The organism is Geobacillus sp. C56-T2, assembly GCF_007829715.1.
Lineage (GTDB): Bacteria > Bacillota > Bacilli > Bacillales > Anoxybacillaceae > Geobacillus > Geobacillus icigianus.
This window is the reverse complement of sequence record NZ_VJWB01000001.1, coordinates 157501-215171: the sequence shown is the minus strand read 5'-3', so window position 1 is coordinate 215171 and position 57671 is coordinate 157501. Positions and strand designations below refer to the sequence as shown.

50 protein-coding genes, 7 tRNA genes, 1 rRNA gene and 2 pseudogenes (2 of these 60 only partly in view) are annotated in these 57671 nt (G+C 51.8%); 16 read left to right on the top strand and 44 right to left on the bottom strand.

Annotation, left to right across the window (positions count from 1 at the left end; translation table 11 throughout):
* The 4 genes from GC56T2_RS01170 to GC56T2_RS01155 form a co-directional block, all read right to left on the bottom strand.
* On the bottom strand, positions 1–259 hold the 5' portion of the coding sequence (locus GC56T2_RS01170) for a D-alanine--D-alanine ligase (protein ID WP_144972471.1). It extends 839 nt beyond the left edge of the window; 259 of the gene's 1098 nt are visible here — the first part of the coding sequence; the start codon lies at positions 257–259; its stop codon lies off the left edge, out of view.
* A 158-nt stretch (positions 260–417) separates the two neighbouring features.
* Positions 418–1560: an MGDG synthase family glycosyltransferase gene (locus tag GC56T2_RS01165; RefSeq protein WP_144972469.1), complete on the bottom strand. Its 1143-nt coding sequence runs from the start codon at positions 1558–1560 to the stop codon at positions 418–420.
* Positions 1561–1572: 12 nt separating this feature from the next.
* Positions 1573–2169, bottom strand: a complete 597-nt coding sequence (locus GC56T2_RS01160) for a DedA family protein (RefSeq protein WP_144972467.1) — start codon at positions 2167–2169, stop codon at positions 1573–1575.
* A gap of 10 nt (positions 2170–2179) precedes the next feature.
* Complete coding sequence (locus tag GC56T2_RS01155) at positions 2180–2908, bottom strand: polysaccharide deacetylase family protein (RefSeq protein WP_144972465.1); 729 nt, start codon at positions 2906–2908, stop codon at positions 2180–2182.
* Between the two features lie 559 nt (positions 2909–3467).
* Here GC56T2_RS01155 and GC56T2_RS01150 point away from each other — a divergent pair.
* Entirely contained in the window at positions 3468–4538 is a 1071-nt protein-coding gene (locus GC56T2_RS01150; RefSeq protein WP_144972463.1) for an undecaprenyldiphospho-muramoylpentapeptide beta-N-acetylglucosaminyltransferase, read from the top strand.
* Positions 4539–4909: 371 nt separating this feature from the next.
* Here the strand turns inward: GC56T2_RS01150 and GC56T2_RS01145 are convergent, their stop codons facing one another.
* The 6 genes and pseudogenes from GC56T2_RS01145 to GC56T2_RS01120 form a co-directional block, all read right to left on the bottom strand.
* Positions 4910–5731: an undecaprenyl-diphosphate phosphatase gene (locus tag GC56T2_RS01145; protein WP_144972461.1), complete on the bottom strand. Its 822-nt coding sequence runs from the start codon at positions 5729–5731 to the stop codon at positions 4910–4912.
* Between the two features lie 170 nt (positions 5732–5901).
* Complete coding sequence (locus GC56T2_RS01140) at positions 5902–6825, bottom strand: ROK family protein (protein ID WP_144972459.1); 924 nt, start codon at positions 6823–6825, stop codon at positions 5902–5904.
* Between the two features lie 223 nt (positions 6826–7048).
* Positions 7049–7552, bottom strand: a complete 504-nt coding sequence (locus tag GC56T2_RS01135) for a spore coat protein (RefSeq protein ID WP_144972457.1) — start codon at positions 7550–7552, stop codon at positions 7049–7051.
* Positions 7553–7679: 127 nt separating this feature from the next.
* Positions 7680–7964: pseudogene (locus GC56T2_RS01130) on the bottom strand (sporulation protein); the annotation flags it as partial.
* A gap of 199 nt (positions 7965–8163) precedes the next feature.
* Positions 8164–8469 (bottom strand): hypothetical protein, encoded by a 306-nt coding sequence (locus GC56T2_RS17680; protein ID WP_172706354.1) that lies wholly within the window; start codon positions 8467–8469, stop codon positions 8164–8166.
* Positions 8470–8614: 145 nt separating this feature from the next.
* Positions 8615–9952 (bottom strand): TrkH family potassium uptake protein, encoded by a 1338-nt coding sequence (locus GC56T2_RS01120; RefSeq protein WP_144976966.1) that lies wholly within the window; start codon positions 9950–9952, stop codon positions 8615–8617.
* Positions 9953–10075: 123 nt separating this feature from the next.
* Here GC56T2_RS01120 and GC56T2_RS17675 point away from each other — a divergent pair, with 123 nt between their 5' ends.
* Together GC56T2_RS17675 and ltaS are read left to right on the top strand one after the other, a co-directional pair.
* Positions 10076–10252: a hypothetical protein gene (locus tag GC56T2_RS17675; protein ID WP_172706355.1), complete on the top strand. Its 177-nt coding sequence runs from the start codon at positions 10076–10078 to the stop codon at positions 10250–10252.
* Positions 10253–10375: 123 nt separating this feature from the next.
* Positions 10376–12328, top strand: coding sequence for a lipoteichoic acid synthase (ltaS, locus tag GC56T2_RS01115; RefSeq protein WP_144976963.1), 1953 nt, complete (start codon positions 10376–10378; stop codon positions 12326–12328).
* A gap of 18 nt (positions 12329–12346) precedes the next feature.
* On the opposite strand, the gene GC56T2_RS01110 is transcribed toward ltaS, so the two are convergent.
* Entirely contained in the window at positions 12347–13675 is a 1329-nt protein-coding gene (locus tag GC56T2_RS01110) for a S8 family serine peptidase (protein WP_144972455.1), read from the bottom strand.
* 128 nt (positions 13676–13803) lie between these two features.
* Positions 13804–14532: an N-acetylmuramoyl-L-alanine amidase gene (locus GC56T2_RS01105; RefSeq protein ID WP_144972453.1), complete on the bottom strand. Its 729-nt coding sequence runs from the start codon at positions 14530–14532 to the stop codon at positions 13804–13806.
* Positions 14533–15075: 543 nt separating this feature from the next.
* Here GC56T2_RS01105 and GC56T2_RS01100 point away from each other — a divergent pair.
* Positions 15076–15540: a DinB family protein gene (locus GC56T2_RS01100; RefSeq protein ID WP_144972451.1), complete on the top strand. Its 465-nt coding sequence runs from the start codon at positions 15076–15078 to the stop codon at positions 15538–15540.
* A 53-nt stretch (positions 15541–15593) separates the two neighbouring features.
* On the opposite strand, the gene GC56T2_RS01095 is transcribed toward GC56T2_RS01100, so the two are convergent.
* Positions 15594–16313, bottom strand: coding sequence for a DsbA family oxidoreductase (locus GC56T2_RS01095; protein WP_144972449.1), 720 nt, complete (start codon positions 16311–16313; stop codon positions 15594–15596).
* Between the two features lie 139 nt (positions 16314–16452).
* Between GC56T2_RS01095 and GC56T2_RS01090 the strand changes: the two genes are divergently transcribed.
* Complete coding sequence (locus tag GC56T2_RS01090) at positions 16453–16854, top strand: DoxX family protein (RefSeq protein WP_144972447.1); 402 nt, start codon at positions 16453–16455, stop codon at positions 16852–16854.
* Between the two features lie 61 nt (positions 16855–16915).
* On the opposite strand, the gene GC56T2_RS01085 is transcribed toward GC56T2_RS01090, so the two are convergent.
* From GC56T2_RS01085 to GC56T2_RS01070, 4 genes are all read right to left on the bottom strand, one after another.
* Positions 16916–18127 carry an iron-containing alcohol dehydrogenase gene (locus GC56T2_RS01085; protein WP_144972445.1) on the bottom strand — a complete coding sequence of 404 codons (1212 nt, stop codon included), beginning with the start codon at positions 18125–18127 and terminating at the stop codon, positions 16916–16918.
* Positions 18128–18142: 15 nt separating this feature from the next.
* Positions 18143–19684 carry an aldehyde dehydrogenase family protein gene (locus GC56T2_RS01080; RefSeq protein ID WP_144972443.1) on the bottom strand — a complete coding sequence of 514 codons (1542 nt, stop codon included), beginning with the start codon at positions 19682–19684 and terminating at the stop codon, positions 18143–18145.
* Positions 19685–19721: 37 nt separating this feature from the next.
* The gene (locus GC56T2_RS01075; RefSeq protein WP_255515983.1) at positions 19722–20612 is read right to left on the bottom strand and encodes a R2-like ligand-binding oxidase; all 891 of its coding nucleotides are present in this window, start codon (positions 20610–20612) and stop codon (positions 19722–19724) included.
* Positions 20613–20902: 290 nt separating this feature from the next.
* A complete protein-coding gene (locus GC56T2_RS01070; protein WP_144972439.1) occupies positions 20903–22063 on the bottom strand; it encodes an acyl-CoA dehydrogenase family protein in 1161 nt (386 codons plus the stop codon).
* 274 nt (positions 22064–22337) lie between these two features.
* Here GC56T2_RS01070 and GC56T2_RS01065 point away from each other — a divergent pair, with 274 nt between their 5' ends.
* The 5 genes from GC56T2_RS01065 to GC56T2_RS01045 all read left to right on the top strand — a co-directional run bounded on the left by GC56T2_RS01065 (position 22338) and on the right by GC56T2_RS01045 (position 28010).
* Entirely contained in the window at positions 22338–23819 is a 1482-nt protein-coding gene (locus GC56T2_RS01065; protein ID WP_144972437.1) for a transposase, read from the top strand.
* A gap of 397 nt (positions 23820–24216) precedes the next feature.
* Positions 24217–25017: an ABC transporter ATP-binding protein gene (locus GC56T2_RS01060; RefSeq protein WP_144972434.1), complete on the top strand. Its 801-nt coding sequence runs from the start codon at positions 24217–24219 to the stop codon at positions 25015–25017.
* Positions 25014–25940: an iron-hydroxamate ABC transporter substrate-binding protein gene (locus GC56T2_RS01055; RefSeq protein WP_144972432.1), complete on the top strand. Its 927-nt coding sequence runs from the start codon at positions 25014–25016 to the stop codon at positions 25938–25940. Before GC56T2_RS01060 ends, GC56T2_RS01055 begins: the two co-directional genes overlap by 4 nt.
* A 67-nt stretch (positions 25941–26007) precedes the next feature.
* Complete coding sequence (locus tag GC56T2_RS01050; protein ID WP_144972430.1) at positions 26008–27015, top strand: FecCD family ABC transporter permease; 1008 nt, start codon at positions 26008–26010, stop codon at positions 27013–27015.
* Positions 27012–28010 (top strand): FecCD family ABC transporter permease, encoded by a 999-nt coding sequence (locus GC56T2_RS01045; RefSeq protein WP_144972428.1) that lies wholly within the window; start codon positions 27012–27014, stop codon positions 28008–28010. Before GC56T2_RS01050 ends, GC56T2_RS01045 begins: the two co-directional genes overlap by 4 nt.
* A gap of 159 nt (positions 28011–28169) precedes the next feature.
* On the opposite strand, the gene GC56T2_RS01040 is transcribed toward GC56T2_RS01045, so the two are convergent.
* The 4 genes from GC56T2_RS01040 to GC56T2_RS01025 form a co-directional block, all read right to left on the bottom strand.
* Positions 28170–28778, bottom strand: coding sequence for a DedA family protein (locus tag GC56T2_RS01040; protein ID WP_144976960.1), 609 nt, complete (start codon positions 28776–28778; stop codon positions 28170–28172).
* A 267-nt stretch (positions 28779–29045) separates the two neighbouring features.
* Positions 29046–30263 carry an ornithine--oxo-acid transaminase gene (locus GC56T2_RS01035; protein ID WP_144972426.1) on the bottom strand — a complete coding sequence of 406 codons (1218 nt, stop codon included), beginning with the start codon at positions 30261–30263 and terminating at the stop codon, positions 29046–29048.
* Between the two features lie 165 nt (positions 30264–30428).
* Entirely contained in the window at positions 30429–31976 is a 1548-nt protein-coding gene (gene pruA / locus GC56T2_RS01030) for an L-glutamate gamma-semialdehyde dehydrogenase (RefSeq protein WP_144972424.1), read from the bottom strand.
* A 96-nt stretch (positions 31977–32072) separates the two neighbouring features.
* On the bottom strand, positions 32073–33485 hold the full coding sequence (locus tag GC56T2_RS01025; RefSeq protein WP_144972422.1) for an amino acid permease: 1413 nt from the start codon (positions 33483–33485) through the stop codon (positions 32073–32075).
* A gap of 247 nt (positions 33486–33732) precedes the next feature.
* Here GC56T2_RS01025 and GC56T2_RS01020 point away from each other — a divergent pair, with 247 nt between their 5' ends.
* The 3 genes from GC56T2_RS01020 to GC56T2_RS01010 all read left to right on the top strand — a co-directional run bounded on the left by GC56T2_RS01020 (position 33733) and on the right by GC56T2_RS01010 (position 36558).
* Complete coding sequence (locus GC56T2_RS01020; RefSeq protein WP_144976957.1) at positions 33733–35100, top strand: sigma-54 interaction domain-containing protein; 1368 nt, start codon at positions 33733–33735, stop codon at positions 35098–35100.
* Positions 35101–35268: 168 nt separating this feature from the next.
* Positions 35269–36033: a TatD family hydrolase gene (locus GC56T2_RS01015; RefSeq protein WP_144972420.1), complete on the top strand. Its 765-nt coding sequence runs from the start codon at positions 35269–35271 to the stop codon at positions 36031–36033.
* A gap of 39 nt (positions 36034–36072) precedes the next feature.
* Entirely contained in the window at positions 36073–36558 is a 486-nt protein-coding gene (locus GC56T2_RS01010; RefSeq protein ID WP_144972419.1) for a DinB family protein, read from the top strand.
* 16 nt (positions 36559–36574) lie between these two features.
* On the opposite strand, the gene GC56T2_RS01005 is transcribed toward GC56T2_RS01010, so the two are convergent.
* Genes GC56T2_RS01005 through GC56T2_RS00995 form a run of 3 tightly spaced genes read right to left on the bottom strand, consistent with a single transcriptional unit; the run spans position 36575 to position 38236 of the window.
* On the bottom strand, positions 36575–37504 hold the full coding sequence (locus GC56T2_RS01005) for a DUF817 domain-containing protein (protein ID WP_370454506.1): 930 nt from the start codon (positions 37502–37504) through the stop codon (positions 36575–36577).
* A 17-nt stretch (positions 37505–37521) separates the two neighbouring features.
* Positions 37522–37746 (bottom strand): helix-turn-helix domain-containing protein, encoded by a 225-nt coding sequence (locus GC56T2_RS01000; protein ID WP_031406132.1) that lies wholly within the window; start codon positions 37744–37746, stop codon positions 37522–37524.
* A gap of 10 nt (positions 37747–37756) precedes the next feature.
* Positions 37757–38236 carry a DUF2975 domain-containing protein gene (locus tag GC56T2_RS00995; protein WP_144972417.1) on the bottom strand — a complete coding sequence of 160 codons (480 nt, stop codon included), beginning with the start codon at positions 38234–38236 and terminating at the stop codon, positions 37757–37759.
* A 1317-nt stretch (positions 38237–39553) separates the two neighbouring features.
* On the opposite strand from GC56T2_RS00995, the pseudogene GC56T2_RS00990 reads away from it, so the two are divergent.
* Positions 39554–39790, top strand: a pseudogene (locus tag GC56T2_RS00990) (transposase); the annotation flags it as partial.
* Between the two features lie 445 nt (positions 39791–40235).
* The gene (locus tag GC56T2_RS00985) at positions 40236–41369 is read left to right on the top strand and encodes an IS4-like element IS5377 family transposase (RefSeq protein ID WP_015375695.1); all 1134 of its coding nucleotides are present in this window, start codon (positions 40236–40238) and stop codon (positions 41367–41369) included.
* 133 nt (positions 41370–41502) lie between these two features.
* Here GC56T2_RS00985 and GC56T2_RS00980 read toward each other — a convergent pair whose 3' ends face one another.
* From GC56T2_RS00980 to rocF, 12 genes are all read right to left on the bottom strand, one after another.
* Positions 41503–41874, bottom strand: a complete 372-nt coding sequence (locus tag GC56T2_RS00980) for a hypothetical protein (protein WP_255515982.1) — start codon at positions 41872–41874, stop codon at positions 41503–41505.
* A 128-nt stretch (positions 41875–42002) separates the two neighbouring features.
* Complete coding sequence (locus tag GC56T2_RS00975; protein WP_255516123.1) at positions 42003–42896, bottom strand: GmrSD restriction endonuclease domain-containing protein; 894 nt, start codon at positions 42894–42896, stop codon at positions 42003–42005.
* An 83-nt stretch (positions 42897–42979) separates the two neighbouring features.
* Positions 42980–44167 (bottom strand): IS701 family transposase, encoded by a 1188-nt coding sequence (locus GC56T2_RS00970; protein ID WP_144972415.1) that lies wholly within the window; start codon positions 44165–44167, stop codon positions 42980–42982.
* 95 nt (positions 44168–44262) lie between these two features.
* Entirely contained in the window at positions 44263–45465 is a 1203-nt protein-coding gene (locus GC56T2_RS00965) for a DUF262 domain-containing protein (RefSeq protein ID WP_255515981.1), read from the bottom strand.
* Positions 45466–46089: 624 nt separating this feature from the next.
* The gene (locus GC56T2_RS00955; RefSeq protein ID WP_255516122.1) at positions 46090–46230 is read right to left on the bottom strand and encodes a nucleotidyltransferase domain-containing protein; all 141 of its coding nucleotides are present in this window, start codon (positions 46228–46230) and stop codon (positions 46090–46092) included.
* A 913-nt stretch (positions 46231–47143) separates the two neighbouring features.
* Complete coding sequence (gene glmS, locus GC56T2_RS00950) at positions 47144–48946, bottom strand: glutamine--fructose-6-phosphate transaminase (isomerizing) (protein WP_144972411.1); 1803 nt, start codon at positions 48944–48946, stop codon at positions 47144–47146.
* 522 nt (positions 48947–49468) lie between these two features.
* Complete coding sequence (gene glmM, locus GC56T2_RS00945) at positions 49469–50818, bottom strand: phosphoglucosamine mutase (protein WP_144972409.1); 1350 nt, start codon at positions 50816–50818, stop codon at positions 49469–49471.
* A 27-nt stretch (positions 50819–50845) separates the two neighbouring features.
* Complete coding sequence (locus GC56T2_RS00940) at positions 50846–52084, bottom strand: CdaR family protein (RefSeq protein WP_144972407.1); 1239 nt, start codon at positions 52082–52084, stop codon at positions 50846–50848.
* Entirely contained in the window at positions 52077–52898 is an 822-nt protein-coding gene (gene cdaA, locus GC56T2_RS00935; RefSeq protein WP_033023352.1) for a diadenylate cyclase CdaA, read from the bottom strand. Before cdaA ends, GC56T2_RS00940 begins: the two co-directional genes overlap by 8 nt.
* 72 nt (positions 52899–52970) lie before the next feature.
* Positions 52971–53582, bottom strand: coding sequence for an anti-sigma-W factor RsiW (rsiW, locus tag GC56T2_RS00930; RefSeq protein WP_033023354.1), 612 nt, complete (start codon positions 53580–53582; stop codon positions 52971–52973).
* 14 nt (positions 53583–53596) lie between these two features.
* Positions 53597–54160, bottom strand: a complete 564-nt coding sequence (gene sigW, locus GC56T2_RS00925) for an RNA polymerase sigma factor SigW (protein ID WP_033023355.1) — start codon at positions 54158–54160, stop codon at positions 53597–53599.
* Positions 54161–54437: 277 nt separating this feature from the next.
* Entirely contained in the window at positions 54438–55337 is a 900-nt protein-coding gene (gene rocF / locus GC56T2_RS00920; RefSeq protein WP_144972405.1) for an arginase, read from the bottom strand.
* A 58-nt stretch (positions 55338–55395) separates the two neighbouring features.
* Here rocF and GC56T2_RS00915 point away from each other — a divergent pair, with 58 nt between their 5' ends.
* Positions 55396–55611: a hypothetical protein gene (locus tag GC56T2_RS00915; protein WP_144972403.1), complete on the top strand. Its 216-nt coding sequence runs from the start codon at positions 55396–55398 to the stop codon at positions 55609–55611.
* On the opposite strand, the gene GC56T2_RS00910 is transcribed toward GC56T2_RS00915, so the two are convergent.
* The 8 genes from GC56T2_RS00910 to GC56T2_RS00875 form a co-directional block, all read right to left on the bottom strand.
* A tRNA-Ala gene (locus GC56T2_RS00910) sits at positions 55612–55684 on the bottom strand.
* A gap of 5 nt (positions 55685–55689) precedes the next feature.
* Positions 55690–55761: transfer RNA gene (locus GC56T2_RS00905), tRNA-Gly, on the bottom strand.
* A 3-nt stretch (positions 55762–55764) separates the two neighbouring features.
* A tRNA-Lys gene (locus GC56T2_RS00900) sits at positions 55765–55840 on the bottom strand.
* A gap of 247 nt (positions 55841–56087) precedes the next feature.
* Positions 56088–56162 (bottom strand) — tRNA-Gln (locus GC56T2_RS00895).
* A 108-nt stretch (positions 56163–56270) separates the two neighbouring features.
* Positions 56271–56342, bottom strand: a tRNA-Glu gene (locus GC56T2_RS00890).
* 10 nt (positions 56343–56352) lie between these two features.
* A tRNA-Thr gene (locus tag GC56T2_RS00885) sits at positions 56353–56428 on the bottom strand.
* Between the two features lie 6 nt (positions 56429–56434).
* A tRNA-Asn gene (locus GC56T2_RS00880) sits at positions 56435–56509 on the bottom strand.
* A 151-nt stretch (positions 56510–56660) separates the two neighbouring features.
* A 23S ribosomal RNA gene (locus tag GC56T2_RS00875) occupies positions 56661–57671 on the bottom strand (it continues 1918 nt past the right edge of the window).

Here is a 57671-nt window from a genome sequence, read left to right as displayed (position 1 = left end):
CCACATCCGATGGTTGGACTTGGTTCAAAGACACCGGGATCATCGCGGTAGCGTCTGACACAAATTGGAGCTGCTTGACTTCCTTGACCGGACCCGTCAGCGGCTCTCCTTTAATCCATTTCCCTTCCGGCGTAATATAAATGGGAACTACAGCAAATTTATGAGGATCGATCGCGTTCATCACCGCCATGGCCGTTGACAGCGACACTTGATGTTCAGGCGATTTGCCCCCGTATAACACGCCTACTCTCGTTTTCATCATCGTTCCTCCTCGTTTCTTTAGCCATCGTTGTCTATTGTAACACGGTTCACACCCAACGGTCTGATATTTTATTATGTGCGGTGTGGGTTGTTTCGCCACACCTCCGTCTTTCCGCACAAAAAAACGCCATCCAACTCCTGTCAGATGGCTTCTCATTACGGACGCAACACCCGCCAAGCCACGCGTTGCGGCATCGCGGCCACCATTTCGGCAAGCGCCTCTTGCGCCGTTTTTTCCAACCCAGCAAAATAGTCCGAGACACGCCGGAAAAAGCGGTTTTTCTCGACATCGTCGGTCAGCAGCCGAAACATCTCCTGTTCGACTTGTTCCGGTCCGCTCAAATGGTAAATGAGGCCGTTTCGCTGCAAGTATTGCAAATTAATGCGCTCTTGCCCAGGCAAGCAATCGACCGCAAAGATCGGAATGCGCTTATGAAGCAGTTCGCTGACGGTTACCCCGCCCGGTTTCGTCACCACCGCATCCGCATCATCGTACAGCCGGTTCATCTCCTCAGGGTCGGTGATGTACGGAAGTGGGCGAATGTGGGGCAGCTGCCAGCTGGCGATTTCTTCGTACAGTTGGCGATTGGCGCCGCATAACACAGAGTAGCGGAACCGAGCCGATGTTCGCGCCGCCTGTAAGAAGGCCATCATATTGCCGAGCCCTTGGTTTCCGCCAGCGACAAGCACGTGAGCAGGCTGCCGTTTTCGCCGCCCCTCGGCACGGTTCGTAAACACATCATGGACCGGAATGCCTGTCACAACAATGCGGGCCGGATCGAGTCCGTATGTCGTCATCAGCTCCCATTTGGCTTCTTGATGGGGAACAAAATGGTAGTCAATGAATCGTTTTCCCCATACGCTGTTCATAAAAAAGTCCGTATAGACGTTCACTACGGGAACGGCCAAGGCTCGTTTCCGCTTCAGCCGCTGCAAAATGCGTGATGGAAACGAATGGGTACAGACGATAAGATCTGGACGCTCTTGCTCCACCATCTTTTTCATCTTGCTCTCGAAGTAAGGAAGCCATGGCTCGAACGGCATCAGCTCAAACCGTGACAGCTCTTGGTACATGAGCGTTTTGTACAAGCGGTGATACGAACCGGGATGCGAGCGAATCCAGCGCAAATATGCCTCCGACACCATCTTTTCCATCAGTTCATTGCAATAGCTCAAAAAATCGATTTTTTTGCTTTCAACTGCCGGAATTTGCCGTTGCAAAAAATCGATCAGCGTATCGGCCACTTTATGGTGTCCGGTATTCATTTGAAACAGCGGCAAAAACAACACTTTCATCATCGATCGCACCCTTTAGCTCTCCATAGATTTTTTTCGCCTCCGCTGTCCGACCCATGCCGCAAGCAAAAACAGCAAAAACAATCCCAATCCAGCGAGCGGGAAGGAAGCGAGGGGGAGATGGAGATGCCGGCCGAGCAGCTGTCCAGCCAACGTTAAAGGAATGACCCATCCGGCTGTCCCGACCGTAGCCAACCAGAAAAACGTCCGAAACGGGAGACGGCTCACGCCCGCCATATACGGGCAGATTTGCCGCACCCCTGGGGCATAGCACCCGAACAAAATGCCCCATTTTCCACGGCGGCGAAACCAAAGCTGGGCCTGTTCCCACCGCTCCTTCGTAATCCCTACATATTTTCCGTATTTTTGCACAAACGGAACTCCCCACCATCTTCCAGCCCCATACGCGGCTACCATGCCGGCCATCGTTCCACCCCAGCACGAAGCGATCGTCGGCCAAAACAGCAGTTGCTCTTTGGCGATCATGACTCCGACAAGAAAAAGCAAACTCTCCTCCGGCGCCGGAATGCCAACGATGCCACAAAACAAAAGCAAAAACAACATCACATACCCGTACGACTGAACATACGGCAACCATACGCTCGTATCCATAGCTCCCCCATTACATCGACAGCCTTTGTTGATTAGTTTGCGCGTTTCTCAAGTCTGTAATCGTCACCCAGCGCATCTTTTTCGCCGTTTCATCCTTCAGCAGCAGCTCAAGAGCGGCCAGCATCTGCTCCGGAGCGCGTTGATCCGCTCCTAAAGCATCACCGTTGTCATGCAATACGATCACAGCTCCACCGCGCACAGCCGCCCGCAATCGATGGAACAATTCCATTGTACCCAATTTCTCGTTCCAATCACCAAGAATATGCGACCATAACACGGTAACATATCGCTTTTGCACAATGGGCGTCCAAGCGTTAAAATGGCCCCATGGTGGCCGATAATATAAGGGACGCTGCCCGGTCGCCCGCTCAATCGCCGCAGCGGTCCGCCGCAACCCTCGGTCGAGCCAAAACGGCGGAAGCAGCCAATTGCTGATATGACGGTAATTATGCAGACCGACTTCGTGCCCCTCTTCCACCATCCGCCGCACGATCTCCGGATGGCGCTCCACTTTTTGACCGACGACAAAAAAGGTCGCTTTCACTCCATATTTCTTTAATAAATCAAGCAGCTTTGGCGTATAATACGGGTCAGGGCCATCATCAAACGTCAAAGCGAGGCAGTCAGGCGCCGTTCCTTCACGAAACAAACGCACCCGCTTTTTGCGAATGACGATCGTCGGCACAACCCCGTAACTAACGATTCCAACCAACAAACAACCAACCAGCCATGCCAACATCTCGTCTTCACCCCTTGATAGTACTTTACCAATATTTCGTGTCTTTGAAAATAGGAGACTAGCCGATCACTGTTTAATAAATCGCTAGAATGCTGGTGATTCCATCGTGCATACCGCTTCCTAGCATCGTTTCTCAAATAGAAAAGTCTTGCAACACTGCACACTTTTATTCATCATCACCGGCCTTCTAGGAGGCTGGTGATTTCGTGTAAAACGCTACTGATCCCATCCATTTCTCAATTAGAGAAACTTTGCAGAATCAGCTTTCTTTTTTGAATGAAAATGCCGCCGATTGGTGTGTGACAGCGGTTTTTCACCGGCCTTCTAGAAAAAGGATGCACACGAAATGAAGTCGCCTTGCCCATTCCTCCTGCTCAATACGAAATGCACCGCTCTCTGGTTTCCTCCATCAGCGGCGGGAAATTTGCTATAATGACAGATGGGCACGATATGTTGGGGCGGGAATTTCCGCTAGCGGGCCTTGCCTGCGGAAACTTTTCTGCCTCTCGGAGCCTAGAATGGCATAGGTTCATTTTGCCAACAAGACAGGTGATGTGTGTTGCGAAAAAAAATCGTTTTAACCGGCGGCGGCACGGCTGGACATGTCATGGTCAACGTCGCCCTCATCCCGAAGCTGAAAGAGCTTGGATGGGAGATCGTGTACATCGGATCCCATCAAGGTATTGAACGCGAGATTATCGGCCGCATCGACGGCGTTCCGTACTATCCGGTATCAACCGGAAAGCTGCGCCGTTATTTTGATTGGAAAAACTTTAAGGACCCGTTTCACGTCTTAAAAGGGATTTGGCAAGCGTATCGCTTGATCCAAAAAGAAAAGCCGGCGGTCGTATTCTCCAAAGGCGGGTTCGTCTCCGTTCCCGTCATTCTCGGCGCTTGGCTAAACGGCGTTCCGTCCGTCATTCATGAGTCTGATTTGACGCCCGGCTTGGCCAACAAAATCGCCATGCCGTTTGCGACAAAAATTTGCCTGACCTTTCCGGAAACAAAGAATCATGTGCAAGCCGACAAAGCGGTGTACGTCGGCGCCGTCATCCGCGAAGAGCTGAAACACGGAAGCGCGGAGCGGGGGCGACGCCTTTGCCGGTTTGCGGGAAAAAAACCGGTGCTGCTCACCATGGGGGGCAGCTTAGGTTCAAAAACGATCAACGATGCATTGCGCGCCTGCCTGCCCGCGCTGCTGAGCGAATTTGACATCGTCCACATCTGCGGAAAAGGCAACGTCGATTCAAGCCTAGTAGGCCAACAAGGCTACCGACAGTTCGAATACGTCAACGAAGAGCTGCCTGACCTGCTGGCCTTGGCCGATCTCGTCGTCTCCCGCGCCGGCGCGAACGCCATTTTCGAACTGCTGGCCTTGCGCAAGCCAATGTTGCTCATCCCGCTCTCAAAAGCCGCCAGCCGCGGCGACCAAATCTTAAACGCTCGCTCATTTGAAAAAGCGGGCTATGCAGCCGTGTTAATGGAAGAAGACTTGACAGACGAATCATTGCCAGCGGCCATTCGCCGCCTGTACGAAAACCGAGACCGCTACCGGCAAAACATGGAACGGTCCGGCAACAACGATCCGCTGCAAACGCTTCTTTCTGTCATTGAAGATACCGCCCGCTGATCAAAAGAAGGCGATGCCTCACGCCGCTATTGGCCGTTGCTGGGCATCGCCTTCCTCCCTCCTCGAACGGGCTTCCTCATCGTTAACGCCTTCCCGTCTGACGGATCACGTCAACATCGAACCAAACCGGAAGAGAAACTTCATTCGAAACGAGCGGTGATATACTTCCACCACCTACGCCGACGCTTAGGGGCGGGGGCTCGGGTCATCGCGTCTATCGACAGGAAGTGGACCGAGCCACCCCCGTGTGCCCCACGGTTCGACAACCCGTTAGACCATACCTAACTGTTTCAAGCCTTTCTTTTTTGAGACGGAACCGAAATTCATCTCCCTTTTTTGTTTAGAAGTGGGAGACTTCTTCCGTTGGTAAGTTAAAAGTACAAGAAATAAATGACCGCCGCCAAGACAATGCGGTACACCGCAAACGGCACGAGACGGATGCGGTTAATCAGCTGCAAGAAAAAGCGGATCGCCAGCAAGGCAAAGACGAAAGCGCTCAAAAAGCCGGCGATGAAAAACGGAATATCGGCGGCGCTGACATATTGCCAATTTTTCAAGAGCGACAGGCCGCTCGCCCCCGCCATGATCGGCACTGCCATAATAAACGTGAAATCAGCGGCAGCGCGATGGCTCATACCGGCGAGCACCCCACCAGCAATCGTCGATCCGGAACGGGAAAACCCCGGCCATAAGGACAAACATTGCACGAGACCGACAAAAAACGCCTGCTTGTACGTGATTTGGTCGACCGTCTGCGCCCGCGCCGCCTTTTTGGCGAATTGGTCGGCAACGATCATCAACAGCGCACCAAGCACTAAGCCGATGAGCACCGTTTTCGTTGAAAACAAATGTTCATCGATATAGTCTTCAAACAATACGCCGAGCACCCCGGCCGGGAATAGACCGATGATGACATGAAGCAGCGTCAGCCGCGGCTTCCCGCCCGGATGGCGACCACGAACGCCGAGCAAATCCAAAAACCGGTCTTTAAACACCACAACGGCAGCCAAAATGGAGCCGAGCTGAATGACGACTTTAAACGTATTGGCGGCGTATTGGCCTAAAAACTCCGTCGACTTCAACCAAAGATCGTCGACAATAATCATATGGCCGGTGGAAGAAACGGGAGCGAACTCTGTCAATCCCTCCACCATTCCTAAAATGACGGCCTTCCACAACTCCATCCACTGCATCTTTGTCCATCCTTTCTGCGCGGAAATCGTCTGTTTCCATACATATGGGCCAAGCGGCAAAATAGCACTCCCCGTTCAGTCACGCCTGCTCTATTGTACTATAAATCATCTGTTTCTACTACCCGCGCCGTTCATTGGCTGGACAAAGACGGAGCCGTCATGCATGCCCGTTACGCCGGCGGCAGTTCCCCGCGCCGCTGCAAATAGTGGTACAACGCCCCAAGCAAATTGGCATCATTTTTGAAGTGACACTTTTCAATGACCGGCTTCACTTTGGCAAACGGCACGGCTGCGAGCAAGAGGGAAAGGCGCTGTTCAATCTGTTCAATAAAGTCCGGACGATTGCTGACGGCGCCGCCGAGAACGATTTTTTCCGGGTCATAGGCGTACTGCAAATTAAAAATGCCATGGGCAAGTGAAAAATAAAACCGGTCCACTGCCTTTTGGGCGGCGGCATTCCCTTCATCGGCCAGCGCAAACACCTTTTCCCCATTCAGTTCACCTTCTGGCACTCCCATGTCCGCCGCGGCCATGCGCACAAGCGCGCTCGTCGCCCCTAACTCGCTCCACGTTTTTCCTTTCACCGTCCCATCTTCATAGCAAACGTCCATCAACATATAGCCAAATTCCCCGCCATGCAAATGAGCCCCTTTATGAATGCGGCCTTCTTTCACGACCGCTCCCCCGATGCCGGTGCCGACGACGACAAACGCGACATCGCGATGATGCTTCGCCGCTCCTTTCCAAAGCTCACCGAGCGCGGCGCAATTCGCGTCGTTTTCCAATTCAATCGGCAGTCCTGTCTCGCCGCCGAACACTTCTTTGAAATTGGGACCATGAATGCAAGGCAACGCGCTGCTTCCACCGATGATGCCGCTCTCGCTGTCCACTCCCCCCGGACAGCTCATCGCCATGCCTTGAATCGAATAATTCGTTCGGGCTTGACGGACAACAGCCAACAGATCGGCTTTAAACTTGGCAAAATCATGCCGTTCGGAAGGATAACTCCCTTTCTCCAAAAAATCTCCTTGGCGGTTCATCACCGCATATTTGACATACGTTCCACCGACATCAAAGACGATATATTGAGGCATCCATCCCACTCCTATTCCGCTTGCTTTCGTTTATCCATTCGCCAGCCTCCCCGAGCTATCCTGCCTCGTCCGTTGTCATTCAAACAAAAAAATTGGGGATGACCCAAAAGGCGATCTCCCCTCAGGAAAGACACATCATATAGTGCAGGGTGGACCGGTTAGTGCCTATATATAGCGATGAGAGAGGGTGTCCCGATCCTTTTGGGACACCCTCGACGCTTGGCTAACGCTCATATCTCATGGCTAACGCTTTTTGTGCCCGGCGGACATCATGGTGAAGAAGCTGGACGAGATCATAAGCTGGATAGAATCCCCGCTCATACATGTAGCGAAACGCTTTTTCATGCGTATCGATGGCTTTGAGCAGGTGGTTGACGAACGTTTTGCGAAGCACCGGAGTCGCCGTTTCGGTAATGGCCGCGGCGTAATTTCGCACAGACGTTTTCGCAAAACTGAGCAAGTCCCCTGCATGCAACGCCGTCTCGCTTCCCTCCTCATCACGCGCCCCCTCCATCATGGGAGCGGACGGAATAAAGGCAAGCAGCTCGCGGACGTTCGCCTCAACCCCTTCAATCGTCTCGACATACAGCCGTTTCAACTCAGGGCAATCAATGTTGCCGACGGTCTTTTTCATTTTCATAAGCGCATGGGCTTGAAACGCAATCAGCTCGTGCAGTTCCAGCGTTTCGTGCCAAGCTAAATGGCGATGGCCGTGCATGTGGTTCATTTCGTTTCCTCCCTGTTGGTGTTGATGCCATTCTCCATTGACTGTATATGCCTAGAGGGAGGAAACGGTTCCCATTGTCCAAGCCTAGCAACGCAAAGAAGACAAAGCGAACTGCGTTGCGCCGCCGTTACAGCCAATCCCCGCCGTCAAAGCCATCGCCACCGTCAAACCAATCATCAGCATCGATTCCATCCGCGATATCGTCGGCAACATCATCGATCACATCATCGAGCAGCTCCTCGGCGATCATTCCCGTCAGCATTCCGGCCGCAAAGCCGCCAATGGCTCCCGCCCATCCTGATCCGCCATGATGCGGGCGAGAAACGGGTGGCACGTGGCTGTCCGAATGACCATAAAACGGCGAAGACGACAATGGCCAATGATGCGGCTCCAGTGAATCGATCGCGCCACTAAAACAATGAGCACAAAGCCAAGTACCAAATTCGCCTATTTCATGATTTTCGTTTTTGAGGCTAAGCGCCCGAGCGACAAGCCAGCGCGAATCAGCGTGAGAGTAAACAAACCAACCAGCAGGACAAAAGAAAGCGCGGGAAGATGCAAAAACGACGAACTAATCCCGGCGCCAAACGCATCCGTTGAACGGATCCCCCTCATCCCCATAAGAAATACCCACACTTAAACTGTCCATGCTCACGCTCAAAACCAACCCCATCATCGATACCCATAACCACATCGAAATCCCCCTTGCCGTAAAATATACAACCCAGTAAGGCAAGAGGAATGTCATCCCCTTCGACATGAATCGATTTCCGGGGAAATACTTCCTCTTTTCTCGACATTATTCCCGCAAATGATACGGCAATGTCGCGATGACGACATCTTTTTTCATAATGAGAACAAAGCGTGAAATGATAGTGATCACCAGCAAGCTCAATAAAATAATGCCGTTGGAACAAACGAGGAGATCACCTAGGTAAACCATTTTTTTGGTAAAAGGGGTTTATTCCCCATCTGTTTGTCGATTAACCATCGTTTCAGCGAGGCCATGTCTCCAATTCTTCCTTACCATGTCTGTCAGCCAAAAAACCGTTATTCCCACCGTTATCCGATCATCATTCTCCCTTTCGGATAACGGAACGGATCCGGCTGACGGCGCAACGTCACCGCATAGGCGATCGTCAGCGGGCCGACACGGCCGGCAAACATCGTCAAAATGATGACCATTTTCCCTAACGGAGACAATTCTGGCGTCAGCCCCATTGACAATCCGACGGTCCCAAACGCCGATGTCGCCTCGAATAAAATCATTAAGAAATCTTTGCCGTTCTCGGTCACCGTCAGCACCATCGTGACCAACATGACAATGAACAACCCGCTCATCGTCACCGTCAGCGACTTGTATACCGTATCGTAAATGACGCGGTTGCGAAACAGCACGACATCTTCCTTCCCGCGGATTTGCGACCATACGGCACCAAGCAAGGTTGTGAACGTTGTCGTTTTAATTCCTCCGCCCGTCGAGCCCGGCGAGGCGCCGACAAACATGAGGAAAATGATGAGAAACAAGGTCGGCTGCGTCAAATCGGGGATGTTGAGCGTGTTCGAACCTGCCGTGCGCGGCGTCACCGCCTGATAAAACGCAGACAACAACTTGCCTGACAGCGACAGCGGTCCCATCGTTTTCGGATTGTTCCATTCCAGCACCAAAATCAACGCCATGCTGGCCAGCAGGAGCCAGCCGGTCGTCGCAACGACCACTTTCGTGTGAAGGGAAAGGCGGCGTGTTTGCCGATATTCGTATACTTCGTTCATGACGATGAAACCGATTCCCCCTAAAATGATCAGCAGCGGCACGACAAGGCTGACGACCGGGTCATCTACGTACCCGGTTAAACTGCGAAATTCGCCCATTAAGTCAAAGCCGGCGTTGTTAAAGTTGGAGATCGCATGAAAAAAGCCGAAATAAATGGCCCGGCCGACCGGCATGTCCAACGCAAACCGAAGCGAAAGCAACACGCCGCCCACGCCTTCAATCACGATGGTGAAAATAAAAATGCGTTTCACCAATCGAACGATGCCCTCAATCGTCAACTGGTTCAGCGCCTCTTGCAGCAAGAGCCGCTCTTTCAGCGAAATGCGCTTGCCGAGCAAAAAGGCAAACAATGTCGCAAACGTCATAAACCCGAGCCCGCCGACTTGGATTAATGCCAAAATGACAAGTTGACCAAACAATGTGAACGTCGTTCCTGTATCCACAACGACTAGGCCGGTGACACACGTCGCTGACGTCGCAGTAAACAGCGCGTCCAAAAACGGCAGCCCTTTTCCGTTGACCGTCGCCATAGGAAGCGTCAGCAGCAGCGCCCCTGCCAGAATAATGAGCGCGAACCCTAGTACGAGAATTTTCGGCGGATCCAAAACTATGCCTTTTCCCTTCATCATCCCATCACCTTCCCTCTACTTTATTCAAGGTAGCGGACCGCATATAGAAAAACTATACCAAAAATAACCCGTTCTCGGTACGGGACAATTTTTATCATAACCGTAAATCGGGGTAATAAAATGGGTAAAGAGCATGGACATCGGGACAAACTTGTTGAAACTTTTTTTGTTGCGATTCGTCTAAATGAATGGCAGTCCATTCCTCGCCGCCGCATCCAGCCAAACGAGGAAGGAGGCGTTTATCATCCCGAAAAACATTCCATTGACTTTTGGCAAAAGAAGTATTATGCTACTTGACATGGAGACGATCCGATGTAAAATGATGTAAGAACGCAACGTGCATATTTTCATATAAACAGAGAAATGTAGGATGGAAGAATACGAGGCAAAGGAGGAGAAGAGGACGTGAACGTAAAAAAGATGGGAAGAGCTTGGTTGACGATGTGCCGTTCTCTCTCTAACCAATATATTGGTTTTTTTATTTTGGCGGTGCTGTTGTTTTGGCTGAAGACGTATATCGCCTATTTGGCCGAGTTTAACCTCGGCATCAGCAATTCGATGCAGGAATTTTTGCTGCTGATCAACCCGATCAGTTCGGCAGTGTTTTTCTTAGGGTTGGCGCTCCTCGCAAAGGATACGCGCTTCTACCGCTGGATCATTATTATTAATTTCACTTTATCGTTCATTTTATACGCTAACATCGTCTATTACCGCTTTTTCAGCGATTTCATTACATTGCCGACGCTGACGCAAACGAAAAACTTCGGTGATTTGGGTGGAAGTATTTGGGAATTGCTGAAGTGGTACGATGTGTTTTATTTCTTGGATACGGCCATTTTGGCGGCGCTTGTGATCTCTAAGCGCGTTCCACTCCCGCAAGTGCAAGCCGGCCGCTTCAAAAAAAGCATTGTATTCGCTTCGGCCATTCTGATGTTCAGCGTCAATTTGGCGCTCGCTGAGGCTGACCGCCCGCAACTGCTGACGAGAACGTTTGACCGGAATTACATCGTGAAATATTTAGGTATATACAACTATCTCATTTACGATGCCATTCAGAGCATGAAATCGTCAACACAACGGGCGTTCGCGAACAAAAGCGATATCACAACGGTGCTGAACCACGTGCAGGCGACGTACGCCAAACCGAATCCAAAATATTTCGGGGTGGCGAAAGGCAAAAACGTCATTTACATTCACTTAGAGTCGCTACAAAATTTTGTTATTAACTACAAGTTGCATGGGGAAGAGGTCACTCCGTTCTTGAACTCGCTCACCCGCGCTCCGAATACGTTCTATTTTGATAACTTTTTCCATCAAACCGGACAAGGAAAAACGTCGGACGCGGAGTTTATGTTGGAAAACTCGTTGTACGGCCTGCCACAAGGCGCCGTCTTTACGACCAAAGGGCAAAATACGTACCATGCGGCTCCGGCTATTTTGCGTCAATATGGCTATACAAGCGCCGTTTTCCACGGCAACTACAAATCGTTCTGGAACCGCGATGAAATTTACAAGTCGTTCGGATTTGATCATTTCTTTGACGCCAGCTACTATAGCATGAAAGACGAAGACGTCTTGAACTACGGTCTGAAAGACAAACCGTTCTTCCGGGAGTCGATCCCGCTGTTAGAGACGTTGAAAGAGCCGTTCTATGTAAAATTTATTACGTTGTCGAACCACTTCCCGTACCCGATCAGCGAGGAAGACGCTACGATCCCGCCGGCAACGACTGGCGACGGCTCGGTCGACCGTTATTTCCAAACGGCTCGTTACTTGGATGAGGCTGTCAAAGAGTTCTTTGATTATCTGAAAAAATCGGGTCTGTACGACCGCTCGGTCATCATTTTGTACGGCGACCATTACGGCATTTCCGAAAACCATAACAAAGCCATGGCACAAATTTTAGGAAAAGAAATTACGCCGTATGAACATGCTCAATTGCAGCGGGTGCCGCTATTTATCCACGTTCCGGGCATCAAAGGCGGCGTCATTCACGAGTTTGGCGGCCAAATCGACTTGCTGCCGACGCTGCTGCACTTGCTTGGCATCGATACGAAAAACTATGTCCACTTCGGAACAGACTTGTTGTCGCCGGACCATCAAGAGATCATCCCGTTCCGCAACGGCGATTTTGTCACACCGACAGTCACGGCCGTCAACGGGAAATACTATGATACAAAAACGGGCGAACCACTTGAAGAAACGCCGGAGATTCAACGCCTTGAACAAATCGTGCGCACGAAGCTCGATTTGTCCGATAAAGTCGTTTACGGCGATTTGCTCCGGTTCTATACGCCAAAAGGCTTTAAACCGGTCGATCCATCGAAATACGATTATAACAACCGTGAAGACGAAGAGGGAAGCGCTCACTAAGCGCCTCCCTCTTTTTTTCTAGCCTTGCAGCAGCCGCTCGACAGCCCGCTTCGCATTCACATAGCCCGCCCCGTATACGTTCGGGTCGCGCCCCTTCCACAAATCGGCGCCGTCTTTTAACGCCTGCTTGATCTCGTCCGGCGTCGCGGTTGGTTTCGCCTGAAGCATTAACGCGACAATGCCGGCGCAAATCGGCGTCGCCATCGATGTGCCGGACATCGCCGTATAATAATCACCGATCCGACTTTGCTTATTCATCTTGTCAAGAAATGAACGCCGTGCGCGAAGCGAAACAATGTTGACCCCCGGGACGACGAGATCCGGTTTGGTCACCCCATATTCCGTCGGCCCCCAGCTCGAAAACGGCGCCACCGCATCATCGGTGCGCGTTTCCGCCGTATCGCGGTCATCGAGGGCGCCGACCGTAATGATGCGGTCGCTGATGCCCGGGCTGGCGATTGTTCCATAATTTGGTCCTTCATTTCCCGCCGCTGCACAGACGACAATGCCGTTTTCCCACGCCCGTTCGACGACTTGCACGAGCGGATCATCATTTTCGGCCGGGAACGGCTGCGGCTCCCCACCAAGCGATAAAGAAATGATTTGAATGCGCTTAGTCGGGTTGTTCCTATTGTAGTCAATGCACCATTCGATGCCGCGGATAATGGTCTCTAGCGTCCCGCTTCCCGAGCGGTCGAGCACTTTGACGCCCACGACGTTCGCCTCATACGCCGGCCCGGCGTACAGCCCGTCGGACATGCGCCCGTTTCCGGCCGCATCGCCGGCGCAATGCGTTCCGTGACCATTGTCATCATACGGTGCCGTGCGGCCATTCACCAAATCAGCAAACGCCACAATCCGTCCTTCTAAATCCGGGTGCGGGTAAAGGCCGGTGTCGACAATCGCAATCGTCACCCCTTTGCCGCTCAGCTCGGTTCCATTGACGGTGACGTGTTTCGCATTCGCCGATGGCACGGCGTTGTTTAATAACGCTTTGACGGTGCGGTTAAGATACACTTTTTTCACTTTTGGATGCTCAAGCAGCTGCTCGAGCGCCGCAGGTGTCACCCTTGCGCTGTAGAAGGGAACATGGCGAAAATGGTGGCGTACTGTCATACGGAAATGATCGCGTTCCGCCTTGGCCACTGCCTCCATCCCTTCAGCATTTTCGACTTCAATCAAGACGGAAAGCCTCCGCCATTTCCGCAGCCAGCGCTCCATCCAACGGTGAAAAATGCACGGCATGCGCGTCATCGGTTTGTACATATTGACAAGCGCATGGCGGAGAGGACGGTCAAGACGCCCCGCATGGCGGCGGGCCAACTGGACGATCGAATAGCCAAACATGTCTTTTCCCCCTTCCTTTGTTTCTCGCTATACTCATATGACGGCTGAACAAAGGAGGAGGCGGCCTTTCCCCTAGGACAAACGGACAAAACCACATGCCCGTCTAAAAGCTAGACAAGCGTTTTTCGTCACTTCTCGACCTGTTCGAGCACAATCCGCTTCGCTCTTCCTAAATAATGCTCCACTTGGCGCAGCGCGTTTTCCGGTTTAGCAAAGGCGCCAACTTGCTTGCCATCAACGATCACACGCGTCAATCTTTGAACGCTTGGCTCATCCGGATCCTGCTCAGGAGGATTGTTCGGCGTCCCTTCTTTTTTTCTCAATCCAAGCGCCCGTTCTAATCCGTTGACATGACCGCGGGCAATCGTCCGCAAAAATTCGGTGTCCGCCAATTTTTTTGCGTCTTCCTCATTATCGATAAACCCGTTCTCCGTCAACACCGCCGGCATCGCTGTCTCCCTTAGCACATGAAAATTCGCCTTCTTTTTTCCACGGTCGCGGAATCCTGTCGCCCGAATCACTTCTTCATGCAGCACATCACGAATGCGCGCCGTTCGGGAATTTTCGGACAGCTCGTAGTAAATGTAATCTTCGTATCCCGTGCCACCGCCCGCGTTCACGTGGATCGAAACGTATAAATCGGCCCCCCAGCGGTTGGCTCGCTCCGTCCGCTCGTTCAATGACACCGTTTCATCTTTTGTCCGGCTCAGTTGCACGGAAACTCCTTCGTACTCACTTTGCAAAAGGCGGCGCATCTCCAAGGCGATGGACAGCGTGATGTCCTTCTCCCGCAATCCGTTGCCGACCGCCCCAGTGTCCGTCCCCCCGTGACCGGGGTCAAGAAAAATATTCACCATCGCGCTTCTCTCTCCCACCCTTCTCGCTTAGGAATCTGTCACTATTAGCATAAGCATAACGAGCGAAAATGCGATGGACAGTTTCCCAAAACCAATAAAATAAGGCACAGCCATCTGCTTCGGCTGTGCTTGATTTACGGATTGACACCGGAACCGTTGGAAACGAAGCGCGTCATCCCCATAGAACAACAGTCTGTCAGCAGCGTCTAAAAATCATTCTTCTGCAAAGCGGACCGAAATTCATCCTCATCTTCCGCTCCAATGACCGAAATCAGCTGATTCATCTCAAGACTTCTATCATAGAATGAATCGGTCTTTTCTTTTCGTCTCAAATAGTCTTTTTTACCAGTTTCCTAATCATTCGCATCAGTAGCGTGTGATCAACTATCAGTTTCTTAAGTTCCTTGATCATTTCTTCTGCCATGGCGGTCGCGAATGTTGTTCTCGCCATAACGAATCACCTCTTTTCCCCCTGCTGGTGATCGAAAAGACATTGTATGGTAAAATGAAAACAGGAATCCTTAACCAAAAGGAGGTATCGCCATGCCCCGCGCACAAAAATGGGTGAACTATTTCCTTTCACATCGCCATGTCACGCTGGAACTGATCAACAAAATCGACGAAGCGCATTATGAGTACAAACCGACGCCGACGTCGATGACGGCGAAGCAGCTGGCGACGCATATGCTGTTCAGCTTTTACAATTTCGCCAACGCGGCGAAACACGGCGATCCATCGCTGTTCCGGCAAAAAATCGAAGAACCGGAGACAAATTTGGCTAAACTGGCGGAAACGTATACGGAAAAAACGAGGCAGCTCATCGAATCAATGAGTGATGACGACTTTAACCGGACGCTCGATTTCACTTCCATCTTTGGCATTCACATCCCAGCCACTCAGCTGCTGCAAATGGCGATGGATCACGAAATCCACCATAAAGGGCAGCTGTTCGTCTACGTCCGCGCGATGGGGCATACGGACTTGCCGCTGTTTGTGAAGCGCGGCTAACCTTCTTTTACGAAAAAAACCGGCTAGCGGATCCTAGCCGGCTGTTCGTTTGCTTAACGGACGGATTCGTCGATCGAGCAGTTGCCGTCCGTGCATGCCCCGCCTTCGTCAGCGAGCGGCCGCAACGGCAAAGCTTGTTGTTCCTCCTCCCACACTGTTTCTAGCGCCCGCCGGAACACATCGACCGGCTGAGCCCCAGAAATGGCATACTTTCCATTCAGCACGAAAAACGGCACACCGCGGACGCCAAGCCGGGCCGCTTCCGCTTCATCGTTTCGCACTTGCTCTGTGTAGCGGCTGCCATGAAGCACCGCTTCCGTCTCGCTTCGGTCAAGCCCGGCCGCTTCCGCGATGTCAAGGAGCACGGCGCGGTCGCTGATTCGCTTTGATTCGGTGAAATACGCGAAAAACAGCCGTTCGACGACATCATCAAGCTTCCCTTTTTCCTTTGCGTATTGCGCCAAGCGATGAGCGTCAAACGTATTCGTCGGCTTCATCGTCTCGAAGCGGAACGTCAAGCCGACCGCTTCCGCCTGCCTGCCGATATCCGCGTTTGCCCGCTTCGCTTCCTCCACGGTAATTCCGTATTTTTTGGCAATGATTTCATGGATGGTCAACGGCGTCTCATTGGGAGCGTTCGGGTCGAGCTCAAAGCTGCGGAAGACGACCGTCACGTCGTTTCGGTGCGGAAACTGTTCCAGCGCTTGTTCCAAACGGCGCTTGCCGATATAGCAAAACGGACAGACAAAATCGGACCATACTTCTATTTTCATGGCCATCCTCCTTGACTTTTGACACGATTCCCCTCCATTGTAGCCCATTGCCGGTCGAATGGCTAACGAAAGGCATGAGAGCGGACGTGCCTGCATAACATTGTACTACCATGCGATTGGGACAAGGAGGGAAAATCTAATGCGTTCCCGGGAATTCGGCGCCTTTCTGTTGCGAATCGTCACCGGATTCATTTTTTTCGCCCATGGCTGGGTGAAATGGCAGCGAGGGCTCGAGGCAGCGGCCGATTCGTTTGCGACAATGGGGCTTCCCGGCTGGCTCGCCTACATCGTCACGATTGTCGAACTCGTCGGCGGCTGGGCGATGATGCTCGGCCTCGGCACACGGCTGATGGCTGCGGCGTTTGCCATCATTATGACGGGGGCGATCGTCACCGTCAAAGCGGACGCCGGGCTGCTTGGCAACGGCCGAGAAACAGGCTATGAATTCAATCTCGCCTTGCTTGCCATGTCGATGTATTTATGGCTGAACGGAAGCCAACTTTGGTCGTTGGACACGGTTATCGGGCGGCTGCGGGGCTGAACCCGCTGGCACAAAAAACCGGTGTCCCGCTTCATGTGCGGGATACCGGTTTCTTCCTGCTTCATCCTTTTTCCACTGTCAACTTCACAACGCGCTCGCCGACCGCCCGAATCAGTTCAGGAGGCAGTGGAAAGCTGACCGCTGCCGGGTCGGCAGCGACCGCCGGAATGGTGGCGGCAAATTGTTCGTCCGTGATCGGATAATCAGCAAAATCCGCGGGCAAGCCAATGTCATCGCGCAAGCGGCGAATGCGCTCGATCGCTTTAGCGAGCAGCACCTCTTCCCCTTGGCCGTGATCGTGAATGCCGAGCGCTTCAGCCAGCCGCTTCGCTTTTGGCAAATACAACTCCGGAATCGCTTCCATCACGACCGGCAAAAAGACCGCATTCGCCAATCCGTGCGGAATGCGGAACATCGCCCCGTACGCATGGGCGAAATTGTGCACCGGGATGGCGTTTAACGCAAAGCTGAAAGCGGTGATGCCAAGCAAACTCGCCTGCAGCATCTCCGAACGGGCGCGGATGTTTCCACCGTCACGGACCGCCTGCGGCAAATAATCGTGAATTAGGCGAATCGCCTGCAAAGCGCATGCATCCGTAAGCGCGGTCGCCGTCGGCGAGGCAAGCGCCTCAATGGCATGGGTGAGCGCATCCATGCCGGTGAACGCCGTCACCTTCGGCGGCAGCCCGACTGTCAAATCCGGGTCGAGCACCGCCACATCGGCATTAATAAACGGATGGATGATGTTCGTTTTCAACCGCAACTCTTCATTATAAATGACCGCAATCGGCGACACTTCCGATCCCGTGCCGGCGGTCGTCGGGATGGCGATGTGCGGAATCGGCATGAATTGCGCCTTTGGAAACGACTCGTACAACAACCCGCCGGGAATGGCCTCTTTAATGTCGCGCAACCCTTTGAACAGGGCGTATTTCACCCCTTTAGCCGTATCCAACACGCTGCCGCCGCCGACGGCCAACAAAGCATCGGCGCCGACTTCGCGCGCATAGCGCGCGGCCTCATTGACGCATTCGCTTTCCGCATCTTGGCGGATATCTAGGAAGATGCCAGCCAGTTCCGGTCCAGTCCCGTGCGGCGTCAGCTGAAACAGATCGGCCACCTTCCCAACGACGCCGGCCTGCTCAAGCCCGCGGTCGGAAAGCAACAGCACCCGCTTGGCGCCGAGCCCGCGAAACAAATCCGGCACGAGTGCCCGGCTATTTGAGCCCGTATAAATCGCTGTGCGCAGCCAAAAATTCGCTAACGTCGTCATTCCCCGTCCCCCTTTTTATGCTTTTCTCATTGCGCCCAACTTCGAAAACAGCACTTGATACCATTTGCGCTTCTCGAGCTCCGGCACCATCGACGTATGCACATGTTTCAGCTGCGTGTAGGCGTCAAGTGAATATTTGCCCATCTCGCGTCCGATGCCGCTTTGTTTGTATCCGCCAAACGGCGCGTCATTGCGCAGCATGTGCCAATCATTGATCCAAACGACGCCCGCCCGCAAGCGCCCGGCGATAGCGTACGCCTTGTTGACATCGCGCGTCCAAACGCCGGCCGCCAGCCCGTAAATCGTATCGTTCGCCATCGCCACCGCCTCCTCGACGTCGTGGTAGCGAATGACGGACAACACCGGGCCGAAAATTTCTTCTTGGGCGATTTTCATGCTGTTTTTCACATTTGTAAAAATCGTCGGCGCGACAAAATGGCCGCCTTCACAGCCCGGGACATCCACCGCATGACCGCCGCAGACAAGCGTCGCTCCTTCTTGTTTGCCAGTTTCAATATAGGATAGCACCGTTTCTTGTTGCCGCTCGGAAATGACCGGGCCGATATCGGTCGCCGGGTCAAGCGGGTGGCCGATTTGCAGCGTTTTTGTCAGCGCGACGAGCCGTTCGACGACTTCATCATGCATCCGATCCGGCACAAACAACCGCGTTCCCGATTCGCACAGCTGGCCGGAGTGCAAAAAGACGCCAAACAAGCTGCCCGGAATGGCGATCTCTAAATCCGCATCATCAAGCAAAATGTTCGGCGACTTGCCGCCAAGCTCGAGCGTCACGTTTTTGACTGTCCCAGCCGCCAGTTCCATAATCCGACGCCCGACTTCCGTCGAACCCGTAAACGCTACTTTATCGACTTCCGGGTGGCTAACAAGCGCCTCCCCGACTTCCACGCCCGGTCCAGCCACTACGTTAATGACCCCAGGAGGCACGAACGATGAAATGATTTCTGCCAGCTTGAGCGTCGAGAGCGGCGTATAGCTTGCCGGCTTGACAACTATCGTATTGCCCGTCGCCAACGCCGGGGCGATTTTCCAAGATGCGATCATGAGCGGCAAATTCCACGGCGTAATCGCTGCGCACACCCCGATCGGCTCGCGCCAAACAAAATTGTGCGCCGGTCCGGGAAATGGCGGAATCGGCAGCGTTTCCGAAAAGGGGTACTCTTGAACGATATTCGCCATCGTTTGAAACAAATCAACCGTCTGCAAAATATCAATCGAGCTGATGCGCCGGATCGTCCCTCCGCTTGAGATCGCTTCCAAATAAGCGAGTTCTTGGGCGTTGGCGGCAATGGCCTGAGCGATCGCATTCAGCACGCGCGCCCGTTCTTTCGGTTTCATCGTCTTCCAATCCGTCTCATCAAACGCCTTGCGCGCCGCCTTCACCGCCCGATCCACATCTTCGGCTGTCGCCTTCGCGACGGTCGCCACCGCTTCGCCGGTTGCCGGATTGTAGACGTTAAACGTTTCCCCACTGCTTGCCGGCTGCCATTGGCCGTCAATGAAGAGCGGAAAATGATGCACTTGCACATGGGTGGTCATGACGATTTCTCCCTTCCTTGTTTTCGACTCTCAACTTCTAGCCAACGTTTTCGCTTTCCTCAAGACCGAACAGCTCGTCAAACGACTTCTCCTGCGCTTTTTTCAACACTTCCATCCTCGTTGCCAGTTGGCGGGCGGTGAAATTCATGATATCGGCATAGTGGTCGGGGCCGAAAATCGAATCGCGAGCCACTGCTTCCTCATTGAGTTTCACGGCAAGCGGGGCGAGCTGTTCCATTTTCTTCATCACCACTTGCAAAACAGGCGGATGTTCCCTGATAAGCCTCTGCAGCAAAAACGTCCCGTAGGCGATATGACGCGACTCATCTTTTTTCAAATAGCCGATCCCTTTCAATAAGCCGGGCATGACTTTCATTTGCTCGAGGGACTTATAGAAGCCATAATAGCCGGTTTCCGCCAATACGCCTTCCACAAACATGTTGTATACGACCGATGCCTCAGCGACCGCCTCTGGGGATGAGTCATGCTCGAGCCTCCCCATCGCCGACGGCAAAATGTCGTTAAAAATCGTGTGGTACGTCTCTGAATGGTAATGGGACAAATCTTCTTTGACGCCGAGCGCATTGAGCACGAGACGGAAAAACTCGGTATGTTTCGCCTCCTCAAACAAAAAGGTGGTTAAGTACATCTCCTCTTCGATCCGCCCCTCTTTGGCGACGACCATCAAAAGCGGCAACAAATCGCGCGTCACCGCCTCTTCGCCCGCCTGAAACTGGGCAATGAGCCGCAAAATCCCCTCTTTCATCGGATCCGGCAACGTCTCCCAATCTTTCACATCTTGCGTCAAATCAATGTCCGCCGGATTCCACACCCCCAACCGCTTAGCTTTTTGGTAGAGACGAAATGGAAACGAATCCTCCTGCAGCCCGCGGCTGCCCGTCGTCACCAACGGTTGAGTCCGCCGCACGCTCACCACTCCTTTTCCATTTTTTCTTGAACTCACTGGATATGATGCTTCTCGATCGGTGATCATGGGGCAAGTTCATTTATGTAAGGGCTTACAAAAAAGAGCCTTGTTACGAAAGGTAGGTCGTCATCTAAGAGGAAGATTGCACAAATGACCGAAGTATTATGAATAATCATTCATTTTCTCTCATTCTAGCAACCTTTTCCTCCTTCCGTCAACAAAAAACGGATGACATTTTCCGACAATCGCTGCGCAAAAACGCCGCCTGCTGTCAGCAGACGGCGTTTCAGTTACACCCGCGCTTTTCCGTATTCTTTCCGCAATTCACTCGCAATGATGTTGCGCTGGATTTCCGAAGTGCCTTCGTAAATTTTCGTGATGCGGGCATCGCGGAAGTAGCGTTCGATCGGATAGTCTTTCATGTAGCCAAGGCCGCCATGAATCTGCACGGCCATATCGGCGATCTTGTTGTACACTTCCGAGCCGAACAGCTTCGCGATAGCCGCTTCTTTAACGACGCGCATCTTTTGGTCGACCATCCAGGCGACGCGGTAGACGGTTGAACGGAGCACTTCGATTAACATGCTCATTTCCGCCAACATATGTTGGATCGCTTGCTGCTCGATGATCGGCTTCCCGAACTGTTCACGCTGTTCGGCGTATTCCATGCAATATTCGAGCAGGCGGATGCACGAGCCGAGGTTGCGCGCGGCGAGACCAACGCGGCCGTTCGCTAAAATTTTCAAGGCGTTGACATATCCTTCCCCTTCTTTCCCGAGCACGTTCTCGACCGGCACTTCCAAGTTGTCAAAAAACAGCTCAGCCGAATGCGACCCGCGCAACCCCATTTTCCGCTCGACTTTTCCGATGATAAAGCCGGGAAAATCTTTTTCTACGATAAACGACGTGATGCCTTTCGGGCCTTTGGACGGATCGGTGACCGCCATCACCGTAAACACGTGGGCGTCAATGGCGTTCGTGATGTAATGTTTCGAGCCGTTGATGATGTAGCGGTCGCCTTTGCGGACGGCGGTTGTTTTCAAAGCGGCAGCGTTTGATCCGGCGCTCGGCTCTGTGAGAGCAAAAGCGCCGATCCATTCGCCCGCCGCCATCTTTGGCAAATAACGCTGCTTTTGTTCTTCCGTGCCGAGCTCGACGATGCCGACCGTACCGATGCCGGTATGGGCGCCGATTAACGTCGTATAGCCGTTATGCGTTTTGCCGAGCTCTTCGTAAATGGCGCATTTGCCGACCATCGACAAGCCGAGGCCGCCGTACTCTTCCGGAATGCTTAATCCAAACAACCCCATTTCTTTCGATTTTTCAACGATATCCCGCGGAATCTGATCATTTTCCTCAATATCCATCGCCACCGGTTCGACGACTTCGCTCACAAACTTACGGACGTTTTCTTTTAACCATTCAATCTCGGCTGGCAGCGTGAAATTCATCTTCTTCCCCTCCCAAAACACAAATAATTTGTATAATTCAAAAAATATCTCTCCCTATTTATGTTACCTGCTTTCTTTTGCCAGAACAACTATTTGCGCCGAGCAGACACACAACGTTCTGCATCATCGCTTGGTAGGTTTGCAGTCAAAAAAGCAGCGAGCTTGGAACCGCCGGCAACACGTTGAAACCGTAGCTCTAGAAGGCCGGTGAAAAAGTACACGCCAAGGCAGGGATGTAGGGGGCTTATGTCGAAAAAGGAAGAAGAATCTTTGAATGGAGCGTGAGCAGATCATGAAAGCCCCCAAACATCCTTCGACTCAGCCTCGTCTGTTTCAAGTCATCGACATGGAGGAACTGGTTCCCCCACATCATATCCTGCGCCAAATCAACGAAGCAGTTGACTTTTCCGTCATTCACGATTGGGTGGCTCCCCTGTACACGGAAAAAACGGGTCGTCCGGCGGCGGATCCGGAACGGCTGCTTCGCCTGATGCTGCTATCGTATTTGTTCGACCACTCCGAGCGGGAGTTGTATGAGATCCTCCCCATGCATGCCGGATACTTGTGGTTTTGCGGTCTCGACTTTGAATCCGTGCTCCATCCGGATCCTCATCACCCCACACTGCCGGATCGAACGACGCTCGTCAAAACACGGAAGCGCTGGCGCCAACACGGAATCTTTGATCGGCTGATGACCTACGTGGTGGATCAGTGCATCGCGGCAGGGCTGGTCTCGCCGGATGTGCATGCGGCGGCCGATGGCACTCAAGTGCGGGCGAATGCTTCGATCCACAGCTTGCGGGAAGTCAAGCTCGCTCCGGTGGAACCGTTGGAGGACTACCTCGCCCGCACCGCCCGGGAAGATGAACAGGCCGAGTCCCCGGAGGCGGACCGGGATCCCGATGACGACCCGCCTTCTCCGTCTCCCCCATCAGGGGAACGCGTCCATGCCGGAGAACGAGGAAACTTCCGTGGAACTACGTTTTCCAACCAAACCCATCGAAGCGTGACGGATCCGGATGCCCGGTTGTACAAGAAAGGCAAAGGACAGGAAGCGTATCCTCGGTATCTGGTGCACGACGTCATCGACGTCCAGTCGCGCGTGATTTTGTCCAGACGAGCCAGCCTCGCCACCGGAACGGCGGAGCGGGAGACGAGTTTGGAGCAGCTGGCTTCCATTCGGTTTCGCCACCCGTCGATCACGATTCGAACCTTGTCCGCAGACAAAGCGTATGGCACCACGGAGTATTTGAAAGAGCTCTTCGTCCAAGGCATCACGCCGCTCGTGTCGCTGCGCCGCAAGGAGATGGAAGAAATTCCAACCTGGAAGCGCCGGGCGAAGGATCCCGCTCAGGAAGCACAACGCCAGGCGAAAGTCCGGGAAGTTCAGATTCGCAACCAAGCGAGGCTCATTCAGCAACAGGGCGGTTATCGATCCATTCAAGCCCTTCGCACGCGTTGTGAGCATGTGTTTGCCGAAGGGAAGGAATGTCATGGGCTGGACCGGGCCCGAAGCCGAGGCCTTTACGCCATGGAAGAACAGGCGCTGTTGACCGCCGTCGTGCAAAATCTGAAGCGATTGTGCCGGTTTCGAAAAAAACGAGGGGAGACCGGCTCTTTGGCGTGCGCAAAAATGGAAGTTGGAGCAGGAAGTCCTGCTCGTCCTCCCGTCCTTTGGCGCCAAATGGCGGGGAGAATGGTCTCCAAAATTCGACATGAGGGAAGTCTATGCCCCATTAATTCACCGGCCTTCTAGGAGGCTGGTGAAAAACTGTTGATTCCCTTCTTCAATGGGAGAACGTGTGAAAAGCAGGACGGATGCAACAAGGTTTTTTCGAATTGAGAAATAACATTGCAAACCCGGATCTAGAAGGCTGGTGAAAAACCGCTGTCACCTCCCGATCGGCGGCATTTTCATTCAGAAGAGAAGCGGATCCTGCAAGGTTTTTCTAATTGAGAAATGAGTGGAATCAGTCGTTTTTGCACTAAATCACCCGCCTCCTAGGATTAAATCACCAGCCTCATAGACGTTCGCCGCGAAAATTCATCGTTGATTCACAAAAATGTATTGTCTTCTTGCGCATGAATTCGCTATAATAGAGCTTGTTAATGATATTGATTCTCATTTTCCTAGTTCAAAAGGAGGTGGCCGCATGGTCCGCCTATACGCTGACGGACTGACCGTCCGCTACGATGACCGGACGATTTTTGAACGCTTGTCCGTCCGCATTCCCGACCGGCACATCACCGCCATTATCGGTCCGAACGGGTGCGGCAAGTCGACGCTGCTCAAAACGCTGACGCGCATCATTTCCCCGCAATCCGGGGCGGTGATGTTAGATGGCCGAGCGATTTCACAACAGCCAACGAAAGAGCTGGCGAAAAAAATGGCCATTTTGCCGCAGACGCCGGAAGCGACAAGCGGATTGACCGTCGGTGAGCTCGTCTCATACGGCCGCTTTCCTTATCAAAGAGGATGGGGCCGCCTAACGAAACAAGATTACGAGGCGATCGACTGGGCGCTTGCCGTGACAAAAACAGCCGAGTTGAAACATCGGCCAGTTGACGCCCTCTCCGGCGGACAGCGGCAGCGCGTCTGGATCGCCATGGCGCTCGCTCAAGAGACGGACATCATCTTTTTGGACGAACCGACGACGTATTTGGACATCGCCCATCAGCTCGAGGTGCTCGAGCTGCTTGAACGGCTGAACAAAGAAGAAGGGCGGACAATTGTGATGGTGCTCCATGACATTAACCAGGCGGCGCGGTTTGCCGACTATGTGATCGCTATGAAAGCGGGCCAAATCGTCAAAGCGGGGCCGAGCGAAGACGTCATTTGCCGCGATGTGCTTCGCGACGTGTTTGGCATTGACGCTGACATCGGCCGCGACCCGCGGACGAACAAGCCGGTTTGTTTTACGTATCATTTGCTGAAAGGGGTTTATTCATCATGAGAAAAACGTGGCTTTCCTTGTTGCTTCTTTTTACACTCCTGTTAAGCGCCTGCGGCAACACAGCGGGCGACAACAAGAACAACAGCGCTTCACCAAAGGAAAAAAAGCCGGAAACGATTACGTACCAGTCGGAAAACGGACCGGTGAAAGTGCCGGCTGATCCGAAACGAGTCGTCGTCTTATCGACGTTTGCCGGCCATGTGCTTGCCTTAGGCGTTCCCATTGTCGGTGTGGATTCGTGGTCAAAAATGAGCCCGCTCTTTCAGGATAAACTGAAAGACGCACAAGTGGTGACAGACGAAGACATTGAAAAAATTGTGGCATTAAAACCGGATTTAATTATCGGATTATCGAATACAAAAAACGTTGACAAATTAAGCAAAATCGCTCCAACTGTCACGTTTACATACGGAAAAGTCGACTACTTGACACAGTTTTTGGAAATCGGCAAACTGTTAAATAAAGAAAAAGAAGCGAAAGCGTGGATTGACGACTTCAAACAACGGGCACAACAAGCCGGGGAAGACATCCGGGCGAAAATCGGCGAAAACGCGACCGTCACTGTAGCGGAAAACTTTGATAAGCAGCTGTATGTGTTCGGCAACAATTGGGCGCGCGGTACGGAAATTTTGTATCAAGAAATGAAGCTGAAAATGCCAAAAGCTGTCGAAGAGCAGGCGCTGAAACCGGGCTATTACGCCGTTTCCCTTGAAGCGCTGCCGCAGTTCGTCGGCGACTACCTTATCCTAAGCAAAAACAGCGATGGCGACACCTCGTTTATGGAAACGAACACGTTTAAAAACATCCCTGCTGTTAAAAACGGCCGTATGTTCGTCGCTGATGCCAAGGCGTTTTATTTCAATGACCCAATTACGTTAGACTACCAGCTCGATTTCTTTAAAAAACATTTTTTGGGCCAATAACGGATGAGACGGGCGTTCACACGCAGTGAATGTCCCGTCCTTTCTTGTGAAAAGGAGGAATCCGCCGATGGAAGCCAACCGCCGACGCTGGCCGTTTCGTTATACGTTTCCCTTCTCACTTGTCCTGCTGCTGGCCGTGTGGTTCAGCTCGATGGCGATCGGTGTCGCTGATACCGCGTGGAGCGACGTATGGCGGGCGCTCTTCTCCAACGAACAAGGCAAACAGCTTGACGTGATTCGCGAGCTCCGTTTGCCGCGGGAAACGGCGGCGGCCTTTGTCGGCGCCGGACTCGCCGTCGCTGGAGCGATCATGCAAGGAATGACACGCAACCCGCTCGCTGACCCGGGACTGCTTGGCTTAACCGCTGGAGCGAACGCAGCGTTGGCCATAACGATGGCCTGTTTTCCTTCCGCCCATTATCTCTCAATCACCATCGCCTGTTTGCTTGGGGCGGCTGTGGGAGCAGGGATGGTCTTTGGCATCGGCGCCGCTCGCAAAGGCGGCTTTTCACCATTGCGCATCGTCTTAGCCGGTTCGGCAATCTCAGCGCTTTTGTTTGCCGTCGCTGAAGGGGTAGGCCTTTATTTTCATATTTCCAAAGACGTTTCGATGTGGACATCGGGCGGGGTAGCCGGAACGTCGTGGAAACAGCTGTCAGTCATCATTCCGCTCATCGTGATCGGGCTCGCCATTGCCGTACGGTATTCGCGGCAGCTGACGATTCTTAGCTTGAGCGAAGACGTTGCCGTCGGCGTCGGGCAAAACACAGCGATTGTCAAAGCATGGCTGTTTTTGTCTGTCTTTTTATTGACAGGAGCGTCGGTCGCCATCGCCGGCAACATCACCTTCATCGGCTTGATGATCCCTCATCTTGTGCGCGCGATCGCCGGCGCCGATTACCGATTCATCATCCCGCTGTCGGCCACGGTCGGCGCGGCCGGCATGGTCGTCGCCGATACGGCGGCCCGTACGATCAACGCCCCGTTCGAAACGCCGGTGGCAGCCATCGTTGCGGTGATCGGCTTGCCGTTTTTCCTGTTTGTCGTGCGGAAAAAAGGGAGGGGCTTTGAATGAGAATGCGCATCACAGCAGTGTTAGGCGTGCTTTTGTTGCTTATTGCCGCAACAGCCGCCATCGCGTTGGGCACCGGCGAAGCGCCGCTCTCGTACGAACGCATCGTGCCGACGCTGTTTGGCTACGGCTCGATGCAAGAAGCGTTTATTTTGTTTTCTCTCCGCCTGCCGCGTATCGTGATTACGTTGCTCGCCGGGATGGCGCTCGCCCTATCGGGAGCGATGCTGCAAGGCATCACCCGAAATGAGCTCGCCGACCCAGGCATATTGGGCATCAACGCCGGAGCCGGCGCGGGCGTCGCTATATTCTTTTTATTTTTCCCGATTGAAGCCGGGACGTTTCTTTACGCGCTGCCGCTCGTCGCCTTCGTCGGAGCGCTGTTGACGGCAGCGGCCATTTACGCCGTTTCTTACAATCAAACAACCGGGCTGCAGCCGGTATCGTTCATCTTGACCGGGGTCGGATTTTCGATGGCGCTCTCCGGGCTCATGATTGTCCTCATTTCCGCCGCGGACCGAACGAAAGTCGACTTTATCGCCAGATGGCTTTACGGCAACATTTGGGGCGATGATTGGCCGTTTATTTGGGCGATACTGCCGTGGCTTGTCATCGGTGCGTTGATCGGCCTGTATCGGGCGAAACGGCTAAACCTTTTGCATTTAGGCGATCCGGTCGCCATCGGGGTCGGCGTCCATGTTCGCCGCGAGCGGCTCGTGCTGATGACAACCGCCGTTGCCGTTGCGGCAGCGGCCGTCGCTGTAACCGGGGGCATCCCCTTTATCGGCTTAATGGCGCCGCATATCGCCAAAATGATCGTCGGCCCGCGCCATGAGCGGGCCATTCCGGCAGCGATGCTCATCGGCGGTTGGCTGCTGCTTGCCGCTGATACGATCGGGCGCAACGTTCTCGCCGAACCGCTTCCGGCAGGAGTGGTGGCGTCAATCATCGGTGCACCATACTTCATTTATTTGTTATGGAAGCGCGGAACCTTTTAACGACCATGAAAAAGCTCACAGGCAACAAAGCCCGTTCGCCTCTACTCCCGTTTCACGTGGGAGCGGGAAGTTTTCCGTTTGCGAGAAGGGCTGCTCCAAGACGAAAAAACAGCCTTGGGGCAGCCCTTTTTGACCAAACCATTTTTTACGATGTCGGAATTAAGAAGCCTGGCGCCGCTTCCAAACGCGGATCGCTCCAACCACAATAACCGCAGCAATAAGGATATACACCACTTCAGCGTACATCCCAATCACTTCCGATACTTTCCCCCACGACTCACCGAGCGCCGCCCCGATCGAGATTAAAATCGTATTCCAAATGAGCGTTCCCAACACCGACAGCCAGAAAAACAACCAAATATTCATCTTCGCCATGCCGGCGGGAATCGAAATCAAGCTGCGCACGAGCGGAATCATACGGCCAACGAATACCGCCCACACTCCGTAGCGCTGAAACGTCCGGTTCGCCTTATCGATGTCTTCCGGCTTCACCCGCAACCATCCGCCCCAACGGTCAACGATCCGCTCGAGCCGCTCGACCGACAACAGCCGGCCGATGCCGTACAGCACCAATGCCCCGACAACCGAACCCGCTGTCGCTGCCGCAATGACGCCGGGAACCGTCAAGGTGGTATATGTCGTCATAAACCCGCCAAACGGCAAAATGACTTCCGATGGAATCGGCGGAAAGATATTTTCCAGTGCGATCATAAAAAAAATGCCGATATAGCCAAATTGCTCCATAAAATCAGTGATCCATGCCTGCACGGTTCCTTCCTCCATTCACTCACTCTTCGTCTCTGTATGATGGGTATGCTCCATCCGTACCATCCTTTCTCCTATCTTAGCAGAAAATGCGCGGTGACCGCAAAAATAACAGGAGCTGATTCCAGCCCCACACTTTATTGGGCGGGCGTTTGAATCAGCTCCCTCTTTCGCTTCACAGCCTATTCGCATTCCATTCAAGCGATATGCTCTCTTGTTGAACGAGATTCGCAACCCTCTTTCGCTTGACAGCCTATTCGCATTGCATTCTCATTCGTTTGGACTGGAAACCGGCCGGGATAAAACGTTCACAATCCGCTCAAGCGCCCAGTCCAATTCTTCTTTTGTCACGATGAGCGGCGGCGCGAAGCGAATGACCGTCTCGTGTGTTTCCTTGCAAAGCAAGCCTTGCTCTTTCAGCGCCTCACAGTACGGACGAGCTGGGCCATGCAGCTCAACGCCGATAAACAAGCCGCGGCCGCGAATTTCTTTAATATCCTCGCTTCGAATTTGTTTTAGTTTCGAAAGGAAGTATTCGCCAAGTTCAAGCGAACGCTCCGCTAGACGCTCTTCTTCAATCACCTCGAGCGCCGCGATCGACACCGCGCAAGCGAGCGGGTTGCCGCCGAACGTCGAGCCGTGCGAGCCGGGTTCAAATACCGACAAAATATCGCGGTTGGCGACGACGCACGAAATCGGGAACACCCCTCCGCCCAACGCTTTTCCTAAAATATACATATCCGGCACAACCTCTTCCCAGTCGCAGGCAAACAACTTCCCGGTCCGGCCGAGTCCGGTTTGAATTTCGTCCGCGATGAACAAGACGTTGTTCGCTTTGCATACGTCATACGCCGCTTTTAAAAATCCTTGCGGCGGGATGCGGATGCCCGCTTCGCCTTGGATCGGCTCGACAAGAAACGCCGCTGTATTCGGTGTGATCGCGGCTTTCAGGGCTTCGATATCGCCGTACGGGATGATTTTCACGCCCGGCAACAGCGGCCCAAACCCGCGTTTATAAGCCGGTTCGGACGACAGCGACACGGCGGCAAGCGTCCGGCCGTGGAAGTTTCCTTCACAAACGATGATTTCGGCTTGGTTGTCCGGGACGCCTTTGACGTCATACGCCCAGCGGCGCGCCGCTTTGAGCGCCGTTTCCACCGCTTCGGCGCCCGTGTTCATCGGCAGCACCATTTCTTTTTTTGTCAATCGGCATACTTTCTCGTACCACGGACCGAGCTGGTCGTTATGGAACGCGCGCGACGTGAGCGTGACACGATCCGCCTGCTTTTTCAGCGCCGCAATAATTTTCGGATGGCGATGGCCTTGGTTCACCGCCGAATAAGCGCTTAACATATCCATATAGCGGTTGCCTTCCGGGTCTTTCACCCATACTCCTTCCGCTTCCGAGATGACGATCGGCAGGGGATGGTAGTTGCGCGCCCCGTATTGTTCCGTCTTCGCAATGAGCTGTTCCGATTTGGTTGCCATCTTCACCGCTCCTTTCCGTTTTCTTCGTTGCGTTGCAAAAGGGGGTGTCCCAAAAGGACTGGGACACCCTCTCTCATCGCTATATAAGCACCAGCCGCTTCCCTGCCACACGATATGTTGTGTCTTTCTTGAGGGGAGATCGCCTGTTGGGTCAGCCCCTTTGCCTTAAAACATTTCCGATACCGTTTTCGCTTGCATATGGAGGATTAAGTAATCCGGACCGCCGGCTTTCGAGTCCGTCCCTGACATATTGAAGCCGCCAAACGGTTGATAGCCGACGATCGCACCCGTGCAGCCGCGATTGAAATACAAGTTGCCGACATGGAACTCCTGCCGCGCTTTTTCGAGATTCGCTCGGTTGCGCGAAATGACAGCGCCTGTCAGGCCGTATTCTGTGTTGTTCGCGATCTCGAGCGCATGGTCAAAGTCGCGCGCTTTGGCGAACGCGACGACCGGACCGAAAATTTCTTCCTGCATAATGCGCGCATTCGGATCGACATCGGCAAACACTGTCGGCTGGATGAAGAAGCCTTTTGCATCGTCTCCTTCTCCGCCAGTCATCAGACGGCCTTCCTGTTTTCCGATTTCGATATATTCCATAATTTTGTTGTACGCGTTTTGGTCGATCACCGGCCCCATAAACGTCGCTTGCTCCGCCGGGTCGCCGACGTTGAGCTGCTTTGTCAGCTCGACGACGCGGTTCAACACTTGATCATACACATCTTCGACAATGATCGCGCGCGAGCACGCCGAACATTTTTGCCCCGAAAAGCCAAACGCCGAGGCGACAATCGATTGAGCCGCCAGTTCCAGGTCGGCTTCCTTGTCCACAACGATGGCGTCTTTGCCGCCCATTTCCGCGATGACACGCTTCAGCCAAATTTGTCCCGGGTGCACTTTCGCTGCCCGCTCGTAAATGCGGATGCCAACATCGCGCGAGCCGGTGAAGCTGATAAACCGCGTGCGCGGATGGTCGACCAAATAGTCGCCCACTTCGGCTCCGCTGCCCGGGATGTAGTTGAGGACACCAGCCGGCAGTCCCGCTTCCTCCAACACTTCCACAAATTTATACGCCACCACCGGCGTGGCGCTCGCCGGTTTCAACAGCACCGTATTGCCCGTCACAAGCGAAGCGACCGTTGTCCCCGCCATAATGGCAAACGGGAAGTTCCACGGTGAAATGACGACGCCGACGCCAAGCGGGATATAGAAAAAGCGGTTCGTTTCCCCCGGACGGCTTTCCACCGGAATGCCGTCTTTCAACTTCAACATTTGCCGGCCGTAATATTCCATAAAGTCGATCGCTTCGGCTGTATCGGCATCTGCCTCGCGCCACGGTTTTCCGGCTTCTTTCACCAACCAGGCGGAAAATTCGTGCTTGCGCCGGCGCACGATCGCCGCCGCCCGGAACAAAATATCGGCCCGCGCCTCCGGACTCGTCCGGCTCCACGTGCGGAACGTTTCATCGGCAGCTTTCATCGCCCGTTCGGCGAGCTCTTGATTCGCTTTCGCCACCCGGCCGACCACCTCCGCCTTATTGGCCGGATTGATCGACGTGATCTTGTCCTCGGTCATGATGCGCTCGCCGCCGATCACGAGCGGATAATCGCGCCCGAGTTCGCCTTCCACTTTCTTGAGCGCTGCCAAAAACGCGTCCCGGTTCGCTTCCACAGTAAAGTCGGTGAGCGGTTCATGTCTGTATGGCTGCACCATTTCGTCGTCCTCCTTTTAACAAGCAAAAAATTTTTTCGTTATAAAACGGTTTCATAGTTATATTATGCAAATGATTATGGCTTTTTTCAATGATTTTTACTTGGCAACCGTCAGCTCCTCTTTTTCCACGTTCAGAGGCCGAAGTCGTTTTTTCGCCACCAGATGGTAGTAACCATAACAAGCGAGCAAAAACGGAATCCCGCAGTAAAGCGCGATCCGCTGATCCGGGATGAAGGCCAATCCGATGATCGTCACCATATTTAACGCAAACGCCGCCAGCGGCACGAATGGATACAGCGGCGTCCGATACTTCAAATCGCGCACATCGCCGCCCTCGCGCAAAAACGCCTTCCGTCCCAAATAGCTCGACAGCGCAATCGACGCCCAGACGGTCACCGCGCCAAACCCAGCGATCGCCGTCAACCAGACATACACTGTATCTTCCGCGTAAATGCTGCATAAAAGCGACAAACATCCGATGGCAATGCTGGCGATCAGCGCGTTAATCGGCACGCCGCGCTTCGACAGTTTGCTGAAAAACGGCGTCACCATTCCTTGGCGCGACATCGACCAAAGCACGCGCGACGTTGCGTACAATCCTGAATTGGCCACCGACAGCACCGCCGTAATGATGACAAAATTCATGATATCGGCCGCATACGGAATGCCAATGTTGTCAAACACGACCACAAATGGGCTTTCCACCACACCCGCTTTCTCCCACGGAAACAAACCGGCCAGCACAAAAATCGCCAGAATGAAGAAGATCAAAATGCGCCATACCGTATTGCGCAACGCCACCGGCACCGTCTTCTCCGGCTCGCGGCTTTCCCCGGCAGCCACGCCGACCAGTTCCGTCCCTTGGAAGGAAAAGTTAACCAATATCATGGTTGAAAAAATCGCCCAAAACCCTTTTGGAAACAAACCGCCATGATCCGTATAGTTCGTGAAAAACGGAGCAGGCTGCCCGTTTTTCATCTGGATGACGCCAAACATCGCCGCCAATCCAAGCACAATAAAGGCGATCACCGTCAGCACTTTCACGCTGGAAAACCAAAACTCGACCTCGGCAAACCCTTTGACAGACAAGGCGTTGATCAAAAACAACAACAAGGCAAAGACCGCACAAAACACCCATGTCGGCACATCAGGAAACCATCGCTTCATCAAAATGCTGACCGTGAGCAGCTCGATGCCGACCGTCACCGACCAATTGAGCCAAGACAGCCAGCCGATGCAGTAACCGGCAGCCGGCGAGATGAATTTCGTCGCATACGTCTGATACGACCCGGCATCGGGGATTCTCACAGCCAATTCTCCTAGCGAAAGCATCGTCAAATACATGACGAGACCGCCGAATAAGTAAGCGGCCACCGCTCCCCCTGGCCCTGCCTCATGAATCGTATATCCTGATCCTAAAAACAAACCCGTGCCGATCACCCCGCCGAGGGCAATCATAAACAAGTGCCTGCTTTTTAATTCTCGCTTTAATTCTTGTACTGGTGGCATTCCCCACACTCTCCTTCCTTAACAGATCGAATCGGAACCGCTTACATTTTCATCGAACAAGCGGCGCTCATCATCAAGCAAAAATTTTTTTCAATTAAACTTGATTTCTATCTCTATTATGTTGATTCTTTTTTCTATTTTCAATATATTTAGCAAAAAATTTTTTCTCATTGCTCCTTCCGTATCGAAGATTCGCCTTTTTCGCAATGGCTTATGCTATAATACAAGGAAAAGAGAGGTGCTGATCGTGAACCGGGAGATGGAAACGCTTTTATCGATGTACGAGCAAATTCTCGAAATGATCGACCTTGGCATCCACGCTGTCGATCAGCATGGAAAAACGGTCATTTACAATCGAAAAATGCGAGAAATCGAGGGCATGGATGTGGAAGATGTGCTCGATAAAAACATTTTAGACGTCTTCCGCTTTCATCCGGAGCAGCCGAGCACCTTGCTTGAAGCGCTGCGCACCGGCGAAAGCATTCGAAACAAGCAGCAAACCTATTTCAATAACAAAGGACAAGCCGTGACAACGGTCAATCAAACATACCCTTTGCGGAAAGACGGGCGCATCATCGGGGCAGTGGAAATCGCCAAAGATGTCACAAAGTTTCGCAAACTGATCGCCGAGCAGTACCAGCGCAGCGAACCGGGACGGACGCTGGCTGACATCATCGGCCAAAGCGAGGCGATGCAAACGGCGGTCCGCCTAGCCCGCCATGCCGCCCGCTCTGACGCACCTGTGCTGCTCATCGGCGAAAAAGGAACGGGAAAAGATTTGCTCGCCTCTTGCATTCACTATGAAAGCGAGCGGCGCGCCAAACCGTTTTTGGCGCAAACGTGTTTGTCGCTCCCCGACGACTGGTTGGAAACGATGCTGTTTGGCAGCGAAGCAAACGGCGAGATTCAGCCCGGCTTGTTCGAACAGGCGAACGGCGGCACCGTCCTGCTTGACGACATTGACTCGTTAAGTCTGCCGCTCCAACAAAAACTCGCCCGTTTCCTGCAAGAAAAACAGTTTGTCCGCGCCCAAGGCCATGAACCTGTTCGGGCCGATGTCCGCCTCATCACTTCGACAAGCGGCGACCCCATTGACGCCGTGCAAACGGGGGAACTGCTGAAGCCGCTTTACTACCAGCTCGCCGTCCATTGCATCGTGTTGCCCCCGCTGCGCGAGAGAAGGGAGGACATTTTGCCGTTGGCCGCTCATTTCATCCGCCAAGGCAACGAACGCTATGGGTTGACGGTGGAAGGGCTCGATGAGGATGTGCAAGAGGCGTTTCTCGCTTACCGCTGGCCGGGCAATGTGCGCGAACTAGAGGCCGTCGTCTTCGAAACGATGGAAACGATGGAACAAGACACGGTGATCACACTCGCCCATCTGCCGGCGTATTTCCGGGCCAAGCTTACCCCTGACGAGGCCAAGACCGATTTTCTATTCGATACGGATGATATTTTGCCGCTTGACCAATACATGGAAGAGGTCGAAATTTACTACATTCGCAAGGCGCTGCAGCATCACGGTTTCAACATCACCAAAACCGCCAAAGCGCTTGGCCTAAGCCGACAAAACTTGCAATACCGCATCCGCAAATATCAAATCGACAAAGAATAAAGAAGAAGCCGCTAGAGGGGCGGTGATTTACTCGCGCAACCGCCTCCCAGCATCGTTTTTCAAATAGAAAAGCCTTGCAACAGTGCACACTTTTTTTCATCGACCAAAGGAAACCAATGTTTTTCACCAGCCTTCTAGGACGCTGCGGCGACAGGGGAGGTCGCGCCGATGATCGATGCCCATCTTCATCTCGACCAATACGTCCGGGTAGACGAACAAATCAAGCGTTGGCAAGAGGCAGGCATAACCGGCGTCGTCGCCGTCTCCACTGACTTAAGCTCCAGCTACCGAACGCTGGAGCTCAAGCAACGGTTTCCGTCTTTCGTCTACGCTGCCATCGGCTTTCATCCGGAACAGCCGCTGCCCAACGCGGCCGATTGGAATGAATGGACATCACTCATCAAGCAAGCGCGGCCGCTTTTGTCCGCCATTGGTGAAGTCGGGCTGCCGTACTACTCAGCCGAAGCAGCGGCCCAATTGCCTCGCTATTGCGACTTGCTGGCGCAAATCGCCGCCATCGCCGTCGATACCTCTTTGCCGCTCGTCCTTCACGCCGTCTACGACCGAGCCGAAACCGCCTTGGCCATCGTGCAGCAAGCTGGCGTCCGGAACGCCCATTTCCATTGGCTGAAGGCAAGCGCAAAGACGGTGCAACGCATCGTCCGGTGCGGCTACTACATTTCCGTCACTCCCGAGGTGTGCTACCGCGAGCGCGACCAAGCGCTATTGCCCCTCATCCCGCTCGAGCAGCTGCTTCTCGAAACGGACGGCCCATGGCCGTTTGCCGGTCCGTTTCACGGAAAGCCGACGACGCCGCTGTTTTTATTTGACTCTGTCCGCACCGTAGCGGCGCATTACGGCGAAGAGATTGGGCGCGTGAAAACGGTCATCACAGCGAACACAAAACGGCTTTACGGCTCGCTTTCTTTATAGTACGATGAAGTCAAATCCAGACCGAAGCGAGGGAAAATCATGGATCATCAGGAACAAGTGCGCCGACAGCTGCTTGAAAGCGTGGCCGCTCTGTCGGACGAACAACTCAACACCCGGGTAGCTGAAGGGAGTTGGACGATCGCCCAAGTGCTCGAACATTTGTACCTTATCGAGACATCGATCGCCGCCATGATCGCCCAGACATTGACGCACGGCGCAAACCAGCCCGTCAGCGAAAAGCCGATCCACCTCACCCTTGACCGTTCCAAAAAAGTGGAGGCGCCCGATTTCGCCCGTCCGAGCGACCGGCGTTTCACGTGGGGGGAATTGGAGGAAAAATTGCATCAATCGCGGCAGCGGCTGCGTCACATCGTCGAGCAAGCCGACCCGGCTGATCTGGAAGCCAAATCGTTCCCGCATCCGGTTTTCGGCCCCCTAAGCTTAAAACAATGGGTGGAATTTGTCGGCTACCATGAACAACGCCACCTTGCCCAAATTGAAGAAATCAAGGCGCATCTCGGATAACCAGAGCTAGGCCGCCTCAACAGCGGGCGGCCTCTGCTCGGCCCGCCCCGGCTTGGGCTACGTCCGCGGACGTCCCGCCTGTTTTTTCCTTTCCACCGCCCTTCACTTGCTTTAACGTCGCGACGATGAGAAAACTGACAATGACCAACAACACCCACGAGCTGACTTTCCCGACATGAACGAGGCTCCACGCCCTTGCTTGGTTTGGATATTGCCACGCCCCGAAAAAGGTGGCGATGTTTTCCGCGACCCAAATGAAAAAACCGATCAGCAAAAAGGACAGAACAAGCGGCATCCGATACCGAATTCCCCCGACCTCATACGCGACCCACGACCGCCAAAAAACGAGAATCACAAGGCCTGCCAACCACCAACGAACATCGATCCAATAATGGTGGGTAAAAAAGTTCACGTAAATCGCCGCCGCCAACGGAACGACCAGCCAAAACGGCGGCCAGCGCACGAGCTCCACCTTCAGCCGTCTCCACGCCTGGCAAAGATAGCTCGCGACGCTCGCATACATAAAGCCGCTGTACAGCGGCACGCCAAACAGTTTCGTATACCCCTCTTCCGGATATGACCATGAACCCATCTGCACCTTAAACAGCTCTAATGCAAGCCCAATCAAGTGAAAGACAGTAATGACTTTGAGCTCATCGCGCGTTTCCAGCCCGGAGCGCACCATCCACCATTGCATGAGAAGGCAAATGACAAGCAGCCAGTCATACCGCGGCAACAAAGGAAGCGGCACGAGCTTCGTTAGCGCCAATGAAGCAAAAATAACGACCGGAAACACGCAGGACAACGCCTGCGCCCAACCGAAGCGAACAAGCTGCACAAACGCTTTGCTGAGCCGCGCTTTTCCAGAACAGAGACACCTCCGAACCGCAACCAGCCAGCAAGGCGGGCATTCCCCCGCCGCTGCCGCGTATTTCTCCCCTTTCAAGCCGTCCCCTCCCCCGCTTACGAATGCGATTCCCCTTCATCGCTTCGGTACTCCAAAATGTCCCCGGGCTGGCAATCGAGCGCCTTGCAAATGGCTTCCAACGTCGAAAAGCGGATCGCCTTCGCCTTTCCGTTTTTCAAGATCGACAAATTCGCCATCGTAATCCCTACTTTCTCCGACAGCTCCGTGACGCTCATCTTCCGCTTCGCCAACATGACATCAAGATTCACGATGATCGGCATGTCATCCACCTCAAATCGTCAACTCGTTTTCTTGTTTGATGTCAACGGCTTGTTGCAGCAGCTTTTGCAGCACAGCGGCAAAGACAGCGATCACGAGCGACGCAAACGGCACCAGCAGCCCGACGAAAATGACCCCCGGAGCATCGTCCTTTTCGGCAAAAAGATAAAACAGCGGCAAAGCGAGCAGATGGAGCCCGCAGATGACAACAGCGCAACATTTGATCTTCTTTAACGCCTCGACCGACCGCTCAGAGAACGCGCTGTTTTGATCAATATACGTCAACAGCCGAAACGCCTGATAGAGCGCAAAATAAAACGGCAGCGCGGACACCTCGAACACAAGATAAACGAAATACTTGATCCAAGGGAACGTTGGCACCAGCTTAACCGCCACCTTCGCAAGCGCCGGCACCAAAAACAAGCACAACGCCAGAACCGGAAGGCCGATCAACACCAAGGCCACCTTCAAAAAAAGCGTTTCTCGTTTCACCGCAAGCACCTCACTGATTCGCTTTTGCTTTTATTGTAATCGTCGCTTTATCGTTTTTCAATAAATAATTATTGATTTTAATGATATTGTTATTGTTAAACATAATAAAAAGCATCCCCCCTGCACGGAGGAATGCTTCGGTGCAAAAATGGAGACGGCAAAAAGCAGCCATTCTTCATCGCTGTCCTGGCAAAGGAATAAACCATATCAAAGACTCCCATCATGAGGTCATATCGAAGACAACATCTGCCTGCTTGATCGGCTCTTCGGTTTGCAAATAATAGTCTTCTGCTTTCCAATACCGTCGGCCGGTGTTGCCAATGACTTCATCGTTCGTTATTCAGGAAACTTATTCCAATGCGATACGGAGAATTAAGATCAATACAATTACTTTCTAACCATTGATTTATATATTCGTTTTAAACCAGCATATACTACATGGGTAGACAAATACATAAGGAATAAAAAGAAAGAAAGATAAAGACGCCCTTGATCCGTCATGACAATTTCATTAGACACAAGAGAATACATCAACACATAAAGATAAAAAAAGGCTAACATCAGAAACGTTTCAGAAAGAAAACCTACAATTCCTTTTGTGCGTTTCAAGATGAGAGAAAAAATCGTATCTACCACCCCTGTTATCACTAAAACAGTTAGGAAAAATTTCAGGATAATTTTGATGGACGAAAAGGTTCCAGACGAATTAATACGGACATCGTTTGTCAACGAAATAAGATGCATAACTGAATAAAAAAGTAGGAATGGCAATGAGACAATCGCTAAGCACATAAAGGACACAACGGTTATTGCAAAGATGTGATCGAAAACAGAATACCGATTTCGCTGCTTCATACCCCGAATTCACCTTTTTTGATCATCATGAATGCGAAAATATAATTTTTCAAGCACACTTCGATCAGCTCCTTAGAAGGAAGCAGCACATCCCCTCTTCAAAGGGTGCAGCAAGACGTATTGTTGTTCAGAACGAGTGATCGACTAATTCCCTTTTTCCCGATCATCGGACCATCGAATTTCCCATTTCGATGATTTTTCACCTTGACATATTACCGCAGGGCTTTAGAAGGCCGGTGAAAAACGGCTGCCACGAGCAAATCAGCAGCATGTCGGCAAAAAAGAAGGCTGATTTCGCCAAGCTTTTCTAACTGAGAAATAGATGGAATCGCCGTATTTTGTACGAAATCACCGCCCTTTTCGGTTATATTGAGAATCTGCTTTGGCTAAACCAAGCTGAAGGTAAAATCCCTTGTTCTATCAAACGGATAAGGTAAAAATCTGTTTGAATATTCTACTACGAATTATCCAAACAGTATTCGAAGTGTGATTTACACGACGAATGCCATCGAACGAATGATCAAGGAGATTCGGAAACGTCTCAAGCCGATGAACAGTTTGAGCAGTTTAGAAGCCGCGGAAAAAGTCGTGTATTTGACCATTCAAGATTTTAACGAGAAATGGGCAGGACGAACGTTGCAAGGATTTGCTGAAGCACATGAAGCTCTCCAGCGAATGTTTGAAGAACGTTACAATTAACCAAATAATGTAAATCAATGAGGTAAGGGGATTCTCCCTTTCCCACAGGAGACTGAATATTCGGTCTCCTGTGGGAAAGAAACAGCTCCCATCTATTCCGAATCCATTTCAGAGATACCCTATCTATTTTACATTACACAAAATTCTTGACGTTACCGATTGATTTACGGGATCAGTCTGTCCAAAGTCAGAAAAAATTCATCTATCAATTGTTTAGGATTGCACTTACCATTTGCGAATATCCCCTACTTCTTCACTTTCTAGGATCTTGATTCCTTGTTCATTAACTATATCTATATACTCTGCGCTACTTTCAATATAAAAAGCAATATAATTATACTTCAGGCGTGTTGATTATCCAATAAAATCCAAAGGGTATAGAAAAAAGAGCACCTTTCCTGTAGAATGTGAGTAGCGACACAAACAAACCCAGGAGGTGCTCTCTATGAACAAGCATACCACACTCCCGAATTTGATGCAAAAACTTGTTTCGGATGAAGAGATTCAACTGATTGCCGAAGCGGTTGGGTATCGTGATTCGTCTCGAACCTTTACGTTGCGCGAGTTGATTCACTTCTTCCTGCTGGCCGCCATGCATCAATGGAAAAGCTTTCGCCACGGAGCCGATGTGGGGCCTCTGTATGGATTGCCGCGATTCCATTATTCAACTGTATCCAAGAAAGCGAAAGAAGTTCCCTATGACATCATGAAACGCTTGTTGGCGTTGATCATTTCCAAGTGCAACCGCCAAACCCGCCGTTCGCTTCGGTTTCCCAAACCGCTTCGGGTGGTGGATTCGACGACCGTCACGGTCGGGAAAAACCGCCTGCCATGGGCGCCGTATCACGGCGAACGCGCCGGAGTGAAGCTGCACGTCGCGTATTCGCCGGAATCCTCGTTGCCGGCAGACGTGGTGGAAACCATCGGACTGCGTCATGATGGCCCGGTGGGAGAACAGTTGACGAACGCTCAACAAGTGCTGGTGGAAGACCGGGCGTATTTCAAAATCGAACGCCTCGATCGATTTGTGGAGCAGCATCAGCTCTTTGTCATTCGGATGAAGGACAACATCGAACTTCATCAGAAAAAAAGCTTGAAACGCCTTTCCAGCACATCCTCATCGGTTCAAGCCGACTTCACGTGCCAGTTGGGGACGAAACAATGCCGCTCCACCAAGCGTCACCGGGTGGTGATCTTTCGAGATGCGAATGGCCGCGACATTCGGGTCGTGACGAACCTCTTCCATGCGTCTGCGGAAACCATTGCCGACATGTACCAACAACGTTGGACTGTTGAGGTCTTTTTCCGTTGGGTGAAGCAATATCTGAATGTCCCGACCTTGTTTGGCACGACGGAAAATGCGGTATACAACCAACTGTTTGCGGCGTTCATCGCGTATGTGTTGCTGCGATGGCTGTATGATCAAACCAAAAAACAGACGAACGTCTCTCTTTCCTTCATTTCGTTCGTTCGCCGTTTTTTCTCTGGGCAGCTTCCTCTCGATTGGAAATCCGGGATGGCCGCTGCTTTGTTTGAGTATGCCCAAATTTATGGAAGGCGTATGTATAATTTTGGATAATCAACACTCGTGACATCATCAATTTTCTGCGGCTCAGTCTTGGGCATTATCTCCATTTATACTGCCCCCTTTGCATTTTAGATTTAAGGATGTTTTCGCCGATTGAGACTATAATAGGATAGGCCAATAACCCTTACTTTCTTTTCAATTTTGATTCAAATATAAGAACCACAGGGTATGTGATAATTAAAAAGAGCGTGAAATAAACAGAATTCTCGAAAAACACTCGGAACGATTCTTTAGACCAACCATCCTCACCAATAATCCAATACGCTACTTGGTTTGATATTCCAATTCCATCGTTTGCTTCTGGGATTAGGCTTTGGGTGTAGTTTTGAGCAAGGCAAACAACAGCTACAATGGATAAAGCAATCGCGAGGGCAATACCTTTTGAAAATGGATTCAAAATAGCATATTTTCTAAAGAAAACTAATGAAACAATGATAATAATTAAACAGAGAAGGATGAATAACATCTTTGCACCTCCGTTTTTCCCACCAAGCAATCCTTGAATTCCTTTGGAGAGGGGACCAACGTTTCTTTGAGTACTTCAAATAAAATATGCTTTACCTTGTTTCCATTATACCATTCATGCAAAAAGAAAAAGAGGAGCCGCATTACTCCTCTTCACCTTTATTCATCTTCCCGATGCCTTTCATAGGACTGTCTGATCAGAAACATCGCATAGTCAATTTCATCTAAAGAAGAAACACCAAATTCAACGTCACCGTTCCCCCATCGACCGAGGTTGGTCACATCTTTACAAATACCTTTCGGATCCTGAATTTCATCGAAGGGCATATTTAAGCTTAACCGCAGTCTGCTTTTCTGCGGCACAATATCAACGAAGTTTGTTGACGTCTTAAATGCAATGTATAACTTTTTGAACTCCATGCGGACAGAGCTGTCCAAGTTACAGATTCGTTTGCTCAATTCCTCAAATAACGCCAACATATCTCCCTGTAATTCAGGGTGATCGGCAATCGTATAAGTCACACTTTCATTTTCGGAGCCTTTCTTTCGGTATTTAGCCAGAATATCATCCGAAAGCTGTGGGTATTCCCACACTTTTAACGCCAAATCCACCAGGAATTGAGCCCGTTTGAGAATTTCCTCCTCATTCCAAGTTTCAAGTTTGGCTAGTTCCCTGTTTAACCGTAGCGGACTGTCTGCAAACCCGCCCTCCATATCCCGTTTTTCTTTAAACGGTCGATCACTCAGTTCGGAATTATATCGGGTCAGTGTCAGGTTGCCCAACGTATGAAGGTACGTTTTGTGCACTTCTTCCCAGTTTGGTCCCAAATCCCGTCTCCATTCTGGAGACAAATTTGGATTTTGCGGCATGATGTGTTCGATGGTATAGGCCTCGATATCAATAATCTCTTTTCGATTATAATTTTCCAGCTTCCGAAGCAGGTAATTTCGATTTCTGAAATTATACACATCCTTAATCATGAGTTCCCGCTTGAACTCCTCATCGGTCGGAAACCGTTTATAGGAATCCTTAAGTAAAAACGCCGCACGCACGCTTTCCAAATAATTTGTCTTCTGTAGATGAGCATTTTTCATTACAGTAATTTCCATTCCCTAAGAGACAAACAGGGTCCCCCTTAGGCGACATGGAGCTGTTTTTTAATCACATCAATGGGAATATCTTGTTTTGCGGCGTCATAGATGAACTCGACGACGCTGTGCCCTTTCCGAGACCGAAGAAGCTCCAGGCCGGAAGAGAGGTCTTGTTGAGATTCCGCGATGCTGTATACGCAGGCGAACAGCACCACGGCCCAATACCGTTTCACCGCCCGAATGTGACGAACACGGTATCCATCGAGCTTCAGCTGGTCTTTGGCCTGCCGGAAAAAGCATTCGATCGTCCAGCGCTGGGCATAGTAACGCAAGATCTCTTCATCGCCTAGCTCCCGGTCGGTGCTCAAGACGACATGGAGATGATCCGGCGTCATCGGTTGATTCGCCTTCCAAGCCAGCAGCACCACCGCGTCATCGAGACCATGGATCGCTCCCTCGTAGCGATACACGCGGTAACGCTCCTTCCCCACCGTGACGAGGCGGGTGTCGTTGGGCTCGATATAGCGGGCGAACTTCTTCGCTTGGATGGCGATGCCTTTCGGATAGAGAATCCGGTTCGTCTTGAGCATGGCGATGACATGGAATCCTTGTTTCAGGCAGGCTTCGATGAGCGCTTGGGACGGATACCACGAATCCATGAGCACATACACCGGCTGAGCCCGTTTCCCCTTGAGCGAGGAAAGCATCTCGATCGCTAGGTCGATTTTGCTTCTTCCCGCCGCCTTATCATAGAGACGAAACGCGAACGGAAACGCTTGCGAGAAAGTATGCACCATCAGCCAAACAAGCGAATGCCCCCAGACGGATTGATGATCTTTGTGCGAGTAGTGCCAATCACACCCTTGAATGGCGCGGGCAGCCCGTGACGAAGGCTTCGTTTTTTGGCAAATGGTATCATCAATCGAAACAAAAAGGGGTTGATTCTCCTGTTTGGCTAGGCGTTCGATCTGGCGAAGGATCCATTCTTGCAGCTTCTCAAGCAGTTTTTCCTCGTTCCAAGGGCTTTTCGTGAAAAAGTGGCTCAGTGTCGTTCGATGATTCGGGTGAAAACTCCAGTACCGGACATCCGTCAATGTCCCCGAAAATCCCTTGGTCGTCAAGGCGTCGACAAGATGAACGAGATGCTTGATGACCGGCTTCGAGAAATAAAGCGCCAATCCCAGCGTCATGAAAAACTTGTGGATTCCTTGATGATGTGCTAATCTATTCATGAGACATGAACCTCCTTGTGGGTAGTTGGTAGCACATCTATTCTAACCAAGGAATCGGGTTCATGTCTCCTTTTTTGTTTAGTTGTCAATTTATGTTAGCAAATTTGCTCATCTACAGTTGTCTTATCGATCTCTTTGCTGAGGGTCGCAAACGTTTTGTTCAATGAATTGGTTGGAACCCCACAAACCGCTCTACGGAAAACGTAAGCTTCAACAAGCCTTAATATTGCGATAAATTCCGATTTTGGTAAAATTCCACACCCATAATCGTCATATACCTCAAGCAAGAACGGATACGAGACATCGACCTTAAGCGTATTGATATCCTTCAGCACTTCATTGATTTCTTTATCTTTTTCCGTCTGGAACGCGAGTTTCACAAAATATTGGGAATATTGATAAATGTCCTCGACAATTTGCTGGACACTCAGTTCACTGTGCTCAAATACATACGCCTTGAAACTGGAGTAAACTTCTTTTATGTTTGGAATTCGCCCCGTTTTCACCGTTAAATAGTCACGCATAAATCGGTCAAACAAAGCGGAATTTGTCAGATTCCCGAAGCTTTTTTCCATCGGATACCAGTATTCCCTGTACAGTTCTGCTTGCTCTTTCGGCTCCAGCTTCATCAAAACGAAGTTCCGGATCAAATCGGCTTGCGACAGATCAAGCCCTGTCGAGTTCAGGCTTTCAAAAATCAACTGCGGATTATCATGGTCACGATCCAACGAAATATCTACAATAATCAGCTTTGAGATCCCCTGATACAGCTTGTTCAGCTCGATACCGCTGTTTTTGATGGATTCCGCAAAAAAATTGTAGTTCTCGTACACCCTTGGGGAGTATTCCTCGGGGAGTTTTTTGTCTAAAATCAGATTGATCAGCGTGTCCTTATCGCTCTGAGTCAATATGAGTTTGTGATACAGTTCCCCCTCTTCTTCGCTATTGACTAGATAGTAATTCATGATTTTCTTTTTCGTAATATCCAAGGTTTGTCCGCTCTCCTCGATGGCTTTGCCCAACGCAAATAACAGTAACGTCAACGTAGTCAGTCGTTGCTGTCCATCGATAACAAGCAGTTGTGGAACAGAAGATACGTGATACAACCCTTGTTCTATGTAGACAATCGAGCCGACAAAGTGACCCTTGATCTTTTCATCTACCGCCGCTCTAACAATATCGTTCCAAAGCTGTTGACACTGCTTAATCGTCCAGCTATATTTTCGCTGATAAATCGGAATGATGAATTGCTTGGTGCCCTGCATGAACTTCAATAAATTTGTTTCTACCGCCTTCACTTGTCCCTCTCCTTATAAAAGAATTCCTTATTTCGGATATCCGTCCCTGATTTCCATTGGGGATCGTGGATGAATGACATTCACTAATTCTTTATTAATTCTGCGGTTTCAGCAATCAGTTCCCGAAGGAATTCTACGGCTTTCTTTGTGCTTTTCTGGTCCGAGGAAAGCAACGTTATGATATTGTCTATCCTTTGCTTGTAATTGCGAGGTCTGGCACGAAAACCCTCAATCATCCGAACCGCTTTTTTCTCGTTGATGCAGTATTCTTCATTGATGGCAAAGATCACCTGATTCAAACATGAAATCGAGCGGAAGACATGACCACATAGGAAATGTCGTCCTTATCCACGCTATCCTCAACGAATATCAAAGAAAAAGCGGCTTCAAACAAGAAAAAGCCCACAATCACATCTTTGACCACTTTGGGGTGCAGTATTTTCCCTTAAATCACCGGCCTTCTAAAGGGCTGGTGAAAAACCGCTGATTCCCTTCATCAATGGAAGAATGATTGAAAAGCAGACCCGATACAACAAGGTTTTTCTAATTGAGAAATGACATTGGAAAGCTGTATACCCCGTTAAATCACCAGCCTCCTAGAGAAGTGATCAAATGTTCTCTATGTTAGTCAGCGAGTCTTGTCGCGATTTTGCTCACTGCTTTGATATCAAAATCTGCCGATACATCGTAATAAATGCCAGTATCGATATCGGAAGTCGCGTGATTTGTGGCCCTTGCTCTTGAACCACCCAAAACGACCCCCACAACGCCAAGTATTCCGTTTAGTCCATGGCTTATTTGTTCAATTACCTTTTGGACGGTCAATAGGCTCAACTCCGTTGCTGTGCTTTCTGCAAATCATTTTACCACAACCATAACAGAAAAACTGATGTTCTATCCCCTCCCCCTGCCCTCTTTCGCAAACCAACCGCAAGAGTCCAATCAACCCATTTTGATTTCCCTACTATAGTTAAGGGAAAATAATTCATGCCCATCCCACTCCTCTCCCCTCAACCCCTCTCTTCCCTAGGAGACCGGTGATTTAAGGGGGCAAGCCGCTTATCAAGACCGTTTCTCAAATAGAAAAGCCTTGTCGCATCAGGATCACCTTTCAAACGATCCCCCATTGCTCAAAAGAAACAACCGTTTTTCACCGACCTTCTAGAAGGCTGGTGAAAAACCGCTGATTCCCTTCATCAATGGAAGAATGATTGAAAAGCAGGCCCGATAAAACAAGGTTTTTCTAATTGAGAAATGACATTGGAAAGCTGTATACCCCGTTAAATCACCAGCCTCCTAGAACCACAAGGGATTTCAGGCTTTGAAGTGCATTTTGGAGCAAAATACCAGGAACATAAAAAGTGTGCGTCCAATTGAAAGGGTTTGGGAGATTAGGGGCGGGGATGAGGGAAATGGAACGTTGGGAAATGTCTAGGTAAATATTGGAGGGGGTAGGAAGCAGGGTAAGGAGAGAAAAGGGATGGGTATATTGGGATAAAACCTGATCTCTCAACCCTTTCCCCCTATACCCTACCCCCTATCAACAGAAAAGCCCAGCATGGAGGCAAAACCCTGCCACGCTTGGCTTCTTGGCCATTTTTATTGTCCCTAGACAGATTTTATTTTCCCAGGACAGGATTTATTAACTGTCTACAACAGCCTTTTCCCAACGAACCGCTCACTCCACCGTCACGCTCTTCGCCAAGTTGCGCGGTTTGTCGACGTCGCAGCCGCGATGCAGGGCTGCATAGTACGCGATCAGCTGCAGCGGCACGACGGACACAAGCGGCGTAAGGTCCGGATGGACGGCCGGGATGATGAAGCGGTCGCCGTCGCCTTCCAAGCCGCGCATCGAGATGACGCATGGTTTCGCACCGCGGGCGACGACTTCTTTTACGTTGCCGCGAATGCTTAAGTTGACGTGCTCTTGGGTGGCGAGGGCAATCACCGGCGTACCGTCCTCAATCAAGGCGATCGTGCCATGTTTCAGCTCGCCGCCGGCGAACCCTTCCGCTTGGATGTAAGAGATCTCCTTCAGTTTCAGCGCGCCTTCTAGGCAGACATAGTAGTCAACCGCACGGCCGATAAAGAAGCAGTTGCGCGTCAACGTCAAGTAGTCGCGTGCGATGTTCTCCATTTCTTCTTTCGCATCGCACAGCATTTCCATCACATTGGCGACGATGGCGAGCTCTTTCGTCAGGTCAAAATTCAATTCGAGGCCTTTCGCTTTCGCCGCAGTCGCCGCTAAAATCGCCAGCACCGCGATTTGCGCCGTGTAGGCTTTCGTCGAAGCGACGGCGATTTCCGGGCCGGCGTGCAACAAGAGCGTATAGTCCGCTTCCCGCGACAGCGTCGAACTTGGGACGTTCGTGATCGTGATCGCTTTATAGCCGAGTTTGTTCGTTTGCACGAGCACGGCGCGGCTGTCGGCCGTTTCGCCGCTTTGCGAGATAAAGATGAAGAGCGGTTTTTCCGACAACAGCGGCATGTTGTACGAAAATTCGCTGGCAATATGCACTTCGACTGGGATTTTCGCCCACGACTCGATCAATTGCTTGCCGACAAGACCGGCGTGGTAGCTCGTTCCGCACGCGACAATGTACAGGCGGTCGGCGTTCAGCACTTCGTTGATGATCGCTTGGTCAATCGTCAATCCGCCGTGTTCGTCTTGGTATTTTTGAATGATGCGGCGGATGACAAACGGCTGCTCATCAATTTCTTTCAGCATGTAATGCGGATACGTCCCTTTTTCAATGTCACTCGCATCGAGCTCAGCCGTAAATGGCTTCCGTTCGACTGTTTCACCGTTTAGCGTTTGAATCGTGACGTTCTCGCTCGTGACGATGACTAGTTCCCCATCCATCAGTTCGACGAATTGATTCGTCACTTGGAGCATCGCCATCGCATCGCTGGCCACGACGTTAAACCCGTCACCGAGACCGGCAAGAAGCGGGCTTTTGTTTTTCGCCGCGTACAACGTTTCCTCGTTTTCCGCGTCAATCATGGCGATGGCGTACGACCCTTTTAACAGCGAGAGCGTTTGGCGGAACGCTTCTTCCGTTGTCAACCCGTCACGGACGAATTGTTCCACGAGCTGGACGATCACTTCCGTATCCGTGTCGCTTCGGAACTCGACATCAGCCAAGTAGTCGCGCTTCAGCATCTCGTAGTTTTCGATGACGCCGTTATGCACGAGCGTAAAACGGCCGGAGGCGCTTTGATGCGGATGGGCGTTCACCCGGCTTGGGGCCCCGTGCGTCGCCCAACGGGTATGGCCGATGCCGATCGTCGCGTTGACGTTCGGGTCGACGATGCGGCGCAAATCGGCGATCCGTCCTTTTTCTTTAAACACATGAACCCCGTTCTCATTTAATACGGCGATCCCCGCCGAATCGTAGCCGCGGTACTCGAGTTTTTCCAATCCGCGCAACAAAATCTCTTTCACATCTTGGTAACCGATATAACCAACAATGCCGCACATGGCCACATTTCCTCCTTTACCATTGGAGGCTGCCGCTAACGAGATCCTTCCATGTTCAGTTGTCAAAGAACAACGGGGCCTCGCCGTCACTGCGGCAGACTCCCCTTTCTAGTTGCGCGATGACATCCTCCCCTTTGTGCAAAGGGTCACCCCTTTGTTTTAAGAGAGGACTTGCGGCTGTCATCGCTCCAGCCGGGAGGCATCCGCCGAAAACCTCGATAAACCTCCTCCTCGTCAACTAAGCGCGCTTCCGTTCCCGCGCTTAGTCCAGGCGCTTTGTCGTCGTCAAAACCGCTGCAACGATTCCACTTTGTCGAGCATGGCAACAGCTGCGCCACTCTACTCATTCATCCCTTCTCGTTCTTCGCATCGCCTCCTTTCAGGCAAAAGGCAACAACGTTAATATTACAGGACATTCCCAACGGCGTCAACTATCATATGCATCCGTTTCTATAAAATAACCTATGCATAAACGGAAGCGAACGTTCCGTTTATGCATAGGATGGTTGTCCAAGCGGTCGGTTATTCCACTCCCATTTCACGGCGGACGACATCCGCGATCCGCTCCACATAGGCGCGGCACGCCTCTTCGGTTGGAGCCTCAGCCATAATGCGCACGAGGGGTTCCGTCCCTGATGGACGAACGAGGACGCGGCCATTACCGTTCATCTCTGCCTCCACTTCCTGAATCACTTTTTGCACTTGTTCGTTTTCCATTGCCTTTTCTTTATCCTTTACCCGTACGTTCACAAGCAGCTGCGGGTATTTTTTCATTTCCGCGGCCAATTCAGAAAGCGGCTTGCCTTTGACTTTCATGATGTTGACAAGCTGGAGCGCCGTCAACATGCCATCTCCCGTCGTGTTGTAGTCGAGGAAAATGATATGACCGGACTGCTCGCCGCCGAGATTATATCCATTTTTGCGCATGGCTTCGACGACATAGCGGTCGCCGACCGCCGTTTGCACGCTTTGGATGCCCTGCGCCTCGAGCGCTTTGTAAAATCCAAGATTGCTCATGACCGTTGAGACGACGGTTTGTTGCTTGAGACGACCGGTTTCTTTTAAATATTTGGCGCAAATGTACATGATGTGGTCGCCATCCACAATGTTGCCATGCTCGTCCACGGCAATCAGGCGGTCGCCGTCGCCGTCAAACGCAAGGCCGACATCAGCCCCTTTTTCTTTCACAAACGCCGCCAGCGCCTGCGGATGGGTGGAACCGACTCCTTCGTTAATGTTGAGGCCGTTGGGCGAAGCGCCCATCGTGATGACATCGGCGTCCAAATCGGCAAACAAGTAAGTGGCCAGCGATGACGTCGCCCCGTGCGCGCAGTCGAGAGCTATTTTCATCCCCGAAAAGTCTTCTTCATCAATCGTCTGTTTGAGATATTGCAAATATTTTTGCCCGCCTTCAAAGTAATCATTCACTTGGCCTAACGCCGCGCCAATCGGCCGCGGCAACATATCTTCCGGGCTGTCGATCAGCGCTTCAATCTCCGCCTCCTGCTCGTCCGACAGTTTAAACCCATCCGGCCCGAAAAATTTAATGCCGTTGTCTTGGACGGGGTTGTGGGAAGCAGAAATCATGATGCCGGCTTGCGCGCCGAGCGCTTTCGTCAAATAGGCGACGCCTGGCGTAGAGATCACGCCAAGCCGCATCACTTCCGCTCCGATCGAGAGCAGCCCGGCGACGAGCGCGCCTTCCAGCATATGCCCGGAAATGCGCGTGTCACGCCCAATCAACACTTTCGGACGCTCTGCACTTTTCGTCAGCACGTATCCGCCGCAACGGCCAATCCGAAACGCCAGCTCCGGCGTCAACTCACGATTTGCGACTCCACGTACACCATCAGTGCCAAAATATTTGCCCATTCGTTCACTCTCTCCTTACTATACAATTTATTGGACAGCTGCCTTTTCGCTAATGTCGATCATCGCTGTTTCCGTCGATGGCTGCCATTGGATTTGCCTCGGATTGTCCCAGCGAATGGGAACTTGATGCTGACCGGTGCCGAGCCCACTGGCATCCACGTACAGTCGGACATCGTCTTTCGTCAACCCTCGGACGATATCGGGTGGCCCCATCAGCCGAACGGTCAGCTTGCCTCCAACCGGTTGGACAAACGTCGCTTCATAGGAGTCCGGCAAGCCGACGACCTCAATGGGGACGTCCTTCCATGTTTGTGTGACATCTTTCTCTACGTCGATGCGCACCTTGATTTTATTTGGCTTAACGCTTTTGACCCCATCGGGGACTGGAACGTCCACTTCCACTGTCTTATCATCTGTCACATCATCCAAATCAACGGTCAATCCTTCCAACCGATCGATCCGATTTAGTACGTCTTTCGGACCGTAAACGGTCACTCGGTTCGGCTCCGGCGTGATGCCGACGAGATGAACGCCATCCGGAAGCTCACCTGTCGTTTGCACATCAACCGGCACCGCTTTGCTTGGGCTCTCCACCGGCACAGTAACTTGAACAGATGATGGCTTCGGTTCCAGATCCAATTCATTTCCGCTCCGATCGTACACGCGAACGCGGGCTTCCCGCGTCACCGTTTCCGTCACTCCCTCCAAGTCAACAATGGCTTTCACAAACGAGATGCTGTCAATCAACTCTTTCGCTCCGGTAATGGTCACCACGTTCGGTTCAACGGTCGGTTCCCCGACGGAGTAGCCATCCGGCATTTTGTTTCGATTAAAAAATTCAACGCCAATGGAAAACTGTTTGGACACTTTTTCGCGAATCGTTACTTTTACTGAAGCCGGTTGTATATTCACCTTCAGTTTCTCAGAAACATCTTTGTATTTGATCGGAACCGTGTAGGTGCCTAAGGGCAAGTTCGTCAAATCGACATACACTTCGAAATTTCGTTGCAGAGCTGTCGGTTTGACAATGCTAGCCGGACCTTGAAGCGTAACATTGACATACTTCGGCACGCCGGAAACGATCAAGTTTTCTTCGTCATAGTAAGCAACAACCGGAACATCTGTCAACGTTTCCGTATCTTCTTGCCCAAACGTGTTGCGTGTTTCGCCAGTTTTCGCCCCGACATTGGCCGACATATACAACATGATCGCTAGCAATAAGGAAACAACGCGAATAAACCACGGATGATCCATTAAGTTATCCATGTTTCTTTCCCCTCCATTGCCAACGGGAAGAAGCGGGCGCCTTCGCCACCGGGACGAGCTCGCCTGTCAGCAGCTCCCGAAACTCATCCATCGTTAAATCGCGATATAGTTCGCCGTTTTTGGTCAACGATACCGCCCCCGTCTCTTCTGAGACAACGACCGTGACGCTGTCCGTCACTTCGCTGATGCCGAGCGCCGCCCGATGGCGTGTTCCGAGCTCTTTAGAAATAAACGGGCTTTCCGATAGCGGCAAATAACAGGCCGCGGCCGCAATCTGGTTTTTCTGAATGATCACCGCCCCGTCATGTAGCGGCGTGTTCGGAATGAAAATATTGATAAGCAGCTCCGAAGACACGTGCGCGTTTAGGGCTATGCCCGTTTCCACATAATCGCTCATTCCGGTTTCCCTCTCGATCGAAATGAGCGCGCCAATGCGCCGTTTTGCCATATACTCCGTTGCCTTTACGATGGCTTCCACCATTCGAAGCCGTTCTTCATCCTCATTGACCGTATTGCGCGTAAACAGCCGCCCGCGGCCAAGCTGCTCCAACGCGCGCCGCAATTCCGGCTGAAAAATGATGATGATGGCAAGGAACCCCCAAATGATCGCTTGGTCCATCAGCCATTGCAGCGTGGTCAACCCGAGATAATTGCTCACAAAGCGAACCAAAATAATCAAAAAAATGCCTTTTAACAGCTGAATGGCCTTTGTCCCGCGAATCATCATCAGCAGTTTGTAAATAACGTACCATACAACGAGAATATCGACCACTTTCAGCAAATAGGACACGATGGGGAGCTCTTGGAAGGACATCTTCACACTTCCTTTATCTCTAATTCCGCTCCGCTCACGGCCATGGAAAAAGCCATCGGACGATGGCTGCCATCATTCGAGCGATTGGAGCGCGTGATTGACTTTCTCTTTAATATTATACCAAATCCATTCAAACACTTGATTAATTTCCTCGATTTCCCCGGTCACTTGCCCCGCTGACGCCATATATTTTTTTCCGTGAATCACGGTGACGTTCCCATCGACCGTTCCTTCAATGCGAATTGAACCGTTGCGGACGACAATGTCCCCTTTCACCGTTTCCCCTTTTGGCACAATGACCGTATGATCGCGAATGATAACGTGTTCATCCGCCGAAACGGAAAACGCTCCGTTCTCTCCCCACGAAGAGGCAAAGCTGCCAACCGTAAGCAGCACAAACAGCGAAGCGGCGGTCAGCAACGGATGCCCATGCATCCAGCGGCGCAGCCGGGCGCTTTTTTTCTCTTTCGGCATCATTTTCATTACCTTCGTCGTAAAAGCCGGGGGCGCTGTTAGATGAGCGGCATATTGCAAAAAAGCAACGGTTTTTTTCAACTCATGAAAATGGGCAGCGCAGGCAGCGCATGAGCGCAGATGTTCCTTCAGGCGCTGCTCTTCCTCCGGACGAAGATCGCCGTCTAGATAGTGATGCATAAGCGATATCATTTCGTTTGGACATTTCATTCTTTCCCACCCTCTTATAAATGGCCCAATTGTTTGCGCAATGCTTCACGGCCGCGATGAAGCCGCGTTTTCACCGTGCCGACCGGCAGCCCTAAAATATCGCTGATCTCTTGCAGCGACAAATCTTCGATATACTTTAACACGATTACGCTGCGATATTTTTCCGGCAACCGCTCAATGGCCCGCTGAACCGTTTCTTGCAGTTCCAGACTTTCCACCGCTTCTTCAGGAGAGGCTTCACGGGAAGGAAGCTGCGCTTGCATCGTCAGTCCATCCGTTCCATTCACTTCTTCATCCAAGTAAACATCCGGTTTCCGCTTTCGCAACCGATCAATCGTCAAGTTGGTCGCAATGCGATACAGCCATGTCGAGAATTTCATATCGGGGTTATAGGTGTTAATATGAACATAAGCGCGAATGAATGCCTCCTGGGCCGCATCCTCCGCCTCGTGTTGATTGCCAAGCATTCGATAACAAAGGCGGTAAATTTTATCTTTATACAAATCAACAAGGTCGGCGTAGGCATTTTGATCGCCTTTTTGAACCGCCCTAATCCTTTTTTTAATAAACAAATCCATAAAATCCAATACCCCCGCCTCGCAGCTCACCGTATACTACGGCGCTCCACTGCAAAAAGTTTCAGGCAACACGTTTATTGTACCATAGAATGAAAAAAGAGGGGCAGCCAAATCAAAGCCACCCCTCAAACCAACGAACGCCAACCGAAAAAGGACATCATTGCATCAATCATATGGCGGCCCACTTGCGCGCGCCGCGGCCGCATCACCATCCGCTATCGGCAGGGAGGAGATGGCGGCATCCGCGCTCCGGCAACCGGTTGACGTTGGTGCTCAATCAAATCAACTTTTCCCCAAACAGCGAACCCATTAAAGCGACGGCTACGGAAGCGGTTTTATTCCGTTCGTCCAAAATCGGGTTCACTTCTACAAATTCAGCAGACGTAATCAGTTGAGCCTCCGCTAACATCTCCATCGCCAAATGGCTCTCTCGGTACGTCAATCCCCCGATGACCGGTGTCCCTACTCCCGGTGCGTCGCTCGGATCAAGCCCATCTAAGTCAAGCGATAAATGAACCCCATCGGTCCGCTCTTTTAAATAGGCGATGGTTTCCTCCATCACCTTTGTCATGCCAAGTCGATCAACTTCATGCATCGTATAAATTTTGATTCCTTGCTCCCGAATAAACTTCTTCTCCCCCTCATCTAGAGAGCGCACACCGATCAACACAACATGCTCCGGTCTGACTTTCGGAGTATATCCCCCGATTTGCGTTAACGAAGGATGCCCAAATCCAAGGCTCGCCGCCAACGGCATGCCGTGAATATTTCCAGACGGCGATGTCTCTTCTGTGTTGACGTCGCCGTGCGCATCATACCAAATGACGCCAAGGCGTTCATAATGTTTTGCCACCCCGGCCAGCGTGCCGATGGCAATGCTGTGATCGCCACCAAGCACCAACGGGAAACGCCCGCGTTGAACGACTTGATCAACCGCCGCAGCGAGCTTTTCGTTCGCCTCCGCAACCGCTTTCAAATTGCGCAAGCGTGGATGCCCCTGTTCATGAATCCGATCCGCTTTTCCAATCGGAATGTCTCCTAAATCTTCGATGTCATCGTGAAGGTGTTCAAGACGCTCGACGACACCAGCATAACGCATCGCGCTCGGTCCCATATCGACACCGCGGCGCGTTTGTCCTAAATCCATCGGAACACCGATAATCGAGATTGGTTTCATGCTGTCTCCTCTCCTTTCCGTTTCCCATTGCCCTTTTATTGTAGAGGAAAGAAGGGAGATGACTCAACTTGACAACCTTTCGAATATTTATACTGATTTGCCGCCTAACGTGCCTAAACCCGTCATCTTTTCGTGCCCAAAGCGCGGCCTCATCTCCATGCTGTTGAACCTTTTCAGCGCGTTCATCGATGGTTTCTTCGACAAAAAAGCGGGCTCGCTCTTTAGTGAAAAAAAGAAAAAAGCAACCCGTTGTCTAAAAAAGGGTTGCTTTTGATGGAGCCTATCGGGATCGAACCGATGACCTCCTGCGTGCAAAGCAGGCGCTCTCCCAGCTGAGCTAAGGCCCCGCCCAAGCGGAAGACGGGACTCGAACCCGCGACCCCCACCTTGGCAAGGTGGTGTTCTACCACTGAACTACTTCCGCACATGGTGAGCCATGGAGGACTCGAACCTCCGACCCTCTGATTAAAAGTCAGATGCTCTACCTACTGAGCTAATGGCTCATGGTTTGGTATACACTCAGATCTTTGACGATGTCCCTTCCTCTACCAGCTGACTCAAAGATGCTGAGTGCGTCGGGACAACTCGCAGTCAACTCGAAGATGCATCGCTCGTTACTGAGCGAATGGCTCATGGTTTGGTATACACTCAGATCTTTGACGATGTCCCTTCCTCTACCAGCTGACTCGAAGATGCCGAGTGCATTGGGACAGCTCGAAGTAAGTTTCATGTTTTATGTGCAAAAAAATATGGCTGGGCTAGCTGGATTCGAACCAGCGCATCACGGAGTCAAAGTCCGTTGCCTTACCGCTTGGCTATAGCCCAACGCTATAAAGTGAAAACACCTTATCCGTTTATTATTATGGCCTGTTCCATGCTAATTATACATTCTCAATCAACCGTCCCCAAAGACGGTTGATTGAGGAATGAAAGTGACCCGTACGGGATTCGAACCCGTGTTACCGCCGTGAAAGGGCGGTGTCTTAACCACTTGACCAACGGGCCTAGAAATAAATGGAGCTTCCAACCGGGCTCGAACCGGTGACCTCTTCCTTACCATGGAAGTGCTCTACCTACTGAGCTATGGAAGCATAAAATGGCTCCGCAAGTAGGATTCGAACCTACGACCTACCGGTTAACAGCCGGTTGCTCTACCGCTGAGCTATTGCGGAACGACAAATGATGCGACTATTGTTTTCGACACTAATTATTATATCCATCCTGTTCTGGTTGTCAACCAGGAAGTTCATTCCTTCAAAACTAGATAACCGTTGGAAGAAGCCGCATTTCGTCCGGTCTAGCTCCGGCTCGCCTGCGCTTTTCTAGGTTAAGCCCTCGATCGATTAGTATCCGTCAGCTCCACGTGTCGCCACGCTTCCACCTCGGACCTATCGACCTCGTCATCTTCGAGGGATCTTACTCGCCTAACGCGATGGGAAATCTCATCTTGAGGGGGGCTTCACGCTTAGATGCTTTCAGCGCTTATCCCGTCCGCACATAGCTACCCAGCGGTGCCCCTGGCGGGACAACTGGTACACCAGCGGTGCGTCCATCCCGGTCCTCTCGTACTAAGGACAGCTCCTCGCAAATTTCCTACGCCCGCGACGGATAGGGACCGAACTGTCTCACGACGTTCTGAACCCAGCTCGCGTACCGCTTTAATGGGCGAACAGCCCAACCCTTGGGACCGACTACAGCCCCAGGATGCGATGAGCCGACATCGAGGTGCCAAACCTCCCCGTCGATGTGGACTCTTGGGGGAGATCAGCCTGTTATCCCCGGGGTAGCTTTTATCCGTTGAGCGATGGCCCTTCCATGCGGAACCACCGGATCACTAAGCCCGACTTTCGTCCCTGCTCGACCTGTCCGTCTCGCAGTCAAGCTCCCTTGTGCCTTTGCACTCTCCGAATGATTTCCAACCATTCTGAGGGAACCTTTGGGCGCCTCCGTTACCTTTTGGGAGGCGACCGCCCCAGTCAAACTGCCCACCTGACACTGTCTCCCACCCCGCTAAGGGGTGCGGGTTAGAATTTCAATACCGCCAGGGTGGTATCCCACCGTCGCCTCCACCGAAGCTGGCGCTCCGGCTTCTTAGGCTCCCACCTATCCTGTACAAGCGATACCAAAATTCCATATCAGGCTGCAGTAAAGCTCCACGGGGTCTTTCCGTCCTGTCGCGGGGAACCTGCATCTTCACAGGTAGTATAATTTCACCGGGTCTCTCGTTGAGACAGCGCCCAAGTCGTTACACCTTTCGTGCGGGTCGGAACTTACCCGACAAGGAATTTCGCTACCTTAGGACCGTTATAGTTACGGCCGCCGTTTACTGGGGCT

Excerpts from the sequence above, each read along its gene's own strand:
- GC56T2_RS01145 (WP_144972461.1), bottom strand. The coding sequence starts at position 5,731 with ATGCAGTGGATGGAGTTGTGGAAGGCCGTCATTTTAGGAATGGTGGAG.
- GC56T2_RS01010 (WP_144972419.1), top strand. The coding sequence starts at position 36,073 with ATGGATCATCAGGAACAAGTGCGCCGACAGCTGCTTGAAAGCGTGGCC.
- GC56T2_RS01090 (WP_144972447.1), top strand. The coding sequence starts at position 16,453 with ATGCGTTCCCGGGAATTCGGCGCCTTTCTGTTGCGAATCGTCACCGGA.
- GC56T2_RS01055 (WP_144972432.1), top strand. The coding sequence starts at position 25,014 with ATGAGAAAAACGTGGCTTTCCTTGTTGCTTCTTTTTACACTCCTGTTA.
- GC56T2_RS01085 (WP_144972445.1), bottom strand. The coding sequence starts at position 18,127 with ATGACGACGTTAGCGAATTTTTGGCTGCGCACAGCGATTTATACGGGC.
- glmS (WP_144972411.1), bottom strand. The coding sequence starts at position 48,946 with ATGTGCGGCATTGTTGGTTATATCGGTTACCAAGATGTGAAAGAGATT.
- rsiW (WP_033023354.1), bottom strand. The coding sequence starts at position 53,582 with ATGAAATGTCCAAACGAAATGATATCGCTTATGCATCACTATCTAGAC.
- pruA (WP_144972424.1), bottom strand. The coding sequence starts at position 31,976 with ATGGTGCAGCCATACAGACATGAACCGCTCACCGACTTTACTGTGGAA.
- sigW (WP_033023355.1), bottom strand. The coding sequence starts at position 54,160 with ATGGATTTGTTTATTAAAAAAAGGATTAGGGCGGTTCAAAAAGGCGAT.
- GC56T2_RS01135 (WP_144972457.1), bottom strand. The coding sequence starts at position 7,552 with ATGAACCACATGCACGGCCATCGCCATTTAGCTTGGCACGAAACGCTG.
- GC56T2_RS01045 (WP_144972428.1), top strand. The coding sequence starts at position 27,012 with ATGAGAATGCGCATCACAGCAGTGTTAGGCGTGCTTTTGTTGCTTATT.
- GC56T2_RS17675 (WP_172706355.1), top strand. The coding sequence starts at position 10,076 with ATGGGTAAAGAGCATGGACATCGGGACAAACTTGTTGAAACTTTTTTT.
- GC56T2_RS01160 (WP_144972467.1), bottom strand. The coding sequence starts at position 2,169 with ATGGATACGAGCGTATGGTTGCCGTATGTTCAGTCGTACGGGTATGTG.
- rocF (WP_144972405.1), bottom strand. The coding sequence starts at position 55,337 with ATGAAACCAATCTCGATTATCGGTGTTCCGATGGATTTAGGACAAACG.
- GC56T2_RS01100 (WP_144972451.1), top strand. The coding sequence starts at position 15,076 with ATGCCCCGCGCACAAAAATGGGTGAACTATTTCCTTTCACATCGCCAT.
- GC56T2_RS01015 (WP_144972420.1), top strand. The coding sequence starts at position 35,269 with ATGATCGATGCCCATCTTCATCTCGACCAATACGTCCGGGTAGACGAA.
- GC56T2_RS01140 (WP_144972459.1), bottom strand. The coding sequence starts at position 6,825 with ATGCCTCAATATATCGTCTTTGATGTCGGTGGAACGTATGTCAAATAT.
- GC56T2_RS01000 (WP_031406132.1), bottom strand. The coding sequence starts at position 37,746 with ATGCCGATCATCGTGAATCTTGATGTCATGTTGGCGAAGCGGAAGATG.
- GC56T2_RS01165 (WP_144972469.1), bottom strand. The coding sequence starts at position 1,560 with ATGATGAAAGTGTTGTTTTTGCCGCTGTTTCAAATGAATACCGGACAC.
- GC56T2_RS01095 (WP_144972449.1), bottom strand. The coding sequence starts at position 16,313 with ATGAAAATAGAAGTATGGTCCGATTTTGTCTGTCCGTTTTGCTATATC.
- glmM (WP_144972409.1), bottom strand. The coding sequence starts at position 50,818 with ATGGGCAAATATTTTGGCACTGATGGTGTACGTGGAGTCGCAAATCGT.
- cdaA (WP_033023352.1), bottom strand. The coding sequence starts at position 52,898 with ATGTCCTTCCAAGAGCTCCCCATCGTGTCCTATTTGCTGAAAGTGGTC.
- GC56T2_RS00915 (WP_144972403.1), top strand. The coding sequence starts at position 55,396 with ATGACTCAACTTGACAACCTTTCGAATATTTATACTGATTTGCCGCCT.
- GC56T2_RS00940 (WP_144972407.1), bottom strand. The coding sequence starts at position 52,084 with ATGGATAACTTAATGGATCATCCGTGGTTTATTCGCGTTGTTTCCTTA.
- ltaS (WP_144976963.1), top strand. The coding sequence starts at position 10,376 with ATGGGAAGAGCTTGGTTGACGATGTGCCGTTCTCTCTCTAACCAATAT.
- GC56T2_RS01035 (WP_144972426.1), bottom strand. The coding sequence starts at position 30,263 with ATGGCAACCAAATCGGAACAGCTCATTGCGAAGACGGAACAATACGGG.
- GC56T2_RS00985 (WP_015375695.1), top strand. The coding sequence starts at position 40,236 with ATGAACAAGCATACCACACTCCCGAATTTGATGCAAAAACTTGTTTCG.
- GC56T2_RS01120 (WP_144976966.1), bottom strand. The coding sequence starts at position 9,952 with ATGAAGGGAAAAGGCATAGTTTTGGATCCGCCGAAAATTCTCGTACTA.
- GC56T2_RS01155 (WP_144972465.1), bottom strand. The coding sequence starts at position 2,908 with ATGTTGGCATGGCTGGTTGGTTGTTTGTTGGTTGGAATCGTTAGTTAC.
- GC56T2_RS00970 (WP_144972415.1), bottom strand. The coding sequence starts at position 44,167 with ATGAATAGATTAGCACATCATCAAGGAATCCACAAGTTTTTCATGACG.
- GC56T2_RS01060 (WP_144972434.1), top strand. The coding sequence starts at position 24,217 with ATGGTCCGCCTATACGCTGACGGACTGACCGTCCGCTACGATGACCGG.
- GC56T2_RS01110 (WP_144972455.1), bottom strand. The coding sequence starts at position 13,675 with ATGTTTGGCTATTCGATCGTCCAGTTGGCCCGCCGCCATGCGGGGCGT.
- GC56T2_RS01070 (WP_144972439.1), bottom strand. The coding sequence starts at position 22,063 with ATGAATTTCACGCTGCCAGCCGAGATTGAATGGTTAAAAGAAAACGTC.
- GC56T2_RS01065 (WP_144972437.1), top strand. The coding sequence starts at position 22,338 with ATGGAGCGTGAGCAGATCATGAAAGCCCCCAAACATCCTTCGACTCAG.
- GC56T2_RS01025 (WP_144972422.1), bottom strand. The coding sequence starts at position 33,485 with ATGCCACCAGTACAAGAATTAAAGCGAGAATTAAAAAGCAGGCACTTG.
- GC56T2_RS01080 (WP_144972443.1), bottom strand. The coding sequence starts at position 19,684 with ATGACCACCCATGTGCAAGTGCATCATTTTCCGCTCTTCATTGACGGC.
- GC56T2_RS01050 (WP_144972430.1), top strand. The coding sequence starts at position 26,008 with ATGGAAGCCAACCGCCGACGCTGGCCGTTTCGTTATACGTTTCCCTTC.
- GC56T2_RS01105 (WP_144972453.1), bottom strand. The coding sequence starts at position 14,532 with ATGGTGAATATTTTTCTTGACCCCGGTCACGGGGGGACGGACACTGGG.